This window comes from Streptomyces cyaneochromogenes, from assembly GCF_003963535.1.
In the GTDB taxonomy this organism is placed as follows: domain Bacteria; phylum Actinomycetota; class Actinomycetes; order Streptomycetales; family Streptomycetaceae; genus Streptomyces; species Streptomyces shaanxiensis.
In genome coordinates, this window is record NZ_CP034539.1 from 4846217 (window position 1) to 4903887 (window position 57671).

Annotated in this window: 49 protein-coding genes, 4 tRNA genes, 1 other RNA gene and 1 pseudogene (2 of these 55 running past the window's edge); 19 read left to right on the plus strand and 36 right to left on the minus strand. The window is 69.4% G+C overall.

The features are described from left to right. Window positions 1–160, plus strand: partial view of a DUF3073 domain-containing protein gene (locus EJ357_RS21865; RefSeq protein ID WP_126393280.1) — the 3' portion only. The gene continues 98 nt to the left of window position 1, outside the view; only the last 160 of its 258 coding nucleotides appear in the window; its start codon lies beyond the left edge, outside the window; it ends in the stop codon at window positions 158–160. A gap of 106 nt (window positions 161–266) precedes the next feature. Here the strand turns inward: EJ357_RS21865 and purM are convergent, their stop codons facing one another. The 4 genes from purM to EJ357_RS21885 form a co-directional block, all read right to left on the minus strand. Next, window positions 267–1334 (minus strand): phosphoribosylformylglycinamidine cyclo-ligase, encoded by a 1068-nt coding sequence (purM, locus tag EJ357_RS21870; RefSeq protein ID WP_126393281.1) that lies wholly within the window; start codon window positions 1332–1334, stop codon window positions 267–269. A 62-nt stretch (window positions 1335–1396) separates the two neighbouring features. Further along, complete coding sequence (purF, locus tag EJ357_RS21875) at window positions 1397–2926, minus strand: amidophosphoribosyltransferase (RefSeq protein ID WP_126393282.1); 1530 nt, start codon at window positions 2924–2926, stop codon at window positions 1397–1399. A gap of 61 nt (window positions 2927–2987) precedes the next feature. Continuing rightward, entirely contained in the window at window positions 2988–3761 is a 774-nt protein-coding gene (locus EJ357_RS21880; RefSeq protein WP_126393283.1) for an META domain-containing protein, read from the minus strand. Between the two features lie 71 nt (window positions 3762–3832). Next, window positions 3833–4633 carry a maleylpyruvate isomerase family mycothiol-dependent enzyme gene (locus EJ357_RS21885; protein WP_126393284.1) on the minus strand — a complete coding sequence of 267 codons (801 nt, stop codon included), beginning with the start codon at window positions 4631–4633 and terminating at the stop codon, window positions 3833–3835. Window positions 4634–5150: 517 nt separating this feature from the next. Between EJ357_RS21885 and EJ357_RS21890 the strand changes: the two genes are divergently transcribed. Next, window positions 5151–5696, plus strand: a complete 546-nt coding sequence (locus EJ357_RS21890) for a hypothetical protein (RefSeq protein ID WP_126393285.1) — start codon at window positions 5151–5153, stop codon at window positions 5694–5696. A 44-nt stretch (window positions 5697–5740) separates the two neighbouring features. Next, window positions 5741–6427 carry a hypothetical protein gene (locus EJ357_RS48375; protein ID WP_175647472.1) on the plus strand — a complete coding sequence of 229 codons (687 nt, stop codon included), beginning with the start codon at window positions 5741–5743 and terminating at the stop codon, window positions 6425–6427. Window positions 6428–6491: 64 nt separating this feature from the next. Here EJ357_RS48375 and EJ357_RS21905 read toward each other — a convergent pair whose 3' ends face one another. From EJ357_RS21905 to purS, 9 genes are all read right to left on the minus strand, one after another. Then, window positions 6492–6887, minus strand: a complete 396-nt coding sequence (locus tag EJ357_RS21905; RefSeq protein WP_126393288.1) for a hypothetical protein — start codon at window positions 6885–6887, stop codon at window positions 6492–6494. 26 nt (window positions 6888–6913) lie between these two features. Further along, on the minus strand, window positions 6914–7396 hold the full coding sequence (locus EJ357_RS21910; RefSeq protein WP_175647473.1) for a protease inhibitor I42 family protein: 483 nt from the start codon (window positions 7394–7396) through the stop codon (window positions 6914–6916). Window positions 7397–7401: 5 nt separating this feature from the next. Then, window positions 7402–8952 (minus strand): WXG100 family type VII secretion target, encoded by a 1551-nt coding sequence (locus tag EJ357_RS21915; RefSeq protein ID WP_126393290.1) that lies wholly within the window; start codon window positions 8950–8952, stop codon window positions 7402–7404. Between the two features lie 59 nt (window positions 8953–9011). Further along, the gene (locus EJ357_RS21920; protein WP_126393291.1) at window positions 9012–9467 is read right to left on the minus strand and encodes a WXG100 family type VII secretion target; all 456 of its coding nucleotides are present in this window, start codon (window positions 9465–9467) and stop codon (window positions 9012–9014) included. A gap of 115 nt (window positions 9468–9582) precedes the next feature. Next, window positions 9583–10422: a M23 family metallopeptidase gene (locus EJ357_RS21925; RefSeq protein WP_126393292.1), complete on the minus strand. Its 840-nt coding sequence runs from the start codon at window positions 10420–10422 to the stop codon at window positions 9583–9585. 22 nt (window positions 10423–10444) lie between these two features. Then, entirely contained in the window at window positions 10445–10945 is a 501-nt protein-coding gene (locus EJ357_RS21930; protein ID WP_126393293.1) for an ArsR/SmtB family transcription factor, read from the minus strand. Window positions 10946–11065: 120 nt separating this feature from the next. Continuing rightward, window positions 11066–13324 carry a phosphoribosylformylglycinamidine synthase subunit PurL gene (gene purL / locus EJ357_RS21935; RefSeq protein ID WP_126393294.1) on the minus strand — a complete coding sequence of 753 codons (2259 nt, stop codon included), beginning with the start codon at window positions 13322–13324 and terminating at the stop codon, window positions 11066–11068. After that, a complete protein-coding gene (purQ, locus tag EJ357_RS21940) occupies window positions 13321–14025 on the minus strand; it encodes a phosphoribosylformylglycinamidine synthase subunit PurQ (protein ID WP_126393295.1) in 705 nt (234 codons plus the stop codon). The genes purL and purQ overlap by 4 nt, the downstream gene beginning before the upstream one ends. Continuing rightward, window positions 14022–14285: a phosphoribosylformylglycinamidine synthase subunit PurS gene (gene purS / locus EJ357_RS21945; protein WP_015659417.1), complete on the minus strand. Its 264-nt coding sequence runs from the start codon at window positions 14283–14285 to the stop codon at window positions 14022–14024. The genes purQ and purS overlap by 4 nt, the downstream gene beginning before the upstream one ends. A 280-nt stretch (window positions 14286–14565) precedes the next feature. On the opposite strand from purS, the gene EJ357_RS21950 reads away from it, so the two are divergent. The 8 genes from EJ357_RS21950 (at window position 14566) to EJ357_RS21985 (ending at window position 19155) form a co-directional block, all read left to right on the plus strand. After that, window positions 14566–14883 carry a histone-like nucleoid-structuring protein Lsr2 gene (locus EJ357_RS21950; RefSeq protein ID WP_126393296.1) on the plus strand — a complete coding sequence of 106 codons (318 nt, stop codon included), beginning with the start codon at window positions 14566–14568 and terminating at the stop codon, window positions 14881–14883. Between the two features lie 165 nt (window positions 14884–15048). Beyond that, window positions 15049–15120, plus strand: a tRNA-Gly gene (locus EJ357_RS21955). Window positions 15121–15200: 80 nt separating this feature from the next. Continuing rightward, a tRNA-Gly gene (locus EJ357_RS21960) sits at window positions 15201–15273 on the plus strand. A gap of 154 nt (window positions 15274–15427) precedes the next feature. Further along, the gene (locus EJ357_RS21965; protein ID WP_126393297.1) at window positions 15428–16387 is read left to right on the plus strand and encodes an ABC transporter ATP-binding protein; all 960 of its coding nucleotides are present in this window, start codon (window positions 15428–15430) and stop codon (window positions 16385–16387) included. Next, entirely contained in the window at window positions 16384–17163 is a 780-nt protein-coding gene (locus tag EJ357_RS21970) for an ABC transporter permease (protein ID WP_126393298.1), read from the plus strand. Before EJ357_RS21965 ends, EJ357_RS21970 begins: the two co-directional genes overlap by 4 nt. A gap of 17 nt (window positions 17164–17180) precedes the next feature. After that, a complete protein-coding gene (locus EJ357_RS21975; RefSeq protein WP_126393299.1) occupies window positions 17181–18413 on the plus strand; it encodes a sensor histidine kinase in 1233 nt (410 codons plus the stop codon). After that, window positions 18410–19060, plus strand: a complete 651-nt coding sequence (locus EJ357_RS21980; RefSeq protein WP_126393300.1) for a response regulator transcription factor — start codon at window positions 18410–18412, stop codon at window positions 19058–19060. The genes EJ357_RS21975 and EJ357_RS21980 overlap by 4 nt, the downstream gene beginning before the upstream one ends. A gap of 22 nt (window positions 19061–19082) precedes the next feature. Then, window positions 19083–19155, plus strand: a tRNA-Gly gene (locus tag EJ357_RS21985). Between the two features lie 46 nt (window positions 19156–19201). Here the strand turns inward: EJ357_RS21985 and EJ357_RS21990 are convergent. The 6 genes from EJ357_RS21990 to ffs form a co-directional block, all read right to left on the minus strand. Further along, window positions 19202–20101, minus strand: coding sequence for a phosphoribosylaminoimidazolesuccinocarboxamide synthase (locus tag EJ357_RS21990; protein WP_126393301.1), 900 nt, complete (start codon window positions 20099–20101; stop codon window positions 19202–19204). An 82-nt stretch (window positions 20102–20183) separates the two neighbouring features. Next, window positions 20184–21674 (minus strand): N,N-dimethylformamidase beta subunit family domain-containing protein, encoded by a 1491-nt coding sequence (locus EJ357_RS21995; protein WP_126393302.1) that lies wholly within the window; start codon window positions 21672–21674, stop codon window positions 20184–20186. Between the two features lie 273 nt (window positions 21675–21947). After that, entirely contained in the window at window positions 21948–23825 is a 1878-nt protein-coding gene (locus EJ357_RS22000) for a hypothetical protein (RefSeq protein ID WP_228473190.1), read from the minus strand. A 382-nt stretch (window positions 23826–24207) separates the two neighbouring features. Beyond that, window positions 24208–25461 carry a phosphoribosylamine--glycine ligase gene (gene purD / locus EJ357_RS22005; RefSeq protein ID WP_126393304.1) on the minus strand — a complete coding sequence of 418 codons (1254 nt, stop codon included), beginning with the start codon at window positions 25459–25461 and terminating at the stop codon, window positions 24208–24210. Between the two features lie 106 nt (window positions 25462–25567). Continuing rightward, window positions 25568–27910, minus strand: a complete 2343-nt coding sequence (locus tag EJ357_RS22010) for a DNA polymerase III subunit gamma and tau (protein WP_126393305.1) — start codon at window positions 27908–27910, stop codon at window positions 25568–25570. Between the two features lie 129 nt (window positions 27911–28039). Beyond that, window positions 28040–28136: signal recognition particle sRNA small type (ffs, locus tag EJ357_RS22015), an RNA gene on the minus strand. 73 nt (window positions 28137–28209) lie between these two features. Between ffs and EJ357_RS22020 the strand changes: the two genes are divergently transcribed. Then, a tRNA-Ser gene (locus tag EJ357_RS22020) sits at window positions 28210–28297 on the plus strand. A gap of 62 nt (window positions 28298–28359) precedes the next feature. Here EJ357_RS22020 and EJ357_RS22025 read toward each other — a convergent pair. The 5 genes from EJ357_RS22025 to EJ357_RS22040 form a co-directional block, all read right to left on the minus strand. Next, entirely contained in the window at window positions 28360–29871 is a 1512-nt protein-coding gene (locus tag EJ357_RS22025; RefSeq protein WP_456114837.1) for a tyrosine-type recombinase/integrase, read from the minus strand. Window positions 29872–31391: 1520 nt separating this feature from the next. Next, window positions 31392–32678: a glycosyltransferase family 2 protein gene (locus EJ357_RS22030; protein ID WP_228473124.1), complete on the minus strand. Its 1287-nt coding sequence runs from the start codon at window positions 32676–32678 to the stop codon at window positions 31392–31394. A gap of 223 nt (window positions 32679–32901) precedes the next feature. Continuing rightward, the gene (locus EJ357_RS48380; RefSeq protein ID WP_175647474.1) at window positions 32902–33060 is read right to left on the minus strand and encodes a hypothetical protein; all 159 of its coding nucleotides are present in this window, start codon (window positions 33058–33060) and stop codon (window positions 32902–32904) included. A 139-nt stretch (window positions 33061–33199) separates the two neighbouring features. Next, window positions 33200–34459 (minus strand): nucleotide sugar dehydrogenase, encoded by a 1260-nt coding sequence (locus tag EJ357_RS22035; protein WP_126399788.1) that lies wholly within the window; start codon window positions 34457–34459, stop codon window positions 33200–33202. A gap of 993 nt (window positions 34460–35452) precedes the next feature. Further along, entirely contained in the window at window positions 35453–35854 is a 402-nt protein-coding gene (locus tag EJ357_RS22040) for a hypothetical protein (protein WP_126393307.1), read from the minus strand. A 416-nt stretch (window positions 35855–36270) separates the two neighbouring features. On the opposite strand from EJ357_RS22040, the gene EJ357_RS22045 reads away from it, so the two are divergent. Then, window positions 36271–37509 carry an IS110 family RNA-guided transposase gene (locus tag EJ357_RS22045; RefSeq protein WP_126393308.1) on the plus strand — a complete coding sequence of 413 codons (1239 nt, stop codon included), beginning with the start codon at window positions 36271–36273 and terminating at the stop codon, window positions 37507–37509. A gap of 613 nt (window positions 37510–38122) precedes the next feature. Here the strand turns inward: EJ357_RS22045 and EJ357_RS22050 are convergent. Continuing rightward, window positions 38123–38383, minus strand: coding sequence for a DNA-binding protein (locus tag EJ357_RS22050; RefSeq protein ID WP_126393309.1), 261 nt, complete (start codon window positions 38381–38383; stop codon window positions 38123–38125). Next, window positions 38380–39099 carry a hypothetical protein gene (locus tag EJ357_RS49445; RefSeq protein WP_228473125.1) on the minus strand — a complete coding sequence of 240 codons (720 nt, stop codon included), beginning with the start codon at window positions 39097–39099 and terminating at the stop codon, window positions 38380–38382. The genes EJ357_RS22050 and EJ357_RS49445 overlap by 4 nt, the downstream gene beginning before the upstream one ends. A gap of 235 nt (window positions 39100–39334) precedes the next feature. Between EJ357_RS49445 and EJ357_RS22060 the strand changes: the two genes are divergently transcribed. The 3 genes from EJ357_RS22060 (at window position 39335) to EJ357_RS22070 (ending at window position 41763) form a co-directional block, all read left to right on the plus strand. Then, window positions 39335–39613 carry a ribbon-helix-helix domain-containing protein gene (locus tag EJ357_RS22060; protein ID WP_126393310.1) on the plus strand — a complete coding sequence of 93 codons (279 nt, stop codon included), beginning with the start codon at window positions 39335–39337 and terminating at the stop codon, window positions 39611–39613. Further along, window positions 39610–40035: a PIN domain-containing protein gene (locus tag EJ357_RS22065; RefSeq protein WP_126393311.1), complete on the plus strand. Its 426-nt coding sequence runs from the start codon at window positions 39610–39612 to the stop codon at window positions 40033–40035. Before EJ357_RS22060 ends, EJ357_RS22065 begins: the two co-directional genes overlap by 4 nt. A 489-nt stretch (window positions 40036–40524) precedes the next feature. Beyond that, complete coding sequence (locus EJ357_RS22070) at window positions 40525–41763, plus strand: IS110 family RNA-guided transposase (RefSeq protein WP_126393308.1); 1239 nt, start codon at window positions 40525–40527, stop codon at window positions 41761–41763. Window positions 41764–41944: 181 nt separating this feature from the next. Here EJ357_RS22070 and EJ357_RS22075 read toward each other — a convergent pair whose 3' ends face one another. From EJ357_RS22075 to EJ357_RS22120, 10 genes and pseudogenes are all read right to left on the minus strand, one after another. After that, window positions 41945–42229 carry a DUF7336 domain-containing protein gene (locus EJ357_RS22075; RefSeq protein WP_126393312.1) on the minus strand — a complete coding sequence of 95 codons (285 nt, stop codon included), beginning with the start codon at window positions 42227–42229 and terminating at the stop codon, window positions 41945–41947. 188 nt (window positions 42230–42417) lie between these two features. Further along, window positions 42418–43029: pseudogene (locus EJ357_RS22080) on the minus strand (histidine phosphatase family protein); the annotation flags it as partial. 11 nt (window positions 43030–43040) lie between these two features. Next, the gene (locus EJ357_RS22085) at window positions 43041–45299 is read right to left on the minus strand and encodes a carbamoyltransferase C-terminal domain-containing protein (protein WP_323378042.1); all 2259 of its coding nucleotides are present in this window, start codon (window positions 45297–45299) and stop codon (window positions 43041–43043) included. A 67-nt stretch (window positions 45300–45366) separates the two neighbouring features. Further along, a complete protein-coding gene (locus EJ357_RS22090; RefSeq protein WP_126393315.1) occupies window positions 45367–46428 on the minus strand; it encodes an NAD(P)/FAD-dependent oxidoreductase in 1062 nt (353 codons plus the stop codon). A gap of 2 nt (window positions 46429–46430) precedes the next feature. Further along, entirely contained in the window at window positions 46431–47390 is a 960-nt protein-coding gene (locus tag EJ357_RS22095) for a cucumopine synthase-related protein (protein ID WP_126393316.1), read from the minus strand. Window positions 47391–47673: 283 nt separating this feature from the next. Next, window positions 47674–48126, minus strand: a complete 453-nt coding sequence (locus EJ357_RS22100) for a nucleoside deaminase (RefSeq protein WP_126399794.1) — start codon at window positions 48124–48126, stop codon at window positions 47674–47676. A 262-nt stretch (window positions 48127–48388) separates the two neighbouring features. Further along, on the minus strand, window positions 48389–49198 hold the full coding sequence (gene xdhC / locus EJ357_RS22105) for a xanthine dehydrogenase accessory protein XdhC (RefSeq protein WP_126393317.1): 810 nt from the start codon (window positions 49196–49198) through the stop codon (window positions 48389–48391). Window position 49199: 1 nt separating this feature from the next. Further along, window positions 49200–51680 carry a xanthine dehydrogenase molybdopterin binding subunit gene (gene xdhB, locus EJ357_RS22110; RefSeq protein ID WP_126393318.1) on the minus strand — a complete coding sequence of 827 codons (2481 nt, stop codon included), beginning with the start codon at window positions 51678–51680 and terminating at the stop codon, window positions 49200–49202. Then, a complete protein-coding gene (locus EJ357_RS22115; RefSeq protein ID WP_126393319.1) occupies window positions 51677–53164 on the minus strand; it encodes a xanthine dehydrogenase small subunit in 1488 nt (495 codons plus the stop codon). The genes xdhB and EJ357_RS22115 overlap by 4 nt, the downstream gene beginning before the upstream one ends. A gap of 380 nt (window positions 53165–53544) precedes the next feature. Continuing rightward, window positions 53545–54747, minus strand: coding sequence for a hypothetical protein (locus EJ357_RS22120; protein ID WP_228473126.1), 1203 nt, complete (start codon window positions 54745–54747; stop codon window positions 53545–53547). A gap of 230 nt (window positions 54748–54977) precedes the next feature. Between EJ357_RS22120 and EJ357_RS22125 the strand changes: the two genes are divergently transcribed. The 3 genes from EJ357_RS22125 to EJ357_RS22135 form a co-directional block, all read left to right on the plus strand. Continuing rightward, window positions 54978–55772: a polysaccharide deacetylase family protein gene (locus EJ357_RS22125; protein ID WP_126393320.1), complete on the plus strand. Its 795-nt coding sequence runs from the start codon at window positions 54978–54980 to the stop codon at window positions 55770–55772. 221 nt (window positions 55773–55993) lie between these two features. Next, window positions 55994–57580 carry an alpha/beta hydrolase gene (locus tag EJ357_RS22130; RefSeq protein WP_228473127.1) on the plus strand — a complete coding sequence of 529 codons (1587 nt, stop codon included), beginning with the start codon at window positions 55994–55996 and terminating at the stop codon, window positions 57578–57580. Further along, window positions 57577–57671 carry the 5' portion of a hypothetical protein gene (locus EJ357_RS22135; RefSeq protein ID WP_228473128.1) on the plus strand. 118 nt of this gene lie beyond the right edge of the window, so 95 of the gene's 213 nt are visible here — the first part of the coding sequence; its start codon is at window positions 57577–57579; its stop codon lies off the right edge, out of view. Before EJ357_RS22130 ends, EJ357_RS22135 begins: the two co-directional genes overlap by 4 nt.

A 57671-nucleotide genomic window follows, 5' to 3' on the forward strand; every position in this document is an offset into this window, starting at 1 on the left:
GGGCGCTTCGACTTCGAACCAGCCGCCGAACGGCGAGCCGTTCGAGGACGACGAAGACGACGACGACCCGTACGCGCAGTACGCGGATCTGTACAACGACGACGACGAGGACGAAGAGGACGACGAGTCCGGTCCCACGTCGCAGCGTCGCGGCGCTTGACCTAGCGCGCTTCGCAGTTCCCGTCACAACTGCACTTCACCCGGTCCGGGGCTTCGGCACTGGACCGGGTTTCGTGCTGCCGCCCGGGCATCCTCGGGCGGCGCTCCTACTTCGAGTACGAGCCCACCATCGCGGCGCCCGTCTCGTGGTCGCCCCTGTCCGTGATCTCGCCGGCGACCCACGCCTCGACCCCGCGGTCGGCCAGCGTCGCCAGCGCCGCCTCGGTGGACTCCTCGGGCACGATCGCGATCATGCCGACGCCCATGTTCAGGGTCTTCTCCAGCTCCAGAAGCTCGACCTGACCGGTCTTGCCGACGAGGTCGAAGATCGGAGCCGGGGTCCAGGTGGTGCGGTCGACGATCGCGTGCAGGTCGTCCGGGATCACCCGGGCCAGGTTGGCGGCCAGACCGCCACCGGTGACATGGCTGAACGCGTGCACGTCCGTGGTTCGGGTGAGGGCCAGGCAGTCCAGCGAGTAGATCTTGGTCGGCTCCAGCAGCTCCTCGCCGAGGGTGCGGCCGAGTTCGTCGATCTGTGCGTCCAGGGCGAGACCGGCCTGGTTCAGCAGGACGTGGCGGACCAGCGAGTACCCGTTCGAGTGAAGCCCGGACGCCGCCATGGCGATCACCGCGTCACCCGTACGGATGCGATCGGGGCCCAGCAGGCGGTCGGCCTCCACCACGCCCGTACCGGCGCCGGCCACGTCGAAGTCGTCCGCGCCCAGCAGACCCGGGTGCTCGGCCGTCTCGCCGCCCACCAGGGCGCAGCCGGCGAGCACGCAGCCCTCCGCGATGCCCTTGACGATGGCGGCGACCCGCTCGGGGTGGACCTTGCCGACGCAGATGTAGTCGGTCATGAACAGCGGCTCGGCGCCACACACCACGATGTCGTCCATCACCATGGCGACCAGGTCGTGGCCGATGGTGTCGTAGACGCCCAGCTGGCGCGCGATGTCGACCTTGGTGCCGACGCCGTCGGTGGCGGAGGCGAGCAGGGGGCGCTCGTAGCGCTTGAGGGCGGAGGCGTCGAAGAGGCCGGCGAAACCGCCGAGGCCGCCGAGGACCTCGGGGCGCTGGGTCTTCTTCACCCACTCCTTCATCAGCTCGACCGCGCGGTCGCCCGCCTCGATGTCGACGCCCGCGGCTGCGTAGCTGGCACCAGTTGTCTCAGACATGGCAGTAGAGAACCTTCGTGTCGTACGGCAGGCGTTTCTTAAAAAAGCACAGCACGGGCCGCTTACGGGCGGCGGATCGCGTCGGCGGCGGCCGTGGCGGCCGGGCCGGCGGCCAGCTCCGTCTCCAGGAGCTGCTTGCCGAGCAGCTCGGGGTCGGGGAGCTCCATCGGGTACTCGCCGTCGAAGCAGGCGCGGCAGAGATTCGGCTTGGCGATGGTGGTCGCCTCGATCATGCCGTCGATGGAGATGTACGAAAGGGAGTCGGCGCCGAGCGAGGTGCCGATCTCATCGATCGTCATGCCGTTGGCGATGAGTTCCGCGCGGGTGGCGAAGTCGATGCCGAAGAAGCAGGGCCACTTCACCGGCGGCGAGGAGATCCGGATGTGGACCTCGGCGGCGCCCGCCTCGCGGAGCATGCGGACCAGGGCGCGCTGGGTGTTGCCGCGCACGATGGAGTCGTCGACGACGACCAGGCGCTTGCCCTTGATGACTTCCTTGAGCGGGTTCAGCTTCAGGCGGATGCCGAGCTGGCGGATCGTCTGCGAGGGCTGGATGAACGTACGTCCGACGTACGCGTTCTTCACCAGACCCGCACCGAACGGGATGCCGCTCGCCTCCGCGTAGCCGATGGCGGCCGGGGTGCCGGACTCCGGGGTCGCTATGACCAGGTCGGCCTCGACCGGGGCTTCCTTGGCGAGCTTGCGGCCCATCTCCACGCGGGAGAGGTAGACGTTCCGGCCGGCGATGTCGGTGTCCGGGCGGGCCAGGTACACGTACTCGAAGACACAGCCCTTGGGCTTCGCTTCCGCGAATCGGGAGGTGCGCAGGCCGTTCTCGTCGATGGCGACGAACTCGCCCGGCTCGATCTCGCGGACGTAGCTGGCGCCGACGATGTCGAGGGCGGCGGACTCGGACGCGGCGACCCAGCCGCGCTCCAGGCGGCCGAGGACCAGCGGGCGGATGCCCTGCGGGTCGCGGGCGGCGTAGAGGGTGTTCTCGTCCATGAAGACGAGGCTGAAGGCGCCCTTGACCTGCGGAAGGACCGTGTGGGCGGCCTCCTCGATGGTCAGCGGCTTGCCGTCCTCGTCGACCTGGGCCGCGAGCAGCGCGGTGAGGAGGTCGGTGTCGTTCGTGGCCGCGACGCGCGGAGTGCGGCCGCCTTCCTGCTTGGGCAGGTCGGCGACCATCTCGGCGAGCTGGGCGGTGTTGACGAGGTTGCCGTTGTGGCCGAGCGCGATCGAGCCGTGCGCGGTGGCGCGGAACGTCGGCTGGGCGTTCTCCCACACGGAGGCACCGGTGGTCGAGTAGCGGGCGTGACCGACCGCGATGTGACCCTGGAGCGAACCGAGAGAGGTCTCGTCGAAGACCTGGGAAACGAGGCCCATGTCCTTGAAGACGAGGATCTGGGAGCCGTTGCTGACCGCGATTCCCGCGGATTCCTGGCCCCGATGCTGGAGGGCGTAGAGCCCGAAGTACGTGAGCTTTGCGACCTCTTCGCCCGGAGCCCAGACACCGAAGACGCCACACGCGTCCTGGGGGCCTTTCTCGCCGGGGAGCAGATCGTGATTGAGTCGACCGTCACCACGTGGCACGGCTCCGAGTGTAGGCGAGATCGACCACTGGTCCGAATTGGGGATACGCGACCGTAAAGGATCACTCGGCGGCGGCCGCGTTCACGCGCTCGCCGTTTTCGCTGGTCAGAGTGAGGTTGCGGTGATTCACCTCGTACTTCACCGTGCCGTCGAAGAGCTCCAGGAGGGTCTTCTCCGTATTCATGAGTGAGGTGTCGCACATCATTCGCGTGGTGGACGCGGTGCCGAGCGTGATACGGCCGTCGCTGACCGTCGCCGTCGCCCTCACCTTGTTACAGCCGAGGCTGCCGCTGACCTGTCCGGTTTTCGCGTCGAAGGTGAGGTGGGCCTTGCCGTCGGCGTCGGGGCTGGTGATGGTCCACTTCGTGCCCTTGAGCGGGGCGGCCTCCTGCTTGGTGAGGGCGACCCGGTCGCCGTCCGGTGTGGTGAGGGTGAGCTTGTCGCCCTTGACCTCGGTGCTGAGGTCGCCGTCGGCGAGGGTGCGGGCGAGAGTCGTCTCGAAGTCCGGGGCGACGCCCTCGCAGGCCATCTCGGTCGCCTCCACCTTGTCGAAGGTGACGTGGCTGTCGGCGAAGGCGGCGTCGGCGCCGAAGTTGTTGCAGCCCAGGTTGCCCTTGACCTCGCCGCCGTCGGCGATGCGCAGCCAGGCGCTGTTCGGCGCGGCGCTCTTCTTCCCGTCGACGGTGAGGTCGTCGACGGCCCAGTGGACGCCGGTGACGGAGGCCGCCGCCCCGGCGCCGACGGTGTCACTGCCCGCCTTCTCACCGCCGCAGGCCACGGCGAGCGGGAGGAGGGTGAGTGCGGCGAGAGCGGCCAGTCGCTGCGGTTTGTCCATGCCGAGTGTGTCCATGCCGGTGGGACGGGAGGGACACCGGACCGGTTCCGCTCGGTTCCGCTTGTCGCCGGTCACCCCATGAGCGGCAGCAACCCGCCCAGGTCGGCCCGCTCCCCGCTCGCGCTCACCTTGGCCTCCGCCACGGCGTCCTGCCAGCCCACCCGGCCGGTCGCGAGCCGGATCCAGGTCAGTGGGTCGGTCTCGACGACGTTGGGCGGGGTGCCCCGGGTGTGCCTCGGCCCCTCGACGCACTGCACGACGGCGTACGGCGGGATCCGCACCTCGGTCGAGCCGCCGGGCGCCTTCGAGGCGAGCGCGTCGGCGAGGAGACGGGTGCAGGCGGCGAGCGCCTGGCGGTCGTACGGGATGTCGAGGCCGGGGACGGCGGCGTTGAGGTCGTCGGTGTGGACGACGAGTTCGACGGTGCGGGTGACCAGGAAGTCGGCGAGGGTCATGGCGCCGGTGCGGCTGCCGATGAGGCGGTCGCCGGGGGCCGACGCGAGCCTGTGCGTGACGCGTTCCTCGGTGCGGGTGTAGAGGGCGTCGAGGTCGGGGTTTTCCGTGGCGAGCGTCTGGGTGTCGTCGGCGATGCCCTCGGCGCGCCCGGCGGTGGTGAAGGGCCACTCCAGGAGGGTCAGTCCCTGCTTCGCCGCCGGCTCGTCGCGGTCGAGGTTGTGGCTGACGGTCTCCACGGCCATGGTCACGTGCGCGGCCAGGTCCCGTACGGTCCAGCCCTCCAGGCGGGTGGGAAGGGCGAGTTGTTCGGCGGTGAGGGTGCGGACGGCCTGCCGCACGTTCCCGAACTGGGTGAGGACCGCGGTGCGGATCTTGGCCGGGTCGTAGGTACGGGCGCGCTTCTTGGCCGGAGGCATGGCGGCGAGCCTAGTTGGCGGTGAACGTGGACGCGGCCGGGAACCTGATGTTCGTGCAGTGGCGGCGGGCGGCGATGTCGTCGACGTAGGCCTTGAAGAGGGAGCGGAGGCGGGGCTTGATCACGTCCTCGTAGGAGTAGGGGACGCTGAGGGTGTGCAGGGCGGGCCGGCCGGCGCGGGCGGAGGCGGAGGCGGAGGCGGAGGCGGCCCACCGGCCGCTGCCGCCCCTCCAGCCGCCCAGATCGAAACATTTCGGCCAACTCGAACACGCTGACGAAAACGGCCGGCCTCCTCCTGGCGCACCTCCCCGGAGCCGGACAGATCATTTCCGGCCGATCCGGTGATCGAATGCCATGGCGCCCGCGTCGACGCCCCGCCTACAGTGGCCGCGCCCAGGACGGGCGGATCCGACCAATCCGCTTCTCTCCGGGGCAACTTGATGACCAGCGGGGGAACGCTGTGGCGCGTCAGGCGCGTCCGCATGCTCTGCCCCCGCGTCGACACATGGGGGAAAACCTTGTTCGTACGCAACCGTGCCGTCGCCGCCGGCCTCTCGACGGCCGCCCTGCTGCTCGCCGCCGTCCCCGCCGCCCACGCGGCCGACGCCTCCGCGGCGGCCGACACCTCCACGGACCGGCTCGTCGCCGCGCCCGCCGAGGGACGTACCGGCGAGGGGGCACAGGCCCTTCAGCAGCACCGCGCCCCGTCCGCCGGGGTGTTCATCACCGACGGCGACCGTGTCCACGTCTCCTCCACCCCGCCGCCCACCGCCTCCGGCCACGGCTGGTGGAAGAAGATCAGCGGCCCCGGCACCAAGGCCAAGGTCACGGTGACGCTCCAGGCCCGCCCCTACGGCACCTCGGGCTGGAAGGACGTCGCCACGGGCTCGAAGACCGTGAAGTCCGGCGGCGGCGCCGGCAAGCGCGCCACCGCCCGCAAGACCTGCACCAACCTGATCCAGAAGACCGAGTGGCGCAGCATCATCGACGTCGACATCATCGGCGTCGCCGACTCGCCGGAGAAGGTCAGCACCAAGGCCGCCACGCTGTGGTGCGGCTTCTGATGGAGTACTGCCATGAGTGACGGTCTTCCCGCTGGAGTAACGGCATGAGCGACGGCTTCCCCGCGTCCCTGGTGATGCGCGTGCACGGCCGGCTGACCCTGCACCCGTGGCTCGCCGCGGCACACCGTGAGGGACGGCTGGAGGAGGACCTGTTCTCCCTGGCCGTCGCCCGCACGACCGCCTACGGCTGGGCGGACTTCGGGCACGGGCTCGGCGGGGCGCGGTGGGGCCACAACGACGCCGGCGGCGACTGGACGCAGGACGGCGAGGCCCGGGAGATCGCCTGGATCCAGGTCGACTGCGCCGAGGCACCGGCCGGTCAGCGCGTGCCGCTCACGCCGCTGGGCCGCGTCGTCGCCGAGTCCCTCTCGCGTGTCGGCACGTTCGACGTCGACGCAGTCGAGGTGAGCGTTCCGGTGTACGAGGCGGTCGACGCCGGACGTGACCTGGCGTACGCCGCGACCTGGGCCGGTCTTGCCGACCCGGCCGGGCGCGCGGAGTGCGCGGTGAGCGTCGACGCGATCGCCGACCCGGCGCAGGCCGCCGCGGTCGTGGCGGCCTGCCGGGAACGGGCCGGGGAGGCCGCCCGCTTCGACCACGACGGCACCCGGATCCTGTGCCGGCTGCGGGAATGGTCCCTCGATACCGCGATCTGGGTGCTGGAGATCGTCACCGACGCCCTGCGGGTCTCCGGGCTCGTCACCCAGGCGCAGGTCCGCATCGAGGTCTGAGCACATGTGTGAGGGCCTCGCCCGTGGAGACAGGCGGGGCCCTCACACGTCGTGGAACCCGTAACTACTGGTGGGGCGTACGGGAATCCCGGCGCGCCCCGATCAGTTCGGCGACGGTGTCCAGCCAGCGCGCGACACGGTTCTCGGCGTCCGGACCGGCCGCCACGTCCGCCGCGGTCCGCAGCCAGCCGCGCAGCACCTGCGACGCCTCGGGCGAGGGGAGCGGTTCGGACAGCTCGGCGACGTACCGCACGCCGCCGGCCCGCACCGTGTCGGCGAGGAACGCCACCGAGCGCGGCAGCACCCCGAGCCGGTCGAGCGTGACGGCGGCCGCGACGGCACCGTCACCGAACAGAGCGGTGTGGAAGGCGTCCCGGGTGAGCCCGTAGAGCAGCAGGGTGCCGATGTCGGTGGCCGCGATCAGCTCGTCGTCGGTACGGGGGGCGGGGGTGGGCGGCATGGTGGGGTTCCTCGGCTGCGCGGCGATCAGGTGACGGTGATCGTGTAGAGGTAGTAGGTGGGGTTGTCGTTGTCGTCCGGGGTGTCCGTCTCGGCCGCCGTCAGGACCGGAGGCGATGCGCTGACCCCGGGGGACGGGCTCGCCGTGACCTCGGCCGCGCTGTGGCACAGCCCGTGCGGGCAGTACAGCAGCTTCACCGTGGTCTTGCCGGGGGCCACCGCGGTGAACTCGAACTGCTGGGTACCACCGCCGGCGCCGGTGACACCCTTGTCGCCGCCCTCGTAGTCCTCGCCCTTGCTCTCGTAGCGCAGCACGGCCGAGTCCGGCCGCGGCTCGGCCAGGTACCAGTTCTCGCCGAGCGAAGGGCTGGCGGGCACCTCCAGAGTGAACTCGTCGCCTGCGTCGACGGTCACCTTCCGCTCGTCGGTGCCGTACGAGTCTGGTCCGGTCAGCCCGCAGCCGGCGAGAGCCACGAGGGGGAGCGCCGCGAGGGCGGTGCGTATGCGCACGGGTGTCATCCCTGCTCGATGTAGACGTTGTTGACGTTGTCGAACCGGTCGTCGCTGGCCGCGCTGAGGTCTCCCTTGACGAAGTCCTCCTCGCTGACCCAGGTCGTCGTACCCCACGGGTTGTAGATCTGGAGCATGTTGCCTTCCTGGCCGACGATCATCATGCCGTGCCCCACCCAGTCGCCGTTCTCCTCATGCCCCTCGACGTTGATCGGCACGGGTTTGCCCTCGGCGACGGACTTCTCGATGTCGGTCAGGACATCGCGCCGGTCGTCGTCGGACCCCATCTCCTGCACGTCGTAGCGGTCCCCGGTGTGCGGTGACAGCTGCGAGTCGGAGATCTTCTCCTGGCCCTCGGAGTCCATGCCGGCGGGCTGCCGGTCCCACAGCCAGCCGGAGTTGGCGCCGTCGCCCTCCTCATGCAGCCGCATCTGCTCGTCGGTGAGCCGCTCACGGAACGCCTCGGGCGAGTCGTCGGTGCCGTCCGGACCGCCGGTGAGCCCGAGCGCGTACACCGGGTCGACCATGGCGCGCGCGGTGACGGTGGAGGACGGGACACAGGTGGAGCCGTCCTGGGACCAGTTCTGTTGGCCGTACGTCTGCTGCTCCTGACCCCAGCCGTTGGTGGTGACGGGAGCGAGGTGCTCCTGCAGCCACCTCGGGTCCTTGCCGTGGATCTTCCCGGCGAAGTCCTCGACCTGGTCGACGTCGTAGCCGGCGGCGAGGGACTTCATGATGTACGCGCGTTCCTGCGGGGTCTTCGCGTCCGCCAGCAGGCGTTCCATCCGGTCCTGGTCGGCGGCGGAGAGCTTCTCCATGCGGGTACCGGCGCGTTCGAGGTCGTTGGCGGTGAGGATCTCGTTCAGCTCGCGGTCGCCGTCGATGTTGGAGGTGTCGGCCAGCACGAGGCGGTCGGCGGCGGAGAGGTTGTCGGTGCGCATCTGCCCCGCGCGGGCTTCGGCGGCGAACTTGTTCAGGTCACGGGCGGCGGCCCGGGCCGCGTCGTCGGCGGCCACGGCCGCGGCGAGGCGGTCGTCGACGCCGGCGGTGCCGATCGACCGGGCGCGCACCCGGGCCTGCTCCTCACCGTCGTCCTCGTGCAGACCGTCGAACCAGCCGTCCTCCCCGCCGAGCTGTCCGCGGGCCTCGTTCAGCTGCTCACGGCCGGTCTGGTCACGCTTGCGGGCGTCGACGAGGACATCGGCCAGGGTCAGCAGGGCCTGGGCGCCGTCGCGGAAGGCGCAGGCCATCTGCTCCGCCGAGCGGGACGCGGCGGCGACGACCTCGCCGGCCCGGGCGCCGGTGGTGCCGACCCAGGCGTTCGGCAGGCCCTGCCGGGCGACCTTGTCGACGCGGTCGCGTACGTCGTCGGCTTCGTCGGCCTGCGAGCGGTAGCGCTTGGCGAGGGTCTTGAGGGTGTCCGGGTCGCCGTACGGAGCGGGAACGGCCAGGGCGGCGTCGATGGCCGCGATGAGATCGTTCTTGCTCTCGGCGCCCGCGATGGTGGAACACAGCTGCGTGAGGCGTTCGCGGCGGTCGGTGGTGGATTCGGTCACGGCGATCCCTGAGCGGTGCGGCGGGGCGGGGCGGGAAGGGGCGTCGGAAAGCGGGGGGCTCAGCCGAAGACGGACGGCGTGGTCCCCGGGTCGGCCTGAGCGGGCTGTGTGCTGATGCCCCCGGGGAAGGGCCGTTCGCCGTACGCGACGGGGGCGACGATGCCGCCGCCGGACTGCGCGGCGCGCAGGCCGGTGACGGCTTCCCCTTCCGCCCCGCCGTAGGCGCGGTTGGAGGTACGCACCCGGTCGGCGAGCTCGTGCAGCGCCTCGGACAGGGTCTTCGCCTCGGCCTCCCAGGCCCCGGCGTAGTCGCTGAAGGCGGGGCCCATGTCGGAGCCGCCGAGCGCCTCGGGCGTGTAGCACTGGGTGGCGGTGACCGCCGTGCGTATCCCGGCCGTGTCGTCCCCGGCGGCGTCCAGCTTGTCGGCCTCCGAGTCCAGCTCTGCGGCCTGTACTTGGTACCCGGTCCCGACCTGCCCCGCGCTCATGGCGCCCTCCCCCGTGTGCATACTCATGGCGTCAAGGCCACCCGCTGCGCGGTGAGTTGCCGCGGCCGGCCGGTGCGATGACGGACCGATAGTAGGTCACTTGCGGTACGGCGCAGTAGACGGGCGCTGTACGGCGGCCTGCCTACGTGGGCTGCGACGGTGTTGCGGGAGCGGGCACCTCGAAGATCTCGCCGTTGCCGGGGACGCCGATCCCGCGCCAGGTGAAGGGGACGCCGCGGGCGGTGTCCGGGTCGGCGCCGTCCATCAGCTGGAAGTGCAGGTGCGGCTCGGTGGAGTTGCCCGAGTTGCCACAGCGGGCGAGCTGCTGCCCGGCGGTCACCCGGCCGCCCTCGCGGACGGTGAGCGAGCCGCGTTGCAGGTGGGCGTAGAGCGCGAAGGTCCCGTCGCCGAGGTCGAGGACGACGTGGTTGCCGACGATCCGCTTGACGCCGGCCAGGTCCCGCACGGACGCCTCCACGGTCATCAGGTACAGCAGCGCGGGGAGCGAGGTGCGGCTGAGGTGGTCGCGCTGATCGCCGACGACTCGTACGACGGTGGCGTCGGCCACGGCGAGCAGGGGCGCGCCGAAGGCGGGGAAGTCGCCGTTGCGGCGGGCGAGCGGCCACAGCGGGCGGAAGCCGGGGCGGGCGCCGGGCTCGGGTTCGGCGACGACGTCGATGGCGTACGTCTGGCCGTAGGCGTGCGTGCCATGGCTCGGCGTGCGGTCGGCCGGGCTGTTCAGCGCGGACCAGCGGCCGGTGACGGGCGGGTCGACCTCGAGGGGCTCCCGTGCCACGCGCGGGCTGTCCGGGGCGCCGCCCCACCTGTGGGCCACGACGAGGATCACGTAGGACAGGACGATCGGCAGGAAGTTCCACCACCACGGATGGCCCAGGTCCAGCGAGACATCGGCTATGACCAGGCCGAAGAAGGTCAGCTGCAGCAGGCGGTAGACGATCATGACGAGTTTGCGTGCGGACATGGTTCCCCCAGGTCGGTCGTGATTACGGCCGGGCCGCCGACAGCGCCACCAGCAGCGGTACGACCCGCCCCGCCGGCACCTCGTAGCGGCCCCGCCCCGTCGTGTGGAGCCAGCCCGCGCCGGTCAGTTGGCGCAGGTGGTGGTAGATCTGGCCGGTCGTGCCGACCTCGTCCAGCTCGGCGAGCTCGGCCGCGGTGCGCCGGCCGCCGAGGATCTCGCGGAGCAGCCGCATCCGGACGGGGTGACCGAGCGCCGCGAAGGACTCGGCGGCCTCGGTCCAGTCGGCGTCCAGCAGGCCCTCGGTCAGCGAGCCGTGCTGCCACTCGTACTGCTCCCCCGTCGGCAGCCGTACGGCGCCGGTGAACAGCACTCCTCCGTCGGCCGCCTGCAGCCCGGCCAGCTGGTCCTTGAAGCCCTCCAGCGCCCAGAAGTCGCCCTCGCCGAGGCGGGGAGCGGTGTGCTGCGCGTTCTCCAGCGCCGCCAGTCGTCGCTCCAGGTCGGCGACGCGTTGTTCGAGTTCCACACCCGCGATATTACGGAACTACGTAATTACGTGCAACCCATGGAAGGCGGCAGCACGCGGTGACGGCACGACGAAGCCCCCGCCCGGCGGACCGGACGGGGGCTTGCGGGGCTACGGAACTCAGGCGAGCAGTGCCGGAATGGTCTCCTCGTGGGCCGTACGCAGCTCTTCAAGGGAGAGCGCGAACTCGCCCTGCAGCTCTACCGAGTCACCGTCCACGACACCGATGCGGGTGACCGGCAGCCCCCGCGCACCGCACATGTCGTTGAAGCGGAGCTCCTCGGAGCGCGGCACGGCGACGACCGCGCGTCCCGCCGACTCGGAGAAGAGGAGGGTGAACGCGTCGAGCCCGTCCGGTACGACCAGCCGCGCGCCCTTGCCGCCGAGCAGCGCCGACTCCACGACCGCCTGGATCAGGCCGCCGTCGGACAGGTCGTGCGCGGAGTCGATCATGCCGTCGCGGGAGGCGGAGATCAGGATCTCGGCGAGCAGGCGCTCGCGCTCCAGGTCGACCTTGGGCGGCAGACCACCGAGGTGGTCGTGCACGACCTGCGACCAGGCCGAACCGCCGAACTCCTCACGCGTGTCGCCGAGGAGGTACAGCAGCTGGCCCTCCTCCTGGAAGGCGACCGGCGTGCGCCGGGCCACGTCGTCGATGACGCCCAGAACCGCCACGACCGGGGTCGGGTGGATGGCCACCTCGCCGGTCTGGTTGTACAGGGAGACATTGCCGCCGGTCACCGGGGTGCCCAACTGCTGGCAGGCGTCGGCGAGTCCACGGATGGCCTCCGCGAACTGCCACATCACCGCCGGGTCCTCGGGCGAACCGAAGTTCAGGCAGTCCGAGACGGCGAGCGGCTTGGCACCGGTGGTGGCGACGTTGCGGTACGCCTCCGAGAGCGCCAGCTGGGCGCCCGCGTACGGGTCCAGCTTGGCGTACCGGCCGTTGCCGTCCGTCGCGATGGCGACGCCGAGGCCGGTCTCCTCGTCGATGCGGATCATGCCGGAGTCCTCGGGCTGGGCGAGGACGGTGTTGCCCTGCACGAAGTGGTCGTACTGCGAGGTGATCCACTTCTTGGAGGCCTGGTTGGGCGAGGCCACCAGCTTCAGGACCTGGTCCTTCAGCTCCTCGCTCGTCCCCGGCCGAGGCAGCTTGTTCGCGTCGTCGGCCTGGAGCTCGTCCTGCCAGGACGGGCGGGCGTAGGGGCGCTCGTAGACCGGGCCCTCGTGCGCCACGGTCCGCGGGTCGACGTCGACGATCTTGCCGCCGTGCCAGTAGATCTCCAGCCGGTCGCCGTCGGTGACCTCACCGATGACGGTGGCGATGACGTCCCACTTCTCGCAGATCTCCAGGAACCGGTCGACCTTCGCCGGCTCGACGACCGCGCACATGCGTTCCTGCGACTCGCTCATGAGGATTTCCTCGGGCGAGAGTGTGGAGTCGCGCAGCGGTACGTCGTCCAGGGTCACGCGCATGCCGCCGGAGCCGTTGGAGGCGAGCTCGGAGGTGGCACACGAAAGACCGGCGGCGCCGAGGTCCTGGATACCGACGACCAGCTTCTCGGCGAACGCCTCCAGGGTGCACTCGATGAGCAGCTTCTCCTGGAAGGGGTCGCCGACCTGGACGGCCGGACGCTTCGAGGGCTTGGCGTCGTCGAAGGTCTCGGACGCGAGGATCGAGGCACCGCCGATGCCGTCACCACCGGTCCGGGCCCCGTACAGGATGACCTTGTTGCCCGCGCCGGACGCCTTCGCCAGGTGGATGTCCTCGTGCCGCATCACACCGATGGCACCGGCGTTGACCAGCGGGTTGCCCTGATAGCAGGCGTCGAAGACGACCTCGCCGCCGATGTTGGGCAGGCCCAGGCAGTTGCCGTAGCCGCCGATGCCGGCGACGACGCCGGGCAGGACGCGCTTGGTGTCGGGGTGGTCGGGCGCACCGAACCGCAACGGGTCGACGACCGCGACCGGCCGCGCGCCCATCGCGATGATGTCGCGCACGATGCCACCGACGCCGGTCGCGGCGCCCTGGTAGGGCTCGACGTACGACGGGTGGTTGTGCGACTCGACCTTGAAGGTCACGGCGTAACCCTGGCCGACGTCCACGACACCGGCGTTCTCACCGATGCCGACGAGCAGCGCGTCGCTCTGCGGCGCCTTCTCGCCGAACTGGCGCAGGTGCACCTTCGAGGACTTGTACGAGCAGTGCTCGGACCACATGACCGAGTACATGGCGAGCTCGGCACCGGTGGGCCGGCGGCCGAGGATCTCCACGACCCGCTCGTACTCGTCCTTCTTCAGGCCGAGTTCGGCCCAGGGCAGCTCGACGTCGGGGGTCGCGGCCGCGTGCTCGACCGTGTCCAGAGGCGTCCGGCTCATGCGTTGACCAGCTTCTTGAGGATCGAGGTGAAGAACGGGAGACCGTCGGTGCGGCCGGACCCGATGAGGGGCTCGACGGCGTGCTCCGGGTGCGGCATGAGGCCTACGACGTTGCCGGCCTCGTTGGTGATGCCGGCGATGTCGTTGAGCGAGCCGTTCGGGTTGCCGTATCCATCAGCGGCTTCGCCGCGGACCAGGTAGCGGAATGCAACCCGCCCCTCGGCCTCCAGCTTGTCCAGCGTGTACTGGTCGGCGACGTACCTGCCGTCCATGTTCTTGAGCGGGATGCTGATCTCCTGGCCCTGCTCGTAGTCACTGGTCCAGAGAGTGCCGGCGTTCTCCACCCGGAGCTTCTGGTCCTTGCAGATGAAGTGCAGGTGGTCGTTGCCGAGCATCCCGCCGGGCAGCAGGTGGGCCTCGGTCAGGACCTGGAAGCCGTTGCAGATGCCGAGGACCGGCAGTCCGGCCTTCGCCTGCTCGATGACCGTCTCCATCACCGGCGAGAAGCGGGAGATGGCGCCGGCCCGCAGATAGTCGCCGTAGGAGAAACCGCCGGGCAGCACCACGGCGTCGACCTGCTTGAGGTCCTTGTCCTTGTGCCACAGGGCGACCGGCTCGGCGCCCGCGAGGCGGATCGCCCGCTGGGTGTCCCGGTCGTCAAGGCTCCCCGGGAAAGTGACGACGCCAATACGAGCGGTCACTTCGCGGCCTCCGCGACTTCCTCCACCTTGACGGTGAAGTCCTCGATCACGGTGTTGGCGAGGAAGGATTCCGCAAGATCATGGATGCGGGCGAGCGCGGCCTCGTCAACCGGGCCGTCAACTTCCAGTTCGAATCGCTTTCCCTGACGTACGTCGGAGATGCCTTCGAAACCCAGCCGCGGCAGTGCGCGCTGCACCGCCTGGCCCTGGGGGTCGAGGATCTCCGGCTTGAGCATGACGTCGACTACGACGCGTGCCACGTGCACTCCCGGTGGTGTGGTGCTGAGCAGGTTCCTGCAGGTGGTTTCAGACTACCTGCACAAAATTTCTACGCGCGTCACCTTGTAGGAAACTACGTGACGGCTGTCACGGCCGGGAGCAGGAGCGACCGGCGGCGAAAAGTTCCGGAAAAGATCCCAGATCGACACCCGATACCTATTGCGCTCGGACACGCGGGAGGATTTAGTCGGGCTTCACATCGCATTGTCGGGCACTGTACAAATGAATTGTCAGCGTGCCGGTACGAAGGGACCGATATTCGTGGCGCAGAAGGTCGTGGTCACGCTCTTTGACGACATCGACGGCTCAGAAGCGGCGGAAACGATCGCCTTCGGACTCGACGGCAAGTCGTACGAGATCGACCTGAATGAAGCCAATGCCAAGAAACTGCGTAAGGCGCTCGCGCCCTACGTGGACGCCGGCCGTAAGCGGTCGAAGTCAGGCAAGGCGTACAAGCAGACCGAGGTCGCCCCTGACCCGGCGGCCGTCCGGGCCTGGGCGCAGGCCAACAAGATGGAGGTGCCGGCCCGCGGCCGGATCCCCAAGAAGGTCTACGAGGCGTTCAGCGCGGCGCAGTGACGCCGGGCTGAGGCATGTCCGGGCCGCCTCAGGGCCCGTCAGCGGGCCCTGAGGACAGCCGACTTGGGCGGTCGCGGCAACCGACTTGCGCTACCCCCCTGCTGATCAGCTAATGTCTGGGACACGCCGCCGGGCGGGCCAGAAAAGCCCAGCTCGCGGAGGCTTGCGGGTGTAGTTCAGTAGTAGAACATCCCCCTTCCAGGGGGAAGGCGCAGTGTGCAATTCCTGTCACCCGCTCTGCACCGCCGTACGAACCACTGTTGTGGATCAGGTAGGCTGGTGCTCGCACCGATCGGTGAGAGCCGGTCGGAGGCAATGCGGACGTAGCTCAGTTGGTAGAGCGCAACCTTGCCAAGGTTGAGGTCGCGAGTTCGAGCCTCGTCGTCCGCTCGGGAATGAGACCCCGGTCCTGATGGACCGGGGTCTTTTCGTGTCCCCCGTCATGCCTTCCCGCCTTGTCCTCCCGCCGGCCTCTGACATTTGTCATGCCGAGTGGTGACAGCGCGCACTGCTTCCGGCTTCGGATCGCCGGGACGCTGGTGTCATGAACACCAACGAACACGAACACGTGATTGAGGTCACCGACCTGCGACGTGTGTACGGGGGCGGGTTCGAGGCGGTGCGCGGAATCTCCTTCTCCGTGGACCGCGGCGAGGTCTTCGCACTGCTCGGCACCAACGGCGCGGGCAAGACGTCGACCGTGGAGCTGCTGGAAGGGCTCGCCCGGCCGGCCGGGGGAAACGTCCGGGTGCTCGGGCACGATCCGTACGCCGAGCGGGACGTCGTACGGCCCCGGACCGGGGTCATGCTGCAGGAGGGCGGGTTTCCGTCCGAGCTGACCGTCGCCGAGACCGCGCGGATGTGGGCGGGCTGCGTGAGCGGGGCCATGCCCCAGGCGGAGGCGCTTGAGCGGGTCGGGCTCGGGCGGCGGGCCGGGGTGCGGGTGAAGCAGCTGTCCGGCGGTGAGCGGCGGCGGCTGGACCTGGCGCTGGCGCTGCTCGGCAGGCCCGAGGTGCTGTTCCTGGACGAGCCGACGACCGGCCTGGACGCCGAAGGGCGCCGGGAAACCTGGGAGTTGGTGCGGGAGCTGCGGGACGCCGGTACGACCGTGCTGCTGACCACGCACTACCTGGAAGAGGCCGAGAACCTCGCCGACCGGCTCGCGATCCTGCACGAGGGGCGCATCGCGGCGGCCGGGACACCCGCCCAGGTGACGGCGGCCCAGCCCTCGCGGATCTCCTTCGAGCTGCCCGAGGGCTACTTCGTGGGAGACCTGCCGCCCCTCGACGACATGGGCGTGTGCGAGCACGAGGTCGACGGACGCGCCGTACGGCTGCGGACCCGCGAGCTGCAGCGGACCGCGACGCGGCTGCTGGTGTGGGCGGACACCGCCCGGGTGGAGCTGCGGCGGCTTGACGTGCGGTCGGCGTCGCTGGAGGAGGCGTTCCTGGGGATCGCACGGGAGGCGGCGCAGGCCGCCGGGACGAAGGAGTACGCGGCATGAGTACGGCGGTGGTGACCACCCCGGTGGGGCGCATGACGGCATTGGCCCGGGCCGAGCTGACGTTGCTCGGGCGCAGCAAGGGCACGCTGTTCGCGGCGCTGTTCGTGCCGCTGGTGATGCCCGTCAGCGTGCGGGAGGCGGCGAAGGGGATGGACCTGGCGGAGGCCGGGCTCTCCCTCGGCACGGTCGTCCTGCCCGCCTCGATCGGCTTCTCACTGCTCTACGCGGTGTACACGACGCTGGTCAGCGTCTACACCGGCCGGCGCGAGGAGCTCGTCCTGAAGCGGCTGCGCACCGGCGAGCTGAAGGACACCGAGATCCTGACGGGGGCCGCGCTGCCGGCCGTGGCCACGGGTCTCGCGCAGTGCCTGGTGCTGGCGGTCGGCTGCACCGTCCTGCTGGACCTGGGCGCGCCCCGCGCTCCCCATCTCGCGGTGCTGGGCCTGCTGTTGGGCATCGTCCTGTGCGCCTCGCTCGCCGCCGTGACCGCGTCCTTCACCCGCACCGTCGAGAGTGCGCAGGTCACGACACTGCCGGTGACGTTCATCTCCATGCTCTGCTCCGGGATGTTCTTCCCGTTGGAGGTGCTGCCGGACCGGGTGGCGTCGGTGTGCGAACTGCTGCCGCTGACCCCGGTGATCACCCTGATACGGGGTGGGTGGACCGGCGAGCTGTCGGCGTACGAGGTGATCGGTCCCGTCGTGACCGGGCTGGCCTGGGCGGTCCTGGGCGTGTTGGCTGTACGACGGTGGTTCCGTTGGGAGCCACGGCACTGAAGCAGGGGGGACGCCGCATGCGCGGGCCGGGTAAGTGGTGGCGGGGGAAGAGCACGCCGGCGAAGGTGGAGACGTACACGCGGGGGTCGTTCCACTTCTTCGCGGTGATGGAGGTCTTCTCGGTCGGAGTGGCGGTCGGCAATGCTGCCGGGCCCGCGCCGGCTCTCTGGCTGATGCTCCTGGTGAGCGCACACGCGGCGATCTGCGCCCTGACCGTGTCGCGGTCGGTGGACTGGGTGTGCGGGCGGCGGGAGCAGCCCGTACGGCTGATGTGGACGCTCGGCGCCGGCACCGCGGCGGTCGCCGTCACGGCGCTCGCCTACGCCACACACGGTCCGGGCGGTGACGACGCCGACTCCGCGGCGGGCAGCCTCATCGGTGTCGTACTCGTCTTCGGGGCGGGCATCACGGCACTCGGTCTGGAGAGCCGGAGGCAGGTGTACGCCGTGTTGGCGGCCTTCGCGAGCGGTGCGGGGATCGTCGCGCTCCTGACGGGCATGCCCGTTCTCGGCGCGCTGGTCATCGCGCTGCTCGTGCTGATCGGCTGTGGATTCCTGGCCTTCACGGCCGTCTTCTCCGTCTGGCTGCTCAAGTCCGTCTACGAACTCGACGAGGCCCGCGAGACCCGTGCCCGGCTCGCGGTCGCCGAGGAGCGGCTGCGGTTCGGGCGGGATCTGCACGACGTGATGGGGCGCAACCTGGCGGTCATCGCCCTGAAGAGCGAGCTCGCCGTGCAGCTGGCGCGGCGCGGGCGGCCCGAGGCCGTGGAGCAGATGATCGAGGTGCAGCGGATCGCGCAGGAGTCGCAGCGCGAGGTGCGGGACGTCGTACGGGGATACCGCGAGGCCGATCTGGCGGTCGAACTCGCCGGCGCCCAGGGAGTGTTGACGGCGGCCGGGATCGCGTGCGAGGTGACCGGGGAGGCGGCCGGGCTGCCTGTCGAGGTGCAGTCGGCGCTGGCGTGGGTGGTGCGGGAGGCGACCACCAATGTGCTGCGGCACGGGGATGCCGAGCGGTGTCTGGTGGGAGTGCGGGTGTCGGAGGGGCGTGTGATGTTGACGGTGGAGAACGACGGGGCCGCCGAAGCCTCCGACGGGGGTGGCGGCTCCGGGCTCGCCGGGCTGCGGGAGCGGCTGGCCGCGGTGGACGGGACGCTGGAGACCGGTCGGGGCGGGGAGGGGGTGTTCCGGCTGGTGGCTCAGGTGCCGCTGGCGGGGGCGGGGACGGGTGTGCGGGAGGTCACCGTATGACCGCCCTCCAGAGCGGCGGTACGGCCGGCCGTGCGACCGGGCCCGTACGGCTGCTGCTCGCCGACGACGAGCATCTGATCCGGGGTGCGCTCGCCACACTGCTCTCGTTGGAGGACGACCTCGTGATCGTCGCCGAGGCGGCGAGCGGGCCGGAGGCGCTGGCGATGGCACGGGCGCACGAGCCGGACGTGGCCGTCCTCGACCTCCAGATGCCGGGGGCCGACGGTGTGAAGGTCGCCACATCTCTGCGTGCCGAACTGCCCGGCTGCAAGGTGCTGATCGTGACCAGTCATGGGCGGCCCGGACATCTGAAGCGGGCCCTTGCTGCGGGTGTGCGGGGGTTCGTCCCGAAGACCGTCAGCGCTCAGCGGCTCGCGGAGATCATCCGTACCGTGTACGCGGGAAACCGTTACGTCGACCCGGAGTTGGCCGCCGACGCGATCGCATCCGGCGACTCGCCGCTGACCACGCGGGAGGCCGAGGTGCTGGAACTCGCCGCCGACGGAGCGCCCGTCGCGGAGATCGCGGAGCGGGCGGCGCTGTCCCAGGGGACGGTGCGGAACTATCTGTCGTCCGCCGTGTCGAAGCTCGGGGCGGAGAACCGGCACGCGGCGGTGCGGCTCGCGCGGGAGCGAGGTTGGGTATAGTGGTTCTCGCGCCACGGCGCATGCGAACGTAGCTCAGTTGGTAGAGCGCAACCTTGCCAAGGTTGAGGTCGCGAGTTCGAACCTCGTCGTTCGCTCTTGATGAAGGCCCCGGTCCACTGGACCGGGGCCTTTCTCGTGGGATCAGCCCCAGCTCATGCCCGTCAGACGCTCGTACGCCTCCACGTACTTCGCCCGGGTCGCCTCCACTACCTCCTGGGGCAGCGGCGGCGGGGGCTGCTCGCTCTTCCGGTCCCAGCCGGACGCGGGCGAGGTCAGCCAGTCACGGACGAACTGCTTGTCGTACGACGGCTGCGCGCGGCCCGGCTGCCAGGTGTCGGCCGGCCAGAAGCGGGAGGAGTCCGGGGTGAGGACCTCGTCGGCGAGGACCAGCGTCTGCCCGTCGAAGCCGAACTCGAACTTGGTGTCCGCGAGGATGATGCCGCGGTCGCGGGCGATGTCCCGGCCGCGGGAGTAGACGGCGAGGGTGGCCTGGCGCAGCCGGGCGGCGGTGTCGGCGCCGACCTGGCGGGCGACCTCCTCGTAGGAGACGTTCTCGTCGTGCTCGCCGACGGCCGCCTTGGTGGCCGGGGTGAAGATCGGGGCGGGGAGTTCACTGCCGTCGACGAGGCCCTCGGGGAGCGCGAGGCCGCAGACGGTGCGGGACTCGTTGTACTCGAGCAGGCCGGAGCCGGTGAGGTAGCCGCGGGCCACGGCCTCCACCGGGACCATCTGCAGCGACTTGCAGACGAGGGTGCGGCCCGCCCAGTCGGCGGGGGCGCCGGCGGGTACGTCGGTGCTCAGCACGTGGTTGGGGACCAGGTCGGCGAGCTGGTCGAACCACCACAGGGAGAGCTGGGTGAGGATGCGCCCCTTGTCGGGGATCTCGGTCGGCAGCACCCAGTCATAGGCGGACATGCGGTCACTGGCGACCATCACGAGGTCGCCCGCCTCGTTCTGGTACAGCTCGCGCACCTTGCCGGTGTGCAGGTGTACCAAACCCGGAACCTGGATCGGCTCGGGCTTTTCTACGAATCCGGACACGGTTCCTCCCCGTGGTTCTGTCCAATGGGTCGATTGTCCCGTATGGGCCGCTGACCTTGGACTTGGGGTGTGCTGGGTGAGCTCAGTCACGTTTGCAGATGCGGTCCAGGAGGTTCGCGGTGGCGCGCTGGACGCGGGCGTCGACGTGGCCCGGGCGGTCCAGTGCCGGGGACCAGGCGAACGTGCCGGACGCGAAGACCAGGGCGCCGGAGGGGGCGCGGTACAGGGACGTCTCCTGGTGGCGGAGGGCGCCCTCGCGGTCGGCGTACGGGGAGTGGGCGAGCAGGATGCGCTCCTCGTGCTCGGGGAGCGGGGTGCGCGGGAAGTAGCGGTCGGCCTCGCCCGCGACCAGGCCCGCGATCTCGTCGCCCTCGTGGGCGCCGGTCGCCTCCCACAGCCAGTGGTCGGCGTTGCGGACGATCAGGGGGTGGGGCTCGGGGACCTGGCCCGCGTACTGGATGCCGATCACCTCCTGCTCGGGCCGGTCGACCTCCCGCCAGAGCACCGGGCGGCCGGGGCCCTGGCGCTTGCGGCACGTCATCAGGCGGTCGGGGACGCCGGACGGGGAGGGGCCCAACTCCACCTGCCAGTACATGGAGTTGGCGGAGAGGAAGACCAGGGACGTGCCGTTCTCGCGGGCGAGCTCGACGGTGCGCCGCATGCTCGTCGACCAGTACTCGTCGTGGCCGGGGAAGACCAGGCCGCGGTAGCGGGTGGGGTCGACGTGGCCGCCGTGCAGGTCGCGGGCGTCGGCGTAGGCGAGGTCGTAGCCGTAGCGCTCGGCCCAGCGGATGAAGTCGTAGGCGTGGCCGACGTGCAGGGGCAGGCCCGCGCCCGCGTACGGGCGGTCGAAGGAGACGGTGGTGGCGGCCTCGGCCTCGCCGAGCAAGCGGCCGTCCTCGTCCCAGGCGTGGTAGAGGCTGGCGCCGGTGCGGCCGTCCTCGGGGTAGAGGTTGTAGGCCTGCCAGGTGACGTCGGGCAGAAGCAGGAGCAGGTCCGCGGGGTGCTTGTCGCGGACGGTGAAGGGGATGTGGGAGCGGTAGCCGTCGGCGGTGGTCAGGACGGCCACGTACGCGCCGATGCTCCAGTAGCTCGGGATCTGCAGACGCCAGGACAGCCACCAGTGGTGGCAGGAGACCGTGCGGTCGGCGGTGAGCGGCGGGGGCTGGACGATGCCGGAGAGGCGGGGGCTGGTGGTGATCTTGGCGGCGCCGTCACCGCCGTAGTGGCCGATGCGGTAGACGTCGACGGCGAACTCCTGCGGCGGGTCGACCGTGATGTGGAAGTCGACCGCCTCGCCGGGGGCGACCGCGCCGGTGGAGGTGAAGCCCTTGATCTGGCGGTGGACGTCGTCGGCGGAGCGCGGGCCGGCGCTGCGGGGCGCGGGGACCCTGGGGGTGTTCGACGTCGGGGGGTGGGCCTGGCCGTCGACGTACCAGGGGACCACCTGGCCGGTGTCGTCGAAGTACGTCACATTGCCGCGCAGCCAGGGAACGGGGCCCTGACCGAAGGGGTCCGTCACGGCGTGCGCGAGTGCTCCCGACTCCCAGCGGCGGATCTGCTCGGATCCCATGCCGTACCCCTCCCTCGTGCCCCCGTGGTGGTGCGCCTGGTCGTGCTTCTGGTGGTGCGTCTGGTGGTGCGTCGAGCGCTGTGCGCCGGTACGGGCGCTGACCGCGCTTGCGGTTTCTGTCGCGTGGCGCGGGCTTTTGTGTGCCTGTCGTATGTCGTAAGCCCTTGCCATATGCGCTATCGATCCCAGCACATCACATTGCGCACGCATCCTGTCACTATTCGTTGCGAATTGGCCGAAAGTGGAACCGGGGCTTCCGACCCGATACGGGCTTCAGACCAGACGTACCGGCTTCTCCGGGCGTATCCCCGACTCCACCAGCCAGGCGCGCAGCGGTACCGGATCGCCGTCCTCGATGAGGCTGAGGACTCTCGGGGTCAGGTCGGCCGCCCGCTCGCCGTCGATGAGGAGGGTGGGGCCGTCCAGCCAGTCCAGGCCGGGGGTCGCACCCGCGGTGTCCATCGCGGCGCAGCACACCATCGCCGTCACGTGGTCGGTGAGCAACTCGCGGGCGGTGCGGGGTGGTTGGAGCGGGAAGAGGGGGAGCGCGCCGGTGTCCAGGAGGGTGGTGCCGGGGGCGGGCGACGCCTTCTGTTCGGCGGGGGTCGCGGCTTCCTCGCGGGCGAGTTCGGCGGTCAGGCCGGCGGCAAGGGCGGAGCTTCGTTCGGTCTCCTGGTCCTCGTCCTCGAGGGAGGCATCCTCGGCCATGGCCGCGTAGGGGGCCCTGGGGGGCTTGGGCGGCTTCGGCGCCTCGACGGGTTCCGGGGGTTGGCCGGGGGTCCCGTGGCGGGCGGTGAGGTCGGTGGCCGGGAGATCGGTGCCTGGGAGACCGGTGGCCGGGGGGCCGGTGACTGCGGACGCCGGTGGGGTCGCGAGGTGTTCCAGGACGCGGGCCAGGGTCGGGCCGTCCGCCTCCGGGGGCGCGCCTTCGGTGGTGCGGCGGACGCCGAGGGCATCGAGGACGCGGTGCAGGCGGGCGGCGTCGGTGCGCCACTTGCGGTCGACGACCTCCTCCGGATACGCCTGCCAGTCCACCGGGGACCAGTCCGGGCCGGGCTCGGCGGGGCCGCCGTGGAAGAGGCGGGCGGCGAGGAGCGAGGTCGCCTCGTCGACGGCGCCGGGCTCTTCGAGCAGGTCACAGGCGGGGCGCTCGCCCAGCCGGGAGGCGAAGCCCTCGGCCAGACGGTCCCGGCGGGACAGCTCGGTGAGCGCCGCGACGACGCCCGCGTCCAGCCGCGACGGCCAGCGGCCCATCCGCCAGGCGGGCAGCGCGACCCGGGTGAGCAGCCGGTCCCAGCCCGCGTACGCCAGCCCGACCTGCTCCTGGGCGACGATCCGCAGTCCGTAATCCACAGCCTGTGCACGCTCGGCGGCGGCCGCGGCCACGCCCCGCTCCATCTCGGTGGCGTGGTCCCGGCAACTGCGCAGCAGCACCCGCGCGACCCAGCCGATGCCCGCGCACACCGCCCGGGATCCCGGGCAGCGGCCGCTCGTCGAGGCGACGGCCACGGCCGCGTCCAGGCCCCGGACGAAGCGCCGGGCCTGGGCTATGTCCGGGTGCGCCGAGGGGCCCGTGCCGGCGACGACCGGGGCGAGGACCGCGCGCAGCTCGCCGACGCGCATCCACCACAGGAACGGGGAGCCGATGACGAGGACGGGGGCGACGGACGCACGGCGGGGCCCGCCACGCATGGCGCCGCCGCGCAGACCGCCCAGCCCGTCGTCGTCCTCGCTCGGCGGCGGGCCGTGCGACGGGTGGGTGCGGTCCTCCAGCCAGCTGTCGCAGTCCGGGGTGAGCGCTATCGCGGACGGGGCGGGGACGTCGAGGCGGTCGGCGAGGTCGCGCACCATCCGGTACAGGTCCGGGGCCTGTCCCTCGGCTATCGGGACCGTCGGGGTGACGGCGGGGCGGGCGCGGGCCACGACCAGGGCGATGACGGCGGCGGCGAGCAGGACGAGGACGGCGACGGGAGTCACGACCCAGCGGGCGGCGTGCCAGCCCGGGCCGACGAGGTGGCCGGTCGAGGCGCCGACGAGCAGCACCACGGCGAACGCCGCCGGCAGCAGGGCAACGGCGAGCGCGCGACTGCGGATGCGCAGCACGGCGAGCGCCCGGCCACGCGCGGCCTGCGCACCCACCTCGACACCCATACCGGTCACGGCCGGACCTCACCCCCTCCGCGCTGCCCTGGCTGTCCGAACTGTCCTGGCTTTGCTCACTCCCCCACTGTGGCACCCACCACTGACATCGCAATGCCGGTGGGCCAAGTGCCGGAACGCTTGCGCCGCACCCTAGTTGGGGCGTCGACCCACGTCAGCCGGATGGGGCATCGGTCACTCGATGGAATGGCTTTGGGGAGAGGTGGATGACGGACAGCGAGGATCAGGCCCTTGATCCCCGGAGGAAACCCGGCGGGCAGGCCGCCGGGAATCCGGGCATGGAACAGACCCCGAATCCTGAGACGGATTCGGGGCCTGTTGGGTTTATCGGAGCCCGACGGGTTCGGTCGCTCGGGCGGTCGCGCGCCCTGCGCTACGCGCCTTCCGCCGCCTTCGCCGCGATGTCCGTGCGGTGCTGGGAGCCGTCGAGCTTGATGCGGGTGACGGCCTGGTAGGCGCGGTCGCGGGCCTCGGTGAGGTCCTTGCCGGTCGCCGTGACCGACAGGACGCGGCCACCGGCGCTCACGACCGCGTCGCCGTCGCGCCTGGTGCCCGCGTGCAGGACGTAGGCGTGCGGGGCGTCCTCGGCGGCCACCTCGTCGAGGCCGGTGATCGGGTCGCCGGTGCGCGGGGTGCCGGGGTAGTTGTGCGAGGCGACGACCACGGTGACCGCGGCGTCCTCGCTCCAGCGCAGCGGCTCCAGGTCGGCCAGGTCACCCTGGGCGGCGGCCAGCAGGACGCCGGCCAGCGGGGTCTTCAGGCGGGCCAGGACGACCTGGGTCTCGGGGTCACCGAAACGGGCGTTGAACTCGATGACGCGGACGCCGCGCGACGTGATCGCCAGACCGGCGTAGAGAAGACCGGAGAACGGAGTGCCGCGACGGTGCATCTCGTCGACGGTCGGCTGGAGAACGGTCTCCATGACTTCCGCGACCAGCTTCGGGTCCGCCCACGGGAGCGGGGAGTACGCACCCATGCCGCCGGTGTTGGGGCCCTCGTCGCCGTCGAGCGCGCGCTTGAAGTCCTGGGCGGGCTGGAGCGGGACGACCGTCTCGCCGTCGGTGATGGCGAAGAGGGAGACCTCGGGGCCGTCGAGGAACTCCTCGATGACGACACGCTCGCAGGAGTTGGCGTGTGCCCGGGCCGCCTCGATGTCGGCGGTCACGACGACGCCCTTGCCTGCGGCGAGGCCGTCGTCCTTGACGACGTACGGGGCGCCGAAGGCGTCGAGCGCCTCGTCGACCTCGGCCGGGGTCGTACAGACGTAGGAGCGGGCCGTCGGGACGCCGGCCGCGGCCATCACGTCCTTGGCGAAGGCCTTGGAGCCCTCGATCTGCGCGGCCTCACCGGAGGGCCCGAAGACCGGGATGCCCGCCTCGCGCACGGCGTCGGCGACCCCGGCGACGAGCGGTGCCTCCGGCCCCACGACCACGAGGTCGGCGCCCAGCTCCGTGGCCAGCGCGGTTACGGCCTTGCCGTCCAGGGCGTCGACCTGGTGCAGCTCGGCGACCTCGGCGATGCCGGCGTTGCCGGGGGCGCAGTGCAGCGCGGTGACGTCGGGGTCGAGGGACAGGGAGCGGCACAGGGCGTGTTCGCGGGCGCCGTTACCGATGACGAGGACCTTCACGGGGGTCAGCCTAACGGGGTTTTTGTGCGGGGCGATGAGTGGCCGGGGGTTGGCGACCTGTACGTTCCTCCAAGCTCCAGCCGGCCGGCGCCCCAAGAAGAGCCCGCTACTCGTTCGTGAACTCCTCCACCACCGTCGCCCCCAGCTCCCGCACGATCAGATCGTGGCCGGACAGTGCCGACTCGTTGAGGTCGGGGTCGTCGTCCTCGGGGACGTCGTCCTCGGGGGCGACATGGACCGGGGGTTCCGGGGCCGCGGAGGGCTGGGGGGCCGGGGCCGGTGCCGGAGCCGACGAGGCCGTCGGGGGTGGGGTGGGTGACGTGGGCGTCGGCTGGGGAGGGGCCGGGGGCTGGGCGGTCGTGCCGCCACCGCCGTAGCCACTGTTGCCGCCACCGCCGTAACCGCCGGCGCCTCCGCCGTAGCCACCGCCTCCGCCGCCGAAGCCGGACGAGCCGCCGGTCGCCGGGGCAGCCGAGCCTCCGCCCGACGGGTCGATGATCGCCTCGATCTTCCACTGGACGTTGAACTGCTCGGCCAGCGCCTGCCGCAGTACGTCCTCGCTGCCGCTGCTCGCGAAGTTGTCGCGGGCTCCGGCGTTGACGAAGCCGAGCTGGAGGGTGGTGCCGTCGAAGCCGGCGACCTGGGCGTTCTGGCTGAGCAGGATCCAGGTGAAGCGGCGGCGGTTCTTGACCGCCTCCAGGATGTTCGGCCAGAGCATGCGGGGGTCGGGGCCGCCGCTCGGGGCCGCGTAGGCGGGTGCCGCGCCGGGGGCGGGAGCGGGTGTGGGTGCTGCGGGCTGCGGTGCGGGCGAGGGGGGCCCGCTCGCCGGGACCGGGGGCTGGGGCTGGGAGCCGCCGCCCGCCGGGGTCGCCGTGGGCCAGCCGCCGGGGCGTCGGCCGCCGCCTGCGGGCGCGGCGGTGGGCCAGGCGCCCGGGGCGGAAGCCGGGGGCGCGGCGGCGGGAGCAGGGGCAGGGGTGGGCGGGGGTGTGGGCGCCGGGGTGGGCGGGGCCTGGTGCGGCTGAGGTTGCTGGCTGGTCTGCGGTGCGCCGACCGGAGCCGTGGGTTCAGTGGGCGTGGGCGTCGGCTGGCCCATGGGGGCGCCCTGCCCTGCCGGAGCCGCGCCGGGAGCAGGTGCGGGACCGGCACCGGGCGCCCCCGTAGCCCGTACGGCAGCCCTGGCCGCCGCAGCGCCACCGCCCGGCGGAACGGGCACGCCGGCCGCACCGCCATGAGCATCCGGACCAGGCACGTACCCCATCGCGGGCATGCCGGCGCCGCCAGCGGAGAAGTTGACGCCCCGCTCCAGCCGGTCGAGCCGGGCCATGACGGAACGCTCGTCCCCGTAGGCCGCCGGCAGCAGCACGCGCGCGCAGATCAGTTCCAGCTGGAGCCGCGGTGAGGTGGCCCCCCGCATCTCCGTCAGCCCCTCGTTGACCAGGTCGGCGGCGCGGCTCAGCTCGGCGGCCCCGAAGGTGCCGGCCTGGGCCTGCATGCGCTCCAGGACGTCAGCGGGAGCATCGATGAGCCCCTTCTCGACGGCGTCCGGCACGGCGGCCAGGATCACCAGGTCCCGCAGCCGCTCCAGCAGGTCGGCGACGAAGCGACGCGGGTCGTTGCCCCCCTCGATGATCCGGTCCACGACCTCGAAGGCGGCGGCCCCGTCACCGGTGGCGAAGGCCTCCACGACGGAGTCGAGCAGCGAGCCGTCGGTGTAACCGAGCAGGGAGGTGGCCATGGCATACGTCACACCCTCCTCCCGCGCTCCGGCGAGCAGCTGGTCCATGACGGACATGGAGTCACGCACGGACCCGGCACCCGCGCGCACGACGAGGGGCAGGACGCCCTCCTCGACGGGGATGTTCTCGCGGCCGCAGACCTCGCCGAGGTAGTCCCGCAGGGTGCCCGGCGGGACGAGCCGGAAGGGGTAGTGGTGGGTCCGCGACCGGATGGTCCCGATGACCTTCTCGGGCTCGGTGGTGGCGAAGATGAACTTCAGATGCTCGGGCGGCTCCTCGACGACCTTCAGCAACGCGTTGAAGCCGGCCGACGTGACCATGTGGGCCTCGTCGATGATGTAGATCTTGTAGCGGCTGCTGGCGGGTCCGAAGAAGGCCTTCTCGCGCAGCTCACGGGCGTCGTCCACACCACCGTGCGATGCCGCGTCGATCTCGATGACGTCGATGGACCCGGGGCCGTTGCGGGCGAGGTCCTGGCACGACTGGCACTCCCCGCACGGCGTCGGCGTGGGGCCCTTCTCGCAGTTCAGGCACCGCGCGAGGATCCGCGCGCTGGTCGTCTTGCCGCAGCCGCGCGGACCGCTGAACAGGTACGCGTGATTGACCCGGTTGTTCCGCAGCGCCTGCTGCAGCGGGTCGGTTACATGCTCCTGCCCGATGACCTCGGCGAACGACTCCGGGCGATAGCGGCGGTACAGCGCGAGAGACGACACGCATACGAGGTTATAGGCGCCCACTGACAACGCGGACCGGCCCGGAGGGCGGGGATGCGGCGGGCTGCGGGCTGCGGGCTGCGGGCTGCGTGAAACCTGCCCGGTGCGGGCACGCGGGCCGCGCGGGAAAACAAAGACCCCTCACGCACCCGCCAGAGCCAACCTACCCTTGCTGCCTTCCGGCCCTGGGGGAGTTCAGTCAGATAGCGCCGCGTGAGGGGCTGAGCCCCAGCCTACCCGATCGCCGGGCGCCCGAACGAGTTCGCTAGCACCCTCCAGCGTCATGTAATGTTTCCGGCGGAGGATTCGCCTAGAGGCCTAGGGCGCACGCTTGGAAAGCGTGTTGGGGGCAACCCCTCACGAGTTCGAATCTCGTATCCTCCGCCAGTGCCTCACCGGGCACGATGTCGAAGGGCCCCACCGCAAGGTGGGGCCCTTCGACGTTGTCCTCAGACCTCGTTGTCCTGGTTTTTGTCCACAGCGGGTGTTTCCGGGGTTCCCCAGATGGCTTCGGCGATCTTCCGGGCCACGTCCTTCAGCATGGCGTCCGGCACATGCAGATACCTCGCCCGCATGCTCGCGGAGGTTCCCGGCTCCCACCCCATGATCTGATCGATGACTCGGTCCGGGACACCGAGCAGCATGAGCACGGTGGCGGCCGTGTGCCGGGCGTCGTGCAGCCGGGCGTTCCGGACCCCCGCGTCTTCCAGCAGCCGCTTCCAGTCGTGATAGTCCGTGTTCGGGCTCAGCGGGCCACCCAGCGGCTTGGTGAACACGTAGTCCGACTCGGTCCACAGGTCGCCGGCCCTCTTGCGTTCGCGCTCCTGCGTCTCGGCATGGGCACGGAGCATGGCGACCAGCGGGCCGGGCAGGGGCACGGCGCGGCGGCCCGCGCGCGACTTGGTGTTCTTGGTCTCACGTCGCACCTGCACCTTGGCCGGGCAGTACCCCGCCTTCCGGCCACACTGTGAGGCTTCTGGGCACCCGTGCTTGTAGCGGGGGCGCAGACGGTTCCGGCGCAGCTTCAGGTACTCGTTGCGCAGGTCGACGTCAGACCAGCGCAGTCCGAGCGTCTCCCCCTGTCGCAGCCCGAGCGCCAGCGCCAGCATCCACCGGGCGCTGTTCCGGCGCTTGTTCGCTTCGAGCAGGAGGCACTGGACCTCTTCCACGGAGTAGGGCTCTACCTCGGATTCGTCCTCTTCCATCCGCGGCGGCTTCGCCAACGCGGCGGCGTTCTTCGCCGCGTAGCCGCGCCGTACCGCCTCCCCCGGTGCGGTTCGGGCGGTGCGGTTGGCCTGGTGAGCCGTGCCGGCCTTGCGCTCCCCGTTCGCCTGCATTCGGCGGTACAGGCTTTCCAGGTGCTCGGGCTGCAAGCGGTCAAGGCGGTGCTTGCCGACGCCGGGCACGAGGTGAACGCGAACGGCGACCTCGTAGCCGTCGTACGTGTTCTCGCTGACGGTCGGCTTGGCGATGTTCTCAACCCAGTGCTGAAGCCACTTCTCAACCGTCCACGCCTTGCCTGGCTGTTGGGCGGAACCCCCGTCGCGCTGCTTCTCCAGCTTTTTGACTTCTTCAACCAGGTCATCGCGCGTCTTGCGCGCTCGGAACCGCAAGGCAGGTATGACAGAAGCTGCCCGGCGCCTAATCTCCTCGCTGAGGGGGAGGTGCGCAGCGACATTCTCACCGGTGCGCGCCGCGTGGAGATGATCAATCTGCTGATAGGGGCGCTGGCGGGTGCGTTGAGCACCATCCTTGTGTCCGTCGTTGTCGCTTGCACCCGTCACGGACAACGCCTGTTGGCCCGGTTGCTGTCGTATCCGGAACGGCGGCGAGTCAGAAGAGAGGCTCACGCTGGGCCGGGGCAGGGAAGCCGGGGCTGGCTCACCAGCCCAATCGACGGTGACTCGTTTGATGCCGAGATCCAGATCGAAGGCAGAGTCCTTGACCCGCCTGAAGATCATGAAGTGTGGATCGTGCACCGCGTTCCCAACGGCAGTGAGATTTGGCCGAAAGAGAAGCTGGCCCCGGATGTAGCCGGATGGTTCAAGGTAACCACCCTGGAAGGGGGCAGGGCCCGTTCAATGGGCGTAGTTCTGTTGCTGACGCCGAAGCAGGTGAGCCAAGAGTTCGAAGCGTGGTTTCAACGAGGGCGACGGACTGGCCGTTTCCCCAGCCTTCAGCTTCCTTCCGCTGCTCGTGAGCTGGCGAGCGCTGTTGTTTACAGTGAGGCTGATCGGTAGCGCTCGGTCGAGTTCGTCAAGGGCGACCCTGGTTCCTGACACCAACGTCTGACACCAACAGGTGCGAACGGCAGTGATTGAAGCCGTACCTTGGCGAACGGCCCGGCCTGCTGCAGACCGGGTTGTCCCAGGACGACGGAGTCCCATGATCGACCTGATAAGGATGAGGCCAGACCTCGAAATCCTGCGCCCAACGCGGGGCGCCGCCTCAATCGATGGACGGCGCCCCGCTGGCTTGCATCGGTCATTGAGACCTTGCCGATCACTTGGGCAGATTGCAAGCCAGGCATTATGCGCCTCCGCGACTCTAAAAGCTAGGCCACCCGCAAATATGCCACCTGGACGAGTGAACAGGCGACGCGAGGGAGGCTCCCACCGGAGAGACTTGAGGTGCGATCAGAGTGACGCTCAGGCCAAGGCTTTGAGTCTTTCTCGACGCGTGAAAGCCCAGGGGACTGTCCCACGCCAGCAGTTCAGCCCCCTGGGCTTATCCAGCCCCTCTGCAGTCGAGACCCAGCGGAGCTTATATGAACGACAGTACGCGGACCGGCCCCTCAGGGCATCTATCGGCAACTGATCAAGCGAGATTGGCCCAATATGACAAATTCCTGGTCCGAGTGTGCTATACGGGGGTTGCCCTGCTGTACCTGTCCGGAATCCTTGCCTGCCTCCTCTTGCTGAAGGAGATCGACAAGGACAAGGGCACGATGTCAGCGGTTTACCTCGGGATAGCAACTGCTCTCTTTGGGGTTGGCGAGAAGGCCCGCCGCGCCGCGCGACGCACCCGGCGACGGCTCCAGCGCACTGGCCGAGGATGAGCGACGACATAGCAGCCTGCCGCTCCGAGAAGTCACGGCACCGTCCCCGGGCCGTGCCACTGTCGTGCCAGAACGGGCGGGGACTCACGGGGAACCGCAGCGTTGAGGGGAACAACGGCAAGAGGTCAGCCCGGGCGAGGAAACCGCAGGTCACGCTGACGGTCGCCCAACCTCGCTCCTAAAGCGGGTGTCGCAGGTTCGAATCCTGCCGGGGGCACAGACCAAAGGGCCCGCTCAGGAGCATTTCCCTCCCAAGCTGGCCCTTCGTCGTGTTCGTGGTTGTGCCACACGCGTGCCACCACTGCCATGCGGTCGGCAGAGACGTCGAGCGGGTGCGACCCTTGGTCCAATTACTCAGCTGGACCTTGTGCCAGGCGGCGGTGAGGGGCCTCAGCCACACGCTGGTGATCGCTTTGTTGGCACTTACGCGTTCATCAGATCCTTCGACTCCGCGCGGTGGCGACCCTTCGGTAGAGCCGTCTTGGCCGTCAGTCCTCGGGACTGCCACGCGTTGTCACGGAGCTTGAACAGAGCCCAGTAGCGGGTGGGGCACAGGAGCACGATGTTCATGAAGACGGCCGTCGGAGTTCCGACGAGCCACGAGCGCCACCGCTGGCGCGTGGTCATGTCCGGACGCATGAGTACGTACAGACCTGACTGGCCGTACCGGACCACGAGGTAGACCCCGAGGTAGACCAGGGCCACGCCGGGGTTGTGGTAGCGGCCGCCCAGGGTCATCAGCGTCATCACGAGAGTCCAGGCCAGCATCACGGGGGTGATGACGAGCTGGAGCAGACCGAAGGTTGGCGATATGAGTTGCTTCAGGGACAGCCGGGAGTAGACGAACGGCAGCATCCACCACCACGACCGAGCCCAGCGGAGACGCTGACGGTAGGTCTTCTTCAGCGTGGTTGGCATGTCGGTGATCACGCCGGCCTCGTTGACGGCCACGACCTCACCGCGCATGAGGGCTCGCAGCGCCAGCCAGCGATCGTCGCCCGTTCCGCACTCCACCTCGTAGGCGTCCAGGTGGTCGTAGAGCAGCTCGGCTCGGTAGAGAGCAAGGGCACCCGACGTGGTTTCCAGCGCTCCGAGCATCGAACGCGAGGACCGCATCATCACGCACGAGGTGCCGATGTCGATGTCTGCGGCCCTGGAGACCCAGGTCTCCTCGAAGTTGCGGATGTAGATCATCCCGGTGGTGGCCTGGATCTTCGGATTGCTCATGGCCCGCAGCTGCTGCTCCAGCGCATCCGGGAAGGGCTCGCCGTCCGAGTCGATGGTGAGAACGAAGTCGAAGTGCTTGCCCTGCGCCTGAAGATGGCGGAGCACCGTGACTTGCGCTCCACGCTTGCCCTTGTTCTCCTGCCGGTGCCAGAAGACCTGCGGGTGTTCGAAGGGCTCCACGGGGTATTGCTTGGAGCCGTCATCGATGACGTGGATCTCGTCGACCGGATGTGTCTGGGCCAGCAGCGACCACACCGTTCGGTGCAGGTTTTCCGTGGGCTCCTCGAAAGCGGGGATGATCGCCACCGTTCGGCCAGGAGCCACGGGCAGGTGCGTGAAGGACCGGCCTTTCAGGAACGAGACCAGGCAGAGCACGATCACCATCATGCCCAGCCACCAGTAGAACGTCAGGATCGGGCTCTTGGACTGGAGGTGCACCACCACGGTGGCAGCGGCCAGAGCCGCCACCACCACAGCGGTCACCACGGAGAATCTGGCCCGTGATGAAGTGCTCAAGCGGTCACCCGCTTACCGCGGGTCGCCAGGCGGAAGACCGCCACGCCGCCGATCACAAAGAGCATGGCCCCCAGCACGATCCACCCCAGAGCTGTGCCGCCCGTAGCGGCCAATGCTGCTCCCCCCGTGGCTGTACCGATCGCGGCACCCACACCGTTCTGTCCATACATGTTTGCCTCTTTCCCGGGCGTCAGAGACGTCCGGCGTCGTCGCGGGCCGGCAAGACACCGCGTATGTTCAGCACATGGGCCGCCTCGTCGGCGACCTTCGTGACCGCTAGTACGTCGTGGGCCGTCACCGGTCCCACGGCGTCCTGGTTCTCGACCGGGATGGGATCTCGTTTCCTCATCCCCGTCTTCCGGATGGAGTCAGGGCGTTCGCGACGCCCTTCTGATTCCCCGGCGACGGCCGTAGCTGCCGGCTGTGAAGCTCGACGGCACGCCACTGTCCGTGCGCACGCCTAGCTACGGCGCTGCTCTATCTGTGCTCTAGAGCCGCTCGATGTGCGGGGCGGCCGCCATGACGCCACGTGTGTCCAGCACGTACGCGGCCTCGGCGGCGACCTGGGTGAGATCGAACTCGCCGTGCGGAGTGAGCAGGACGACCGCATCGAAGTCGGCGACGCTCATGCCGTTCCCCGCGGTGGCAAAGGGAATCTCCCTGGAGCCGCCGTCCGGCAGGTAGGGATCTACGACGGTGACGTCGGCCCCCATGGTGCGCAACCGGTCGATGACCTGAACGGCCGGCGATTGGCGGGCGTCCGCGGTTCCCGGCTTGTATGCGGCACCCAGGGCGAGGATGCGAGCACCGTGCACGCTGCGGCGGAAGCGGCGGCTGAGCGAGTCCTGCAATCGGCGAACCACGTAGTCGGGCTGACTTTCGTTGATGTCCTGAGCCAGCTCAATGAGCCGGAAGGTCTGCCCGTGCCGTGCCTTGACGTGATGGCTGAGGTAGACAGGGTCGATGGGCAGGCAGTGCCCGCCGACGCCCGGTCCAGGCAGGAACTTGGTGAACCCGAACGGCTTGGTCGCGGCCAACTCCAGGGTGTGCCACACGTCCACGCCAAGTGTGTGAGCCATCCGGGAGAGCTCGTTGACCAGGGCGATGTTGACGTGCCGGTAGGTGTTCTCGAACACTTTGGCCAGCTCGGCCTCTTCCAGCCCCGATGCCGGGACGGTGACTTCGGTGACCGAGTCGTAGAAGGCCTTCACCTGGCGCAAGCAGGCATCCGTGAGCCCGGCGACGATCTTGGGCGTGTTCTCCAGCCGCCAGTCCGCGTTGCCGGGATCTATGCGCTCGGGGCTGAATCCGACATGGAAGTCCTGCCCGGCGACCAGGCCCGAGCCCTCCTCCAGCAGTGGGATGAGCACCTCGCGCGTGGTGCCTGGATGCGTAGTCGACTCAAGCACCACGGAGGCACCCGGCTCCAGCCACTCAACCAGCACGCCGCCGGCCTCTCGTACGCAACTGAGGTCCGGCGCACGGTCGGTCAGCGGCGTCGGCACAGTGATGACCGCAACGTCGAAGCCCTTGAGGTCCTTCGGATCCGAGCTGGCGGTGTAGGCACCCGAACGCAGCACTTGTCGCAGGCGGGTGGAGTCGATGTCCTCGATGTAGGACGATCCGGCAGCCAGCTTCTCGCAGCGCTTCCGGTCGGGTTCGTAGCCAGTCACGGTGTGTCCGGCCTCGGCGGCCCTCAGGGCCAGGGGCAGGCCGACATAGCCCTGCCCGAGCACGCAAACATGCATCGTGGTTTCCTCCCCTTGAAACCAGTCCACGGACATGCGCGAACTGGAAAACGGCGCCCCTGAATTGCGATCTGCCTGTCCCTGAAGCAGGCAGTCGCGGCGTCGGATACTGCATAAAGCGGTGTGGGAGCGTCGGACTGAACCCCGTCTGGTTGCAGCAAACGCCTGCGTCGAACCATCACCGCGTCACCGACCTGCCCAGGCCCCCTGCCTGAACGTGCACAAACCATGGTCGGCGATCTTCACAAACCCCCCTAATTTGTGGATCTCAAGAGTTCAGCAACAACTCGCTAGGCGGAACCCTCTTTGCCGATTCGAAACCTGTGAATCGCCACTGAGGCCACCCGACAGCGGGGTGCCGAGTCGTCAGAACCCTGTCACTGAAGGGGCATCGCGGCGATTGCGATGCGACCCCGGCTCACCCTGAGGCATCTCGACAGCCGTCAGCCGCCCACGGCTTTGCGGCTACGGGCACCCCGGACCACCTTGAAAGGATCTTCACACTTCCCCCCGTTCCTTGCTTGGTCAAGGCTTCAAGGAATCACCGCCAAGCGGAAGGCCTGTTTCCATATCGCGACATTGAGGCCGATGCACTCGCGAACAGCGCGCGCCTCTGCGTGCGCCCCCGTACCACCGCTCACATCTTCGCGCCGGGCACCTGAGGTTTCCCCAAGTCCCGGACTGAGGGACGCCTTTCGGTCTGTGCTGTGTGTGGGCTCGGGTTCCCCCGTCGGGCCCCTCTGGCAGCAGCGCAGTTTGCCGATTCTGGGGGAATGATCCCCAGCCAGGCGAGCGCACCATAACCGCACCAGATCCTGCGGGGAGTAGCGGGGAATCACGGTGAAAGTTGCCCGGCCCTGAAGAGGTCACGAAACGGATGTTCGCCCAGGTCAGAGCCTGATCGAGCCTCGGGTGATCGCAGCTTCCCAAGCTGAGAGCGCCGGTCAACGCGGTTTGGGGCCTCGGAGCCGCAGCAATGTTCCCCGCTGCGAGTCACCCGCGCACGAAGCCGACAATGGCTGTAGCAAGCCCGGCCAAGCCGAACACAACTAGCCCCGCAGTCCATACCTGGTGGGATCGGAACTTGACCAGCCCCTTTGACGGCATTCCCGCGTCTCGGCAGCGCCGTTCTGCGGGGGCATGAACCTGCGGAAGTCCTCTTGTCCTCTCCAACTCCTGTAGCCAAATGCTGTCGGCCAGTTCATGGCGGCGGTGCTTCGCTAGGAGCTGCACAGACATGAAGGAGACGACCATCGACAGCATGCCGGCAGTTACCTGCGCAAGTCGCCCCGTATCAGGATGAAGCGCGATGGTCATGAGGAACGCCTGAGCTGCAAGCCCCAGACCGGGTGCTTGCCACATCATCGAGTCGTAGCCGGCACGGCGGGTGGCCACCGTTTGGTACTGGAGGAATGCGAGCTCATCAGTCGGGGCTGGAGACGTCGGCATAACTGCAATGCAATCAGCAGGCCGACCAATCTGCGGGCAAAACGATGCGGTCGCCTGCCGTTGACCGTCTGTCTCCTGCGAGCGTGGGCGCCAACCAGCTGTGTGGCCCGGTCTCGGCCGTCTCAGTAATCCGGGGGCCTGACGGCTCCACCCCGTGGGCGTGAAAATCGGTGGGTGGCCGTCCGGCGGACGTCGAGGAAACTTGGTGCGATCCGAGCCTGTGTCTCAGTAGGACGCTGGGGGTCCATCGCCAGGCACCCGGATGTGTTGCTCCGAGCACGTGAATCAGTTTCTCCCGCCTGCCGGACCCCCGCCGGCCGGTCACGCGCCTGCGGCCGTGAACGAGATGGGGGGTGCCGGGGATGGATGTGATCCACGAACGCTGCGCGGGGATCGACATCAGCAAGGTGGACGTGAAGGTGACGATCCGCACGCCTGGTGCGGGCAAGCGCCGCCGCAAGGAGACCCGTACCTTCTCGTCGATGACGTCCGGACTGCTGGCCATGCGGGACTGGCTGCTCGCCGAGGGCATCACGGTGGCCGGCATGGAGGCCACCGGCGCCTACTGGAAGCCTGTGTTCTACCTGCTCGAACACGACATGGAGTGCTGGCTGCTCAACGCCCGGCACATGAAGGCCGTGCCCGGCCGCAAGACCGACGTGAAGGACTCCGAGTGGATCGCCCGGCTGGTCGAACACGGCCTGGTACGGCCCTCATTCGTGCCACCGGAACCGATCCGGCAACTGCGCGACCTGACCCGCTACCGCACCGAGGTCATCCGCGAACGCACCCGCGAGGCGCAACGGCTGGAGAAACTTCTGGAAGACACCGGGATCAAACTGTCCGCCGTGGTCTCCGACCTCCTCGGCGTCTCCAGCCGGGCCATGCTGGCCGCCCTCATCACCGGCACCCGTGACCCCCACCTGCTGGCCGACCTGGCCAAGGGCTCCATGCGGCGCAAGACCGACGCCCTCATCGAGGCCCTGACCGGCCACTTCACCGACCACCACGCATTCTTGGCCCGCGCCATGCTCGATCGCATCGATGCCTGCACCGCCATGGAGAAGCGGCTCGATCACCGGATCGACGAACAGATCGCGCCGTTTCACCACCGCATCGACCTGCTCGTGACCGTTCCCGGCATCAACACCCGCACCGCCCAGGTGATCCTCGCGGAGATCGGCGACGCCATCGCCCGCTTCCCCACGGCCGCCGACCTTGCCTCCTGGGCCGGCGTCTGCCCCGGCAACAACGAGTCCGGCGGCAGAAAGGGCCCGGCCAGGACCCGCCACGGCGACCCCTGGCTCAAGGCCGCCCTGGGCCAGGCCGCCGTCTCGGCCTCACGCACCAAGGACACCTACCTCGCCGCCCGCTACCGGCGCATCACCGCCCGCCGCGGCAAGAAGAGAGCCCTGGTCGCCCTCCAGCACTCGATCCTCATCTCCGTCTGGCACATGTTCACCCGCGACACCGAATACGCCGACCTCGGCGGCCGGTACTTCATCGAACGCACCGGCCGGGCCCGGCAGACACGGCGCCTGGTCAGCCAACTCAACCAACTCGGCTACCACGTCACCCTTCAGACAGAAGGAGCCGTCTGACCAGCGGCCACGAAGACGCGGACGGTGGATTTTCGAATCAGTTTCCATCTCATTCAGCGCCGTTCACAGCCGTTCAGGCGAGACCCGGAGCCGTCCCCGCACGGCCGGCCAGCCGCCCATGAACGCAGGTGAACGCCCCCGCACGATGCCCCAGCGCCCACCACCACAGTTGGAAAGCGTGTTGAGGGCAACCCCTCACGAGTTCGAATCTCGTATCCTCCGCAGCCGCCTGAACAGGCGAAACGAGAACCCCGGACCGCTTCGGCGGCCGGGGTTCTCAACATGTCTTGGCCTCAGTTTCGGTCTCATTTGTTTCCGACATATGCGGCATTCTGTACGGCATGGCGACACGCCTCCGGCGACGACGGTGGGTCGCCGTCCAAGCGTTCGTTCCCCGACTTGCACGCTGAAGGCCGACGGCCAAGATCAGCCTCAGGTGACGCTTGCCCCACATCGCAGGACGTGCCCCCAGAAAGCAACCCGCAGCCAGGTAGTGCACTGACCATCCACGTCCGCCCTACCAGCGCCTTCCAGGTCGCACGCTGCCCCAGAGGGTCGAGCCATTTGCGCACCCCGGCCCTCTGACCTTGCACTCAGCCTCCGGCGACCACCCTCAGTCCCATCGCCTCGCGAACTCAGCACCGGCCAGCAGGTCGCCCGTCCGCACGATCGGATCATCGATCCCCAGGGCCACCAGCACATCGGCGGGAAGGGCCACGTATTTTCCCTTCAACTTCGTGACACGGCAGGGAAAGCGGTTCGACCTCACCAGCCCGGATGCCTTCGATGGGTCGACCCCGAGGAGATCTGCCACCTTGCGCAGGGGCATTGGCTCGGCCAGCCACTGCGACAGTCGCCTTGCACTTGGGCTCACTCGGCTTCCTTCTGCGGCCCGTCGAGTTCGTCGGACTCGCCCTCGGGCACCTGCTCCGAACCCAAGGCGAGGAACTCGCCCAAGAGCCCGAGGCGGTGCAAGGTAGCGCCCATGCGTTCGCCGCTGATGCGCCCCCACAACAAAGGGTCCATCTCGTCGACCACCTGGATGTCCGACTCTTTGCGGATGGGCGAGTAGCCGTCATCACATCGGCTCGCGCGGTCGACAAGGCTGTACGGATCCGTTGTGCGCTCGGCCGGGTCAGCCCGTTCCACCGCCCAGTCGGCCGCATTGGCGGACCGGATAACCTCGTCACGGACATCGTCGCCTTCGGTGGCCAGCGCCAGACCGTACAACGCACCGAACACCATGGCCGACCTCACCTCGGCGACGTCGACGCAGAGCCTCCTCGACACTCTCCCGGCCGACTTCCGGAGGTAGGGGATGACGAAATAGAGCACGAGCAACTGGCTACGCTGAGCCAAGTTCGGCAGGTCACTATGGGCATCGCGGCCTACACATCGCCATAGCGCGTCCCGAAGAGCAACGTCGGTGGCATCTCGCGCCGCCGCATCTTTCGCCTCCGAGAGCGTGAGGTGTTCACCCACCGAACACCTCTCCCCGGGCGCATGTGGACACACCAACTGCCCACCGAGCAACTGCGAAACCTTTAGCTCGATCGATCTGAAGACGTCTGCCGAAGGCAGCAGGGACACGGCTCCTCCTCTTGTGGTTCCGGCAACGGCAGGAGGCTCACCGCGGCGAAGGGCGACTATCCGCACCAGCCGATGCATGCGCTGGCGGGAGTGAACGACACGGGGTGACCGAGTGAAACGATGTGTCCCAGCGATCAACATCGGGGAAGGCCACGGGATCATCCATCCGCATCCTGGGCCTGACTGGTTCAGCGGCCCTGGTAAGGGCGCTTACACCAGGAGTATGGTCTCTAGTATGGCGACGAAAAAAGTCACGGTGACGATCCCCGAAGATCTCCTCGACGAGATCCGCGCCGACGCGGCTGAGCGGGGACTTTCGGCGTATGTAGCCGAAGCACTGCGATTCAAGCGCGATCGGGACCGGCTGCTGGAGCTGGTCGACTGGCTGCAGGAGGAACACGGGCCGGTCACCGAAAACGAGCGCGCGGCAGCCCTCGCGGAACTGGACGATCTCGACGCCGAGCACGAGCGCCGTCGCACCGCCGGAGGACACGATGCCGGAGAGGCCGCGTGAAGAAGCGCGCCGGTGAGCACAGGCAGCAGCCACTGCGCGTCTTCGTACTCGACTGCGAAGCCCTGTCCCTGGCCGTGCGCGGCGACCGCATGATGATCGCCTGGCTCGACCTCGCGGCCGGGGGTGAGGCCGAAGTGGTGACGTCTCCCATGACGCTGGTCGAGGCGTACGACGGCAGGACCACCGAGCAGCGCTGGGACTGGGTGCTCTCCCGGCTCAAGGTCGCCGATATCGGAAAGGACGAGGCCCGCCAGGCCCGGCGTCTCCTGGCCGACGCCAAGCTGCACGGTCACAAGTACGCAATCGATGCCGTGCTCGCTGTCATCGCACGCCAGCAGAAAGGGCGGGTCACAGTCTTCACCTCGGACGTAGACGACCTGGAGAAGCTCCTCCCGGACACCATCGTTGTCAAGAAGGTATGACCCGGCACCCTGGTCTCAGTTTTGGTCTCATTCACCACCGTCCACCGGCGTCCATAGCCTCTGACAGCACCCGCTCCGCCGCAGGTCAGGACGCTCCTGATCACTCCCGAACCCCCAGACGAACTTTTGGAAAGCGTCTTGGGGGCAACCCCTCACGAGTTCCAATCTCGCATCCTCCGCCAGTGCCTCACCGGGCACGATGTCGAAGGGCCCCACCCTTCGCGGTGGGGCCCTTCGACGTTGTCCGTCTCAGTAATCCGGGGGCCTGACGGCTCCACCCCGTGGGCGTGAAAATCGGTGGGTGGCCGTCCGGCGGACGTCGAGGAAACTTGGTGCGATCCGAGCCTGTGTCTCAGTAGGACGCTGGGGGTCCATCGCCAGGCACCCGGATGTGTTGCTCCGAGCACGTGAATCAGTTTCTCCCGCCTGCCGGACCCCCGCCGGCCGGTCACGCGCCTGCGGCCGTGAACGAGATGGGGGGTGCCGGGGATGGATGTGATCCACGAACGCTGCGCGGGGATCGACATCAGCAAGGTGGACGTGAAGGTGACGATCCGCACGCCTGGTGCGGGCAAGCGCCGCCGCAAGGAGACCCGTACCTTCTCGTCGATGACGTCCGGACTGCTGGCCATGCGGGACTGGCTGCTCGCCGAGGGCATCACGGTGGCCGGCATGGAGGCCACCGGCGCCTACTGGAAGCCTGTGTTCTACCTGCTCGAACACGACATGGAGTGCTGGCTGCTCAACGCCCGGCACATGAAGGCCGTGCCCGGCCGCAAGACCGACGTGAAGGACTCCGAGTGGATCGCCCGGCTGGTCGAACACGGCCTGGTACGGCCCTCATTCGTGCCACCGGAACCGATCCGGCAACTGCGCGACCTGACCCGCTACCGCACCGAGGTCATCCGCGAACGCACCCGCGAGGCGCAACGGCTGGAGAAACTTCTGGAAGACACCGGGATCAAACTGTCCGCCGTGGTCTCCGACCTCCTCGGCGTCTCCAGCCGGGCCATGCTGGCCGCCCTCATCACCGGCACCCGTGACCCCCACCTGCTGGCCGACCTGGCCAAGGGCTCCATGCGGCGCAAGACCGACGCCCTCATCGAGGCCCTGACCGGCCACTTCACCGACCACCACGCATTCTTGGCCCGCGCCATGCTCGATCGCATCGATGCCTGCACCGCCATGGAGAAGCGGCTCGATCACCGGATCGACGAACAGATCGCGCCGTTTCACCACCGCATCGACCTGCTCGTGACCGTTCCCGGCATCAACACCCGCACCGCCCAGGTGATCCTCGCGGAGATCGGCGACGCCATCGCCCGCTTCCCCACGGCCGCCGACCTTGCCTCCTGGGCCGGCGTCTGCCCCGGCAACAACGAGTCCGGCGGCAGAAAGGGCCCGGCCAGGACCCGCCACGGCGACCCCTGGCTCAAGGCCGCCCTGGGCCAGGCCGCCGTCTCGGCCTCACGCACCAAGGACACCTACCTCGCCGCCCGCTACCGGCGCATCACCGCCCGCCGCGGCAAGAAGAGAGCCCTGGTCGCCCTCCAGCACTCGATCCTCATCTCCGTCTGGCACATGTTCACCCGCGACACCGAATACGCCGACCTCGGCGGCCGGTACTTCATCGAACGCACCGGCCGGGCCCGGCAGACACGGCGCCTGGTCAGCCAACTCAACCAACTCGGCTACCACGTCACCCTTCAGACAGAAGGAGCCGTCTGACCAGCGGCCACGAAGACGCGGACGGTGGATTTTCGAATCAGTTTCCGTCTCGGTTGGATTTTTCGTCGGCTCCGGGTGGCTGCCAGAGAACCCGCTCCCCCGGGCTCCCAACCCATGATCGCGTCGATCTCGACATCCGGGACGCCAGGATCATAGAGTTCTCGAGACTCTGCCCACGGGCCTACTCGCCCGGCGGAACTCGAACGAAGCCCTCGGTCCAACCGTTCTCATCGAGCTCGTAGGCGTCGAAGTAGAAGCACTCCGGTTCATCACGGAAGCCCGGTAGCAGTCGAGCCTGACGCACACGCTCTTCAACCCGTTCAAGGGTTGAGTAGATACCGAGCAGCTTCACGTCGTCGCCGTCCAGCTCGTCGCAGAACACGCCGCTCTCATCGACGTGCACTGTCGAGCCGTCGTCGCCGGCTTCGTTCTGGTGGCCGACATGCCACAGCGGATACACGATCACGGGCGGGAAGCTATCAGCACTCGAGTTCGTGGACGTTCGGCGCCCTCACCACCGGGCATCACGCGACTTCGCCGAGGCCCAGCTCCTAGGGTCTGTTCTGAGTTCAGATCACGAACAGGCCCAGCACCCAAGACACAGCACCACTCGCCCGATGTCTAGCTTCAGATGAGGCTTGACGCCTTCGACGTTCAGTTCAGGTGGTGGGTGTCATTGAGGGCCCGCACCGTGGCGGTGCCGTCCTCGTCGTACGTCACCGTCGACAGGGAGGCCGCCGCGACTTCCATGCGGAACAAACCGTGTGGTGGGGCTTGGAGCGCGAGGCGGAGCAGGGTTCTGAGGGGGCCGACGTGGGAGACGACCAGAACCGTGGCGCCCACGTGCTGGGCCAGGAGGCCGTCTCGTACGGCGGCGACCCGGCGTGTGACCTGTTGCATGGTCTCGCCCGCGCCCGTGGGAGGAGTCTCGGGCGAGGCGAACCATGCGCTCAGGTCGTCCGGGTGGCGTTCGCGGACTTCGGTGAAGGTCAGGCCTTCCCAGGCGCCGAAGTCCGCTTCCCGCAGGTCCCGGTCGACCCGGACGCTCAGGCCGAGGCGCGCGGCCACGGAGCGAGCGGTCTCCTGGCAGCGCCGCATCGGTGACGTGACGACCGCCGCGATGCCGCCACGGCGGGCGAGAGCCTCTGCCACCGCTTCGGCCTGGCGGCGGCCGGCCGGTGAGAGTCCCGGGTTGGATCCTCCGCTGCCGGAGAGCCGCCGCTCGGGGGTGAGCAGGGTTTCGCCGTGCCGCAGCAGTACGAGCGTCGTCGCGTCACTCACTTCGCGGTCTTCGCGAAGTGGTCCCGTACGGCGTCGGTCTGCTTCTCCATGACGTCGATGATGGCCTCGACCACGTTCAGGTCGGCGTCCTCGGCGATGTCCAGGGTCCGCGACCAGTCGAAGAAGCTGCGGGCCGGGTCGTTGGTGATGGGGAATACGCGGATGGTGGCCTCGTACTTGGCGACACCGCTGGTGGGGGCGACAGCCCGGTAGGACTGGGTCTTGTTGATCTCGTCGCGGGCGGCGATCTCCTGCTGGACGAGACGGCCGTTGAGCGTGAGCTTGAAGTCATAGCGGGCCGGGACGGTGTCGACCGAGCCGCCTTCCACCCAGCTGACGTCCCGGTGGATGTCCAGGTCGCCCGGGGACACGATGTCCAGGATCTGCATGGCGTCGCGCACTGTCGCCCACACGGTGTCCGGGTCGGCATCGAGGACGGTGGAGTGGTACATGGTGTGCTTGCGCTGGATCGTCGGCACGGGGTGCTCCTTCTTCTGTTTCTTGGCGACGAGGTGGTTTCCGAGGATCAGGTAGTCGATCTCGGTGCCCATGAAGCAGTTCAGGGCGTCGGTGGGCGTGCAGACGATGGGTTCGCCGGCGACGTTGAACGAGGTGTTGATCAGGCACGGGGTGCCGGTGAGTTCGGTGAACTTCCGCAGCAGCGCCGTAAGGCGCGGGGTTCCCTCGTCCGTCAGGGTCTGGATGCGCGAGGTGCCGTCCACGTGTACGGCGCCGGGGATGCGGTCCTTGTACTCGTCGCGCACGGGGAAGACGAACGTCATGTACGGGGAACTGCTCTTGCGCCCCATGTCGAAGATCTGCGGCGCCTGCTCCTCGAGGACGAGGGGAGCGAACGGGCGGAAGGGCTCGCGGTGCTTGACCCGGGTGTTGATGATGTCCTTGATGTCGCTGAAGCCGGGGTTGGCGAGGATGCTGCGATGCCCCAGCGCGCGTGGCCCGTGCTCGATACGGCCTTCGAACCAGCCGATCACGACCTTCTGCGTCAGCAGCTTCGCCACCTGGTCGATCACCTCGTCGTCGTCCAGGCGCGAGACGACGACGAGGTCGGTGAAGGGCTGGAGGGCCTTCTCCATCGCGGCTTCGTCGTAGGACGGGCCGAGGTAAGGGGTGATGGGCCCGGACGCGGCCCTGATGTCCGCGGGGGCGGTGTCCGGGTGGTTGAGCCAGGCGTGGGCCGCGGCTCCGATGGTGATGCCCGTGTCGGAGGCGCCGAAGCTGACCTGCATGTCCTCGAAGCGGGAGCCTTCGAACAGCGGGGTGTTGTTGAGGCAGTTCAGGGCGACGCCGCCCTCGAACAGCAGCCGGTCCAGGTCCGTCCGCTTCTCCAAGTGGCTGACCTGGTGAGCCGTGGCCACGTTCAGCATCTCCTGCGCTGCGGCCGCGACGCGGGACGTGTACGCGAGGGTGTCCTCGAAGGGGCCGAAGTACTCCTCGAACAGGGCGTCGTGGCTGTGCAGGTTGTCGGTCTGCAAGGGCTTGGTGAAGGTGTAACGGCCATCGTCGTGCAACGTCAGAAGCTTGTCGATGAACGGGTTCGGCGTCGGCGGGGCCGCGTATCCGGCCAGGCCCATCACCTTGTACTCGTCGTTGTTGGGGACGAAACCGAGGAAGCGGGTGATGGACGAGAACAGGGTGCCCATGGAGAACTGGGCGCCGATGACCGTGTCGTCGAAGACGGTGATCCGGCCGTCGCGGATCTCGCCCGTCAAGGTCGAGAAGCGTTCGGCGCGGCCGTCGCTGACGAGGAAGGCCGCGTCCTTCATGCCGGCCAGGTAGTAGCCGGTCATCGCGTGGGCCAAGTGGTGAGGTACGAAGCGGACCTTGGCCGGGTCGGGGCGGTGTCCGGTGCGGGCTTCGAAGTCCGCGAGGATCGCTTCGGGGCTGACGACCTGGTCGTACAGGTCGGTCATGTCGGCCATGAGGCCGGTCTTCGTGTCCTGTGGTGCCGACGAGGCGCGGATGGCGTCCAGGGTCTCGTCCAGAACCTGCGCGGACCAGTTCCAGGGGAAGGCGAACAGGTCTACGTCGTCGTACGTGATCCCGGCTTCCGCGAGGCACCAGTCGATCGCGTTCACGGGGAAGTCGGTGGTCTTCTTCTCCCGGTTGAGGCGTTCCTCCTCCACCGCGGCGACCAGGCGGCCGTCGATCAGGAGTGCGGCGGCGGCGTCGTGGCCCAGGAGGTAGTGCTTGTTGATGCCGGTCGCGCCGAAGCGTTCGGAGAAGAACTCCGACACCCGGCTGAATCCATTACATCCGAGAACGATCACAGCAATCTTTCCTGTTGTGGGGCCTGTTACGGGGCTACTTGGCCATCAGCAGGTCGCGGAGCTTCACCCCGGCCGCGGGCGCCTGGCACAGGCCCGCGCCGGTGAATCCGGCCGCGTACAGGAAGCGGCGGGTGGGGTGTTCGCCGATGAAGGCGGTGTTGTCGGGGCTGGCGTCGAAGTCGCCGCTCCACGCGCGGTGCAGGCCGATGCCGTCCAGGGCGGGGAACAGCGTGCCGAGATGGCCGCCGATACGGCCGAGCCAGGCATCCCGCGTTTCGCCGGCCTTGGGTGCGCCCATGGCGAGGAGGACGCGGTCCTTCCACGAGCGGATCCGCAGGCCGGACGCGGCGTCCATCGTCATGGGCAGATCGGGGTGCGGGAAGGGCGGGATGTCGGTGAACAGCATCTCGATCACGTGGGGTCTCATCGGCAGGTCGACCGACGCCATGGCCGCCACTTCGCCGGACCAGGGCCCGGCCGTGCACACGATGCTGTCCGCCTTGATGCCGCCCAGCGGGGTGTGGAGGGTGTTGTCGTCGTCGATGCGTGTGACGGGTGTGTGGGTGAACAGGCGCGCGCCGTGATTGCGGGCGGCGGCGGCGTAGCCGCGGACGATGTCGAGGCCGTCCACGTGATACGCCTCGGGCGACCAGGCGGCGGCCAGGACGACGCGCTCGTTGATCAGCGGGTTGCGTGCGGCCGCTTCGCGGGCGCTGATCAGGGCGACCTGGACGCCGGCGGCCCGCTGGGCCTGGTGGCCGGCCTCGAAGTCGGCGATCTGCTGTTCGTCGGTGAACAGCACCAGGAAACCGAGCCGCTTCAGGGCGAGGGGGGCCGCAGTGTGGCGGGCGAAGTCCTGATAGGCGTTCAGGCTGCGCACGGCCATCTGCCCGGTGCGGGGGTCGCCGGGGAAGTAGGTGCGGACCATGCCCGCCGTGTGCGCGGACGCCCCGCCGCCGAGGCTTCCGCGTTCCAGCAGCACGGTGTTCACGCCGGCTTCGGCGAGGTGGTAGGCGGCGGAGGTTCCGATCACTCCCCCGCCGATGACGACGGCGTCGGCGCGGGCGGGCAGGGCGCTCAAGGTCTGTGCGGGCATGGCTACGCGCCGACCGTGGCGTCCTGGCGGCGCAGGTGGTCGCCGGTGTCCCACGGGTACAGCTGGAGGTTCCAGCCGCCGAGGCAGTTGATGTAGAGGGCCATCTGGCTGGTGACGGCGTAGAAGTCGTCACGGTCGAGGCGGTCGAGGACGTCGAGGAAGCGCTGGGTGAACGCCCACAGCTTCTCCAGACCGCAGTAGCCCAGGAACTCGGCGGGGACACCGACCAGGAGGCGGGTCATGTGGACGAGGGAGTCCATCGGCATGCCCTGGACCGCGGCGCGTACGAGTCCGCCGTAGGCGGCGTATCCCAGGGGCCGGGTCTCGCCGTTGACGAACAGCAGGGTGGGCAGGACGGTGCCGAAGTTGCCCGCCTGGGAGGGGATGATGCCCTGGTGGAGGTCGTCCAGCTCGGCCGGGGGCGCGAGCCAGATCCGCTCGGTCTCGGCGACGATGTCGGCGATCAGGTGACTGGCCGCCGTGTTGGTGGCGTGGAGCATCGGGATGCGGTGGCCGCCCGGCTCACCCGCGCGGCGGACTTCGGCGAGGATCTGCTTCTTCGTGGAGTAGACGGCGTCCCAGATCGCGGCCCCGGCTTCCCGCAGGGCGGGCATGTCCGCCTCACGGATCCGGCCGACGGGGGTGGCGGGCATCGGCTCGGTCAGGGTGCCGTACTTGATGCCCAGGTGCTGCAGGCCCGAGCAGAACACGGTGCCGTCGGGGGCGTCGCGCCGGTCGGGGATCCGGGTGGTGTGGGGGGTGTGCAGCAGCGTGGGTATCGGCGCCACGTGGTAGAGGTGCTCTCCCGCGATGAGGGCGTGTCCCTGGAGGCTCTGGTAGGGCAAGGACTCCCACAGGGCTTCGGCGAGTGCCGGGTTGCGGTCGTCAAGGTCGGCGGTGACCGTGATGCCGAGGTCGGGCCAGGAGATCTCGATCTGACGGCCAGGCAACTTCTCGGACAAGGCTTTCCCCGTTCGTTGGTTCGGCTTGTCCTGGGAGTCCATCGCCAACTGGCCTGTTCCGGGCAGGCGTTGAAAGCATGAAACCTTGATCGGCTCGACAGCCGCAGTTTGTGCGTTTCTACGGAACCGCAGCTCAGACGGGCTTGGCCAATTGCACAAGGGCAGAACGCCGACGAGGCCCCCAGGTCGCCGTGTTGAGGTGTCGGGGTCTCAACACGGCGGCTCAGAGGCCTCGTTCGAAGGGTTCTCAGTAGTCGACGGGTTCTCAGTAGTCGACGGGTTCTCAGTAGTCGACGCGGTCGGTCTTCGCCAGCCACGCGTCGAACGGCGCCGTGCGGTTCGGCATGTCCACTCGCTCGATCGCCAGCGGCCACAGCTCCGAAGGCCGCTTCTCGAACAGGTCGTAGAACTTGCGGTCGTCGAAACCGGCCACCGCGGCGTCGTCCCGGTCAGCGGCGAAGATGATCCGGTCGACGCGCGCCCACAGCGCGGAGGACAGACACATCGGGCACGGCTCGCACGACGTGACCAGGACGCAGCCCTCGAGCGAGAAGGTGCCGAGCTTCTGGCAGGCGGCCCGGATGGCGCTCACCTCGCCGTGCGCCGTCGGGTCCAGGTGCGACGTGACCTTGTTGTTCCCGATCGCGACGATCTCGCCGTCCTTGGCGATCAGCGCGCCGAACGGACCGCCGCCGTTCTGCACGCTGGTGGTGGCAAGGCCGATGGCCTCGTCCATCCAGGCGCGCTCGATCTCCTGGATGCTCGCTTCTTGGATGTGCGCGGTCACGGTTACTCCTTTTTGCAGACGGCGGGAACTCCCCGTTGCTGTTTGTGCGGAACAGCGCAAGTACACCCGTCGGGCCCCGTCGAGGGTCAGTCACCGAAACCATGAAGGAATTGGCTGGTCGGCTGGCCCCTCTTGTAGATTCGCATGAATGGCGGGAGCCCGTAACCTCAGCGCCTTCCGTCCGAAACAGGATCGAAGAGCCGAGGGTGGGTCAGCGCTCCTCGCCCTCGAAAGCGCGCAGCAGATCGGCCGCGACGCTCACGGCGATGGTCGCGGGTTCCTTGCCGGTGATGTCGGCCAGCCCGATCGGGGTCTTGATCCGATCGATGGCGGCTTCGTCGTGACCGCCCTCGGTGGCGAGGCGTTTACGGAACCGCACCCACTTGGCCGCCGACCCGATCAGCCCGATGGAGCCGAGATGGGCGGTGCGCAGGGCGGCGTCGCACAGAGCGGCGTCCTCGGCGTGATCATGGGTCATGATCAGGATGTGGGTGCCGGGCGGCAAATCCTCCAGCACCTGCTCGGGCAGCAGCGGCGTGTGATGCGTGTGCACCTGCGCCACCGCGTCCGCCAGCACGTCGAGCCGCTCCTTGGTGAGGATGTCGGCGCGGGAGTCGATCAGATGCAGGTCGAGGTCCTGACGTGCCAGGATGCGCGCCAGTTCGAGACCGACGTGCCCTACGCCGAAGATCGCCACCGCCCGTACGACCGGCAGCGGCTCCAGCAGCACCTGGACCGTGCCGCCGCAGCACTGCACGCCGTGCTGGTTGGTCACCTTGTCGTTCAGCGCGAAATCCATCAGCTCGGGCTCCGGCTTGGACGCGGCGATCATCTCGCGGGCCCGGTCGATCGCGACGGCCTCGACGTTGCCCCCGCCGATCGAGCCCCACGTCTCGCTCCGCCCCACGACCAGCTTCGCTCCGGCGTCCCGCGGGGCATGGCCGCGCACGGTCGCGACGGTCACCAGCACGCCGGGCTCCCGGCGTGCTCGCAACCGTGCGACCGCGGCGATCCACGTCATGTCAGGCACCGCTCAGCGCTTCCGCGTCGGTACGGACCTTGCCGTCGCCGGACTGACCGTTGCCGGACTGACCGTTGCCGGAGTGACCGTTCGCGGAGTGACCGTTCACGGCGGTCCCGTTGACGGCGTGCACGAGCCGCGAGGCGTCGCCGCCCTGGCGGGCCTCCTGGATCGCCCAGTACACCGCCTCCGGCGTCGCGGGCGAGGCCAGATCGACGCTGACCCCGCTCGGCCCGAACGCGGCAGCGGCCTGCCGCAGCGCCTCGCGCACCGAGAACGCCAGCATCAGCGGAGGCTCACCCACCGCCTTGGAGCCGTAGACCGCGCCCTCCTCGGTGGCGTTCTCCAGCAGCCTGACGTTGAACTCCTCGGGCATCTCCGAGAAGCTCGGCAGCTTGTAGGTGCTCGCCGCCTGGGTCAGGAGCCGGCCGCGGTTCGGGCCGTCGCTGGTGTCCCAGCGCAGGTCCTCCAGGGTCAGCCAGCCCGCGCCCTGCACGAAGCCGCCCTCGACCTGACCGATGTCGATCATCGGGGAGAGGCTCTCGCCGACGTCGTGCACGATGTCCACGCGCCGGATGCGGTACGCGCCGGTGAACCCGTCGACCTCGACCTCGGTCGCCGCGGCGCCGTACGCGAAGTACTTGAACGGCGTACCGCGGAACGACTTCACGTCCCAGTGCAGCCCCTCGGTCCGGTAGAAACCGGCCGCCGACAGCTGCACCCGCTGGAAGTACGCGGTGTGCACCAGCTCGTCCCAGCCCAGCTCCTTGTCGCTGCCCAGAGCGCGCGCGACGCCCTCGACGATGCGTACGTCGGAGGCGTTCACCCCCAGCTGGGAGGCGGCCACCTGCTGCAGCCGTCCGCGCAGCTGTTCGCAGGCGTTCTTGATCGCCCCGCCGTTGAGGTCGGCACCCGAACTGGCTGCGGTCGCCGAGGTGTTGGGCACCTTGTCGGTCCGCGTCGGAGCGAGGCGCACCTTGTGCAGCGGGATGCCCAGCGTGGTCGCGGCCACCTGCATCATCTTGGTGTGCAGGCCCTGGCCCATCTCGGTGCCGCCGTGGTTGATCAGGACGGAGCCGTCCTTGTAGATCAGCACCAGTGCGCCGCCCTGGTTGAAGGCGGTGAGGTTGAACGAGATACCGAACTTGATGCCGGTGATCGCGAGCGCCCGCTTGGTGTGCGGGTGCGCGGCGTTGAACGCGGCGATCTCGCGCCCCCGGTCGGCGATGCCGGCGTCGTCCCGCACCTGCTGCCAGACGGTGGAGATCCGTTCGGCCTGGGTGACCAGTTGCCCGTACGGCGTCGTCTGGCCCTGGCCCGGCCGGTAGAAGTTGCGCTCGCGCAGCTCCATGGGGTCGAGGCCCAGCCGCGGCGCGCAGCGGCCCAGGATGTCCTCGATCACCAGCATGCCCTGCGGCCCGCCGAAGCCGCGGAACGCGGTGTTGGAGACCGTGTTGGTCTTGGCGATGCGGCCGGCGACGCGCGCGTTGGGGATCCAGTACGTGTTGTCGATGTGGCACAGCGCGCGGGCGAGGACCGGCTCGGACAGGTCCAGGCTCCAGCCGCCGTCGGCGGTGAGGGTGGCGTCCAGGGCCTGGATACGGCCCTCCGCGTCGAAGCCGATCTTCCAGGTGGCGTTGAACCCGTGCCGCTTGCCGGACATGGTCAGGTCCTGGGTCCGGTTGAGCCGGAACCGGACCGGCCGGCCCGTCAGCTTGGCGCCGAGGGCGGCGATGGCCGCGAACCCGTGCGGCTGCATCTCCTTGCCGCCGAAGCCGCCGCCCATCCGCAGGCACTGCACGGTCACCTCGTGGGCGGGCACGCCGAGCACGTGGGAGACGATCTCCTGGGTCTCCGACGGGTGCTGGGTGCTGCTCTGGATGAACAGCTGCCCGTTCTCGTCCACCTGGGCCAGCGCCGCATGCGTCTCCAGGTAGAAGTGCTCCTGCCCGGAGAACTGGAACTCGCCGGTGAACACGTGCGCGGAGTCCGCGAAGCCGGCGTCGATGTCGCCGTGCGTCATGAGCGGCCGGGCGCCGTGGAAGCTCTCGGCCGCTATGGCGTCCTGCAGCGTGATCACGGAGGGCAGCTCGTCGAGCTCCACCTCGACGGCCGCCGCACCGAGCCGGGCCGCCTCCAGGGTCTCGCCGAGCACCCAGGCGACCGCGTGGCCGTGGAACATGACCTCGTCGGGGAAGAGCGGCTCGTCGTGCTTCATGCCGGCGTCGTTGACGCCGGGCACGTCGGCCTTGGTCAGCACGCGGACCACACCGGGCACGGCGAGCGCCGGCTCGGTGCGCAGGGCGGTGATCCGGCCGTGGGCCTTCATGACCTGGACCGGGTAGGCGTGCAGCACGTCCTTGGTGCGCTGGACCAGGTCGTCGGTGTAGAGCGCGGCGCCGGTGACGTGCTGGAAGGCACTCTCGTGCGGCAGGGAGACGCCGACGACCGGCTTCTCGGGGCGCTCGGACAGGTGACTCATGACGACACCGCCTCGGTGTTCTGTGCGTGCAGCTTGAGCAGGCTCTGGCCGAGCATCGCGGAACGGTAGAGGGAGCTGGCGCGATGGTCGTCCATCGGCGTGCCCTCACCCCTCAGCACCCGGGCCGCGGTCTCTACAGTCTCCGCCGACCAGGGCCTGCCTTCCAGGGCGGCCTCGGTGGCGAGGGCGCGGATCGGGGTGGCGGCCACGCCGCCCAGGCCGATGCGCGCCTTGCGGACGATCCCGTCCTCGATGTCGAGCGCGAAGGCGACCGCGACGCTGGAGATGTCGTCGAAGCGCCGCTTGGCGATCTTGTGGAAGGCCGCGACCGGCGACAGCGGCAGCGGGACGCGCACCGCGCGGATCAGCTCGCCGGGACGGCGCACGCTCTGCCGGTAGCCGGTGAAGTACTCCGCGAGCGGGACCACGCGCTCACCGTCGGCGTCGGCGAGCACCAGCGACGCCTCCAGGGCGAGCAGCACCGGCGGGCTGTCACCGATGGGCGAGCCGGTGCCCAGGTTGCCGCCGAGGGTGCCGCTGTTGCGGATGAGCCGGGAGGCGAACTGCGGGAACAGCTCGGCGAGGAGCGGGACTTGGCCGTCGAGGCGGCGCTCGATCTCGGTGAGCGTCAGCGCCGCCCCGATCTCGATGTGGTCGGACTCGACGCGCAGCTCCCTCAGTTCGGGCAGCCGGTCGATGGCGACGACGCAGTCCTCGCGGCGGGAGCGGATGTTCACCTCGACGCCGTAGTCGGTGGAGCCGGCGACCATGACCGCGTCGGGCCGCTCGCGCAGCAGCTCCAGCGTCTCGGCCAGGGTTTCCTTCCGCAGGAAGGTGCTGTCGTCCTGGGTGTACTCGGTGGCGACCGGGGCGGGCGGGGCCTGCTCGCGGCGCTGGGCCAGCGGGTCCTCGTCCGTGGGCTCACCGACGGCGAACGCGGCGTCGCGGATCGGGCGGTACCCGGTACATCGGCACAGGTTTCCGCTCAGCGCGTGCAGGTCGAACCCGTTCGGACCGTGCTCGTGGTCGGCGCTGTCGGCCGCGCCGGAGTCCGAGTGCGAGTCGGAGTCCGTGTGCGCGCAGCGGTCGGGCCGGTAGTACTCGGAGGCCATGCTGCAGACGAATCCGGGCGTGCAGTAGCCGCACTGCGAGCCGCCGCGGACCGCCATCTCCTCCTGCACCGGGTGCGGGGTGGGCGGCGTGCCGTCCGCGCCGACGGTGGCGAGGCCCTCGGAGGTGATGACCTCCTGACCGTCGAGCGCCGCGGCCGGGACCAGGCAGGCGTTGACCGCCACCCAGTCGGTCGGCTTGTTCACCCCGGGACGCGCCACCAGGACCGAACAGGCGCCGCACTCACCCTCGGCGCAGCCCTCCTTGGTGCCGGTGAGGCCACGCTCGCGCAGGAAATCCAGCACGGTGGTGTGCGGCGCAGCCGGTGAAATCGGTGTTTCTTTCCCGTTGACCGTGATCCGCGCCTCAGTCATGACAGGCCTTCGTTTCCGTGCGTGACAGGTCGATTCATCATGTTCGCCAATTTCAGGCAGCTTTCTGTGTTCAAACGCACCACGTGAACGGAGCGGGCGCACAAGGGCACGCGACAGCGACGTGCCGAAAAATGGTGACGGGAAATGCGGAATGTGCCACGAAGGGGCACATCAGAACGGCTTACTCAGCAGCCGTGCGCGATCCGACCCGGAACCCAGACCGTGCGCTGGGCGAGGCGACCGAGATCAGAGCTGGTGTTCATCTGCTGGTCGCCTCCTTTCGGTGGTTATGGGTCGACGTCTACCGCAAATTAGTGGCCGCCGCCACCGAGGTCAAGGGGGTGGCCCCGGCGTCTCGAAAGCCACGGCCCCGTGGCAGGTCAGGGGCTCGGCGCCGTCGGCATGCCCGGTGTCGTGCGTTTCGTCACGTCCGGGGTGTCCTCGCTCCCCGCACGCCCGCCGCGCAGGGACGGGGGGTGCCGTCGGCGTCGGCGGCGGTCCCGTACCGGCCAGAGCAGGACGTATGCCGTGGAGACGACGACGAAGGTCAGGCGGATCAGGCCGCGCGTCGCGTCGTCGGGGACGACGAAGACGGTGCCGTACAGGGTGATCAGCGCGATCCAGCTCCACCAGGGCACGAGGCGTCGTTGGCCGATCACGTCCCACAGCAGGGTGCCCAGCAGGACGGAGGCGGTGTAGTACGTGTAGACGCTGGGGTCCAGGACGATCCGGGCGTTGGCGCCGAGCAGGACGACGGCGGGCCAGCGGCCTCGGCGGACGGCGACGCAGCCCAGGACCAGGCCAACGGCGGCCTGTGCGGGCCGGTCCCAGGGAGGGGTTTGCGGGTCGTCGACGCCGAGCCAGCGCAGCGCGGACGCGGGCTGGTTGGGGATGGTGAACTCGGCCGCGGCGAACGGCTCGGGGGAGCCCAGGAAGAACGGCAGCCAGGCTGCCGCCACCAGGCCCGCGCACCACAGGCCCGCGCGCAGCCACTGCCCCCTCGGCAGGGCGAGCAGCAGCGGCAGGAAGACCAGCGCGGTCGGTTTGGAGTCCATGGCCAGGGCCAGGAAGATGCCGGTCGCGGCGGCGTTGCCGCGGGTGAGGGAGTGCACGGCCAGGGCGGTGAAGAAGAGGGCCAGTACGTCGTCGAGGTGACCGAAGCGGACGGAGACCTCGATCCACATCGGGATGAAGGCGAAGCCCGCGATCAGCACGCGCTGCCGCAGCCGCTGGTGGTTGGTCCCGGTGCCCAGGAAGTGCCAGGCGGCGCTGCGTCCGGCGACCACCAGGATCACCAGGCCGAGCAGGGACATCAGGGCGGCGGCGAGGAACTGCCCGACCGGCTCGGGAAACGGGTTGAACAGGCCCGCCGTCAGGAAGCTGACGGGGCCCATCTGCAGTTCGGGGTGGTGGGCGTACAGGGCGAGACCGCCGTCCGGCCTGCCCGTGCCCGCGTACAGCAGCTCCCCGCCGGTGCGCAGGTAGTGCCAGGAGAAACCTCCGTTCGGCTGGACCACGGCGAACCACAGGGTCGTCCAGGCCGTGAGCAGCACCAGGTGCACCCGCTGACTGATCGCCGGCACGCTTCTCCCCCCTCCGGTTCTCGTCGCCTCGCACGGTGCCCACTGGTCGTCCCCCTCCTTGAGATGGCCTGAGGGCAGTGCGGGTTCGGTCCGTGAGCGCGATCCGTCGGCCGGTCGTCGCGGCATCCCTGCGGAATTGTGCGTGATCGGTAACAGACGGATCCCGCGGCCGCTTTCCCCCCTCTTGCCGGACGCACAGGCCCCCACAGCAACGGCAAGGAACTGAAGACATGGCGCACAGCGGCGGACGGGGTTGGTACGGCAAGGTGATCGCGGCGGCGCTCGGGGTGACCGCGGTGGCCGCCATGACCTCGCTCTGGGACACCCGGTTCGGGTCGTCCGAGGGACGGCCCGACCGAGGGAGTGTCTCGGCGTCGCCGTCCGGGCCCGACGCCCAGGCGCAGGGCCAGAAGACCGTGCCGGTGTCGGAGGAGATCGAGCATGCCTCCGACGGAGGCGCCCGAAGCGTCAACATCACCATCGACGACGGGCCGGACCCCGCCTGGACGCCGCAGATGCTGGAGGTGCTGCGGGACAACGGCGTGAAGGCCACGTTCTGCATGGTGGGCACGCAGGCGCAGGCCCACCCGGACCTGGTCAAGGACGTGGTGGCGGCCGGGCACCGGCTCTGCGACCACACCGTCTCGCACGACGTCACCATGGACCGCCAGTCCGAGGCCTACCAGTCACAGCAGATCCTGGACGCTGAACGCATGATCACCAAGGCGTCCGGGGGCGTCCGCCCGCTGTACTACCGCGCCCCGGGAGGTGCCTTCACCCCGTACAGCCGGCACCTCGCCGCGTCCCGTGGCATGCGTCCGCTCGGCTGGAACATCGACTCCAAGGACTTCGAGCGGGCGGGTACGGCGGCCATCGTCGCGACTGTCAAGGGCGAGATGTCCAACGGCCCGACCCTGCTCTTCCACGACGGAGGCGGAGACCGCTCCCAGACCGTGGCCGCCCTGCGTGAACTCCTGCCGTGGCTGAAGGAGCAGGGGTACTCCTTCGGTTTTCCCGTGCGCTGACCTGCCCAGCCCTGCCTCGCCCTGCCCAAGGTCCGCCTGAACAAGGGCCACTTGAGCAAGACGGTGCGCAGCCGGTCGCGGTTGTGCGACTCCCGGACCATCCGTGACGCCGGCTGTCCCTCCCCGGTCGGACAAATCCTGCCCCTGTGATGGATTCGCCCAACTCCTCCGCACGGAAGGGTTGGTGCGTGTCATCTGTACCCACTCCAAGGACCCCCCACGTGCGCAGAAGTCGAATAGCCCCCTTCCTGGCCGTCGGTACCGTCGCCGCGCTCGTTCCCGCGCTCGCGCCGGCCCCGGCATCGGCCGCCGGGAACCCCCTGAGCCAGTACGTTCAGCAGAAGCCGGCCTGGCATCGATGTGACTCGGCGATGCCGGCGGCCTTCCAGTGCGCCACGATCAAGGTGCCGCTCGACTACAGCCGCCCGAACGGCAAGAAGCTCGACCTGGCGATATCCAGGCTGAAGACGAGCAAGAAGAGCGAGCGCCGCGGTGTGCTCCTGCTCAACCCGGGTGGCCCGGGAGGGCCGGGCCTCGACCTGCCGCAGCTGTTGGCGGGCGAGCTGCCGAAGTCCGTGAAGAACAAGTACGACCTCATCGGCTTCGACCCGCGAGGCATCGGCCAGAGCTCTCCCGTCGGCTGCCGCCTGACGGACGGGGAGCAGAACTGGGAACGGGCGTACAAGGCCGAGACGTTCGCCAAGGACGTCAAGTGGGCCCGGACCGTCGCCGAGAAGTGCGACGCCAGGCAGGGCGACAAGCTGCGCCACATCACCACCCGCAACACCGCCCGGGACATGGACGTGATCCGTGCCGTGCTCGGCGAGAAGAAGATCTCCTACCTGGGGTACTCGTACGGCACCTACCTCGGCGCGGTATACACGCAGATGTTCCCCAAGCGCGTTGACCGCTTCGTGCTGGACAGCGCCGTCGACCCGGCCCGGGTCTGGCGCGGCATGATCCAGGTCTGGGCGGAGGGCAGCGAGCCCGCCTTCACGCGGTGGACCGAGTGGACCGCCGAGCGGAACTCCACGTACAAGCTGGGTGCGACGCCCGAGGCGGTCCGCAAGACCTTCTACGACCTGGTCGCCCAGGCCGACCGCAAGCCGATCGACCTCGACGGCACCAAGCTGACCGGCTACGACATCCGCTCCGGCAGCCGTGGCACGTTCTTCAGCGTGCGCGAGGCCGCCGAGTCGGTCGTCGAACTGAAGAAGGCCGCCGCGGGAAGCCGTCGGTCCGCCGCCCCCGAGACCACGACGCCGGCGTCGCCCACGCCGCAACCGCCGTCGTTCGGCCGCGCCGTGCCCTCGGACAACGGCACCGCCGGCTTCTGGGCCGTCGTCTGCGCCGACACGCGCAACTGGCCGCGCGATCCCGAGCAGTACCGCGAAGACGCGATCCGGGACAAGGCCAGGTACCCGCTGTACGGCGACTTCGTCTCCAACATCATGCCGTGCGCGTTCTGGAAGAAGAACGGCGGTGAGGCCGCCACGAAGGTCGACAACAAGGTCGGCGCGCTGATCCTGCAGAACGAGTGGGACCCCCAGACGCCGTTGACCAGCGGCCAGGGCCTGCGCCGGGTCATGAAGGGCGCGAAGATGGTCACCGTCGCCGGGGGCGTCGGACACGGCATCTACGGCTCCAAGTCGTGCGCGGACAAGACGGCCACGGCCTACCTGACCACCGGCAGGCTGCCGGCGGCGGACCTGACCTGCCAGGCCGCCCCCGCGGCGGGCGATCGGGGCGGCGCCAACCCGCTGCCGCTGCCGACGCCGCCCGGGATCCCGGGCCTGGCCGCCGAATGAAGCACGTGGTGCGCCGGTCGGCCGGCCTGATGCTGGTGCTCGCGGCGATGGCTGTCGCGTTCTGGCTGGCTCTCGGGCCTCCGGCCGACTG

Coding starts and splice junctions, on each gene's coding strand:
- purM (WP_126393281.1), bottom strand. CDS start 1,334: ATGTCTGAGACAACTGGTGCCAGCTACGCAGCCGCGGGCGTCGACATC.
- EJ357_RS21880 (WP_126393283.1), bottom strand. CDS start 3,761: ATGGACAAACCGCAGCGACTGGCCGCTCTCGCCGCACTCACCCTCCTC.
- EJ357_RS21885 (WP_126393284.1), bottom strand. CDS start 4,633: ATGCCTCCGGCCAAGAAGCGCGCCCGTACCTACGACCCGGCCAAGATC.
- EJ357_RS48375 (WP_175647472.1), top strand. CDS start 5,741: ATGAGCGACGGCTTCCCCGCGTCCCTGGTGATGCGCGTGCACGGCCGG.
- EJ357_RS21905 (WP_126393288.1), bottom strand. CDS start 6,887: ATGCCGCCCACCCCCGCCCCCCGTACCGACGACGAGCTGATCGCGGCC.
- EJ357_RS21920 (WP_126393291.1), bottom strand. CDS start 9,467: ATGAGTATGCACACGGGGGAGGGCGCCATGAGCGCGGGGCAGGTCGGG.
- EJ357_RS21925 (WP_126393292.1), bottom strand. CDS start 10,422: ATGTCCGCACGCAAACTCGTCATGATCGTCTACCGCCTGCTGCAGCTG.
- purL (WP_126393294.1), bottom strand. CDS start 13,324: ATGAGCCGGACGCCTCTGGACACGGTCGAGCACGCGGCCGCGACCCCC.
- EJ357_RS21965 (WP_126393297.1), top strand. CDS start 15,428: ATGAACACCAACGAACACGAACACGTGATTGAGGTCACCGACCTGCGA.
- EJ357_RS21970 (WP_126393298.1), top strand. CDS start 16,384: ATGAGTACGGCGGTGGTGACCACCCCGGTGGGGCGCATGACGGCATTG.
- EJ357_RS21975 (WP_126393299.1), top strand. CDS start 17,181: ATGCGCGGGCCGGGTAAGTGGTGGCGGGGGAAGAGCACGCCGGCGAAG.
- EJ357_RS21980 (WP_126393300.1), top strand. CDS start 18,410: ATGACCGCCCTCCAGAGCGGCGGTACGGCCGGCCGTGCGACCGGGCCC.
- EJ357_RS21995 (WP_126393302.1), bottom strand. CDS start 21,674: ATGGGATCCGAGCAGATCCGCCGCTGGGAGTCGGGAGCACTCGCGCAC.
- EJ357_RS22000 (WP_228473190.1), bottom strand. CDS start 23,825: ATGGGTGTCGAGGTGGGTGCGCAGGCCGCGCGTGGCCGGGCGCTCGCC.
- EJ357_RS22025 (WP_456114837.1), bottom strand. CDS start 29,871: ATGATCTTCAGGCGGGTCAAGGACTCTGCCTTCGATCTGGATCTCGGC.
- EJ357_RS48380 (WP_175647474.1), bottom strand. CDS start 33,060: ATGAGGAAACGAGATCCCATCCCGGTCGAGAACCAGGACGCCGTGGGA.
- EJ357_RS22035 (WP_126399788.1), bottom strand. CDS start 34,459: ATGCATGTTTGCGTGCTCGGGCAGGGCTATGTCGGCCTGCCCCTGGCC.
- EJ357_RS22045 (WP_126393308.1), top strand. CDS start 36,271: ATGGATGTGATCCACGAACGCTGCGCGGGGATCGACATCAGCAAGGTG.
- EJ357_RS22060 (WP_126393310.1), top strand. CDS start 39,335: ATGGCGACGAAAAAAGTCACGGTGACGATCCCCGAAGATCTCCTCGAC.
- EJ357_RS22070 (WP_126393308.1), top strand. CDS start 40,525: ATGGATGTGATCCACGAACGCTGCGCGGGGATCGACATCAGCAAGGTG.
- EJ357_RS22090 (WP_126393315.1), bottom strand. CDS start 46,428: ATGCCCGCACAGACCTTGAGCGCCCTGCCCGCCCGCGCCGACGCCGTC.
- EJ357_RS22100 (WP_126399794.1), bottom strand. CDS start 48,126: ATGGACGAGGCCATCGGCCTTGCCACCACCAGCGTGCAGAACGGCGGC.
- xdhC (WP_126393317.1), bottom strand. CDS start 49,198: ATGACGTGGATCGCCGCGGTCGCACGGTTGCGAGCACGCCGGGAGCCC.
- xdhB (WP_126393318.1), bottom strand. CDS start 51,680: ATGAGTCACCTGTCCGAGCGCCCCGAGAAGCCGGTCGTCGGCGTCTCC.
- EJ357_RS22115 (WP_126393319.1), bottom strand. CDS start 53,164: ATGACTGAGGCGCGGATCACGGTCAACGGGAAAGAAACACCGATTTCA.
- EJ357_RS22125 (WP_126393320.1), top strand. CDS start 54,978: ATGGCGCACAGCGGCGGACGGGGTTGGTACGGCAAGGTGATCGCGGCG.